This window comes from Nonomuraea terrae (assembly GCF_004348995.1).
In the GTDB taxonomy this organism is placed as follows: Bacteria; Actinomycetota; Actinomycetes; order Streptosporangiales; family Streptosporangiaceae; genus Nonomuraea; species Nonomuraea terrae.
The window spans coordinates 1-50,596 of the sequence record NZ_SMKQ01000044.1 but is presented as its reverse complement, the minus strand read 5'-3'; the positions used below and the strand labels follow the sequence as shown (position 1 = coordinate 50,596).

The 50,596-nt window shown below is 70.0% G+C and carries 51 protein-coding genes and 1 tRNA gene; 16 read left to right on the top strand and 36 right to left on the bottom strand.

Annotated elements, in window-relative coordinates:
• Window positions 1-1,656 precede the first annotated feature (1,656 nt).
• The 5 genes from rplA to E1286_RS17130 form a co-directional block, all read right to left on the bottom strand.
• The gene (gene rplA / locus E1286_RS17150) at window positions 1,657-2,376 is read right to left on the bottom strand and encodes a 50S ribosomal protein L1 (RefSeq protein WP_132613628.1); all 720 of its coding nucleotides are present in this window, start codon (window positions 2,374-2,376) and stop codon (window positions 1,657-1,659) included.
• Between the two features lie 61 nt (window positions 2,377-2,437).
• On the bottom strand, window positions 2,438-2,869 hold the full coding sequence (gene rplK, locus E1286_RS17145) for a 50S ribosomal protein L11 (protein WP_111185044.1): 432 nt from the start codon (window positions 2,867-2,869) through the stop codon (window positions 2,438-2,440).
• Window positions 2,870-2,986: 117 nt separating this feature from the next.
• The gene (nusG, locus tag E1286_RS17140) at window positions 2,987-3,751 is read right to left on the bottom strand and encodes a transcription termination/antitermination protein NusG (RefSeq protein WP_132613626.1); all 765 of its coding nucleotides are present in this window, start codon (window positions 3,749-3,751) and stop codon (window positions 2,987-2,989) included.
• 74 nt (window positions 3,752-3,825) lie between these two features.
• A complete protein-coding gene (gene secE / locus E1286_RS17135; protein ID WP_165969768.1) occupies window positions 3,826-4,065 on the bottom strand; it encodes a preprotein translocase subunit SecE in 240 nt (79 codons plus the stop codon).
• Between the two features lie 77 nt (window positions 4,066-4,142).
• Window positions 4,143-4,215: transfer RNA gene (locus tag E1286_RS17130), tRNA-Trp, on the bottom strand.
• A gap of 168 nt (window positions 4,216-4,383) precedes the next feature.
• Here E1286_RS17130 and E1286_RS17125 point away from each other — a divergent pair.
• Complete coding sequence (locus E1286_RS17125) at window positions 4,384-5,592, top strand: pyridoxal phosphate-dependent aminotransferase (RefSeq protein WP_132613622.1); 1,209 nt, start codon at window positions 4,384-4,386, stop codon at window positions 5,590-5,592.
• A 2-nt stretch (window positions 5,593-5,594) separates the two neighbouring features.
• Here the strand turns inward: E1286_RS17125 and E1286_RS17120 are convergent, their stop codons facing one another.
• On the bottom strand, window positions 5,595-6,095 hold the full coding sequence (locus tag E1286_RS17120; RefSeq protein WP_132613620.1) for a hypothetical protein: 501 nt from the start codon (window positions 6,093-6,095) through the stop codon (window positions 5,595-5,597).
• Window positions 6,096-6,133: 38 nt separating this feature from the next.
• Window positions 6,134-6,739 carry a hypothetical protein gene (locus E1286_RS17115; protein WP_132613618.1) on the bottom strand — a complete coding sequence of 202 codons (606 nt, stop codon included), beginning with the start codon at window positions 6,737-6,739 and terminating at the stop codon, window positions 6,134-6,136.
• A 107-nt stretch (window positions 6,740-6,846) separates the two neighbouring features.
• Here E1286_RS17115 and E1286_RS17110 point away from each other — a divergent pair, with 107 nt between their 5' ends.
• On the top strand, window positions 6,847-7,866 hold the full coding sequence (locus tag E1286_RS17110) for an adenosine deaminase (RefSeq protein WP_132613616.1): 1,020 nt from the start codon (window positions 6,847-6,849) through the stop codon (window positions 7,864-7,866).
• Here the strand turns inward: E1286_RS17110 and E1286_RS48855 are convergent.
• Entirely contained in the window at window positions 7,855-8,799 is a 945-nt protein-coding gene (locus E1286_RS48855) for a hypothetical protein (RefSeq protein ID WP_187368178.1), read from the bottom strand. The two genes, E1286_RS17110 and E1286_RS48855, sit on opposite strands and share 12 nt — an antisense overlap.
• On the bottom strand, window positions 8,786-9,325 hold the full coding sequence (locus tag E1286_RS17100) for an RNA polymerase sigma factor (RefSeq protein WP_132613614.1): 540 nt from the start codon (window positions 9,323-9,325) through the stop codon (window positions 8,786-8,788). The genes E1286_RS48855 and E1286_RS17100 overlap by 14 nt, the downstream gene beginning before the upstream one ends.
• Before the next feature lie 149 nt (window positions 9,326-9,474).
• On the opposite strand from E1286_RS17100, the gene E1286_RS17095 reads away from it, so the two are divergent.
• Window positions 9,475-10,191, top strand: a complete 717-nt coding sequence (locus E1286_RS17095) for a class I SAM-dependent methyltransferase (protein ID WP_246074924.1) — start codon at window positions 9,475-9,477, stop codon at window positions 10,189-10,191.
• Between the two features lie 26 nt (window positions 10,192-10,217).
• Here E1286_RS17095 and E1286_RS17090 read toward each other — a convergent pair whose 3' ends face one another.
• The 5 genes from E1286_RS17090 to E1286_RS17070 all read right to left on the bottom strand — a co-directional run bounded on the left by E1286_RS17090 (window position 10,218) and on the right by E1286_RS17070 (window position 16,740).
• Complete coding sequence (locus E1286_RS17090) at window positions 10,218-11,105, bottom strand: carbohydrate ABC transporter permease (protein WP_246074923.1); 888 nt, start codon at window positions 11,103-11,105, stop codon at window positions 10,218-10,220.
• Window positions 11,105-11,989 carry a carbohydrate ABC transporter permease gene (locus E1286_RS17085; RefSeq protein ID WP_246074922.1) on the bottom strand — a complete coding sequence of 295 codons (885 nt, stop codon included), beginning with the start codon at window positions 11,987-11,989 and terminating at the stop codon, window positions 11,105-11,107. The genes E1286_RS17090 and E1286_RS17085 overlap by 1 nt, the downstream gene beginning before the upstream one ends.
• Window positions 11,990-12,059: 70 nt before the next feature.
• Window positions 12,060-13,325: an extracellular solute-binding protein gene (locus E1286_RS17080; protein WP_246074921.1), complete on the bottom strand. Its 1,266-nt coding sequence runs from the start codon at window positions 13,323-13,325 to the stop codon at window positions 12,060-12,062.
• A 210-nt stretch (window positions 13,326-13,535) separates the two neighbouring features.
• Window positions 13,536-15,446, bottom strand: coding sequence for an acyl-CoA dehydrogenase family protein (locus tag E1286_RS17075; RefSeq protein ID WP_132613610.1), 1,911 nt, complete (start codon window positions 15,444-15,446; stop codon window positions 13,536-13,538).
• A gap of 67 nt (window positions 15,447-15,513) precedes the next feature.
• Window positions 15,514-16,740: an APC family permease gene (locus tag E1286_RS17070; protein ID WP_132613608.1), complete on the bottom strand. Its 1,227-nt coding sequence runs from the start codon at window positions 16,738-16,740 to the stop codon at window positions 15,514-15,516.
• An 80-nt stretch (window positions 16,741-16,820) separates the two neighbouring features.
• Between E1286_RS17070 and E1286_RS17065 the strand changes: the two genes are divergently transcribed.
• Together E1286_RS17065 and E1286_RS17060 are read left to right on the top strand one after the other, a co-directional pair.
• Entirely contained in the window at window positions 16,821-17,282 is a 462-nt protein-coding gene (locus E1286_RS17065; protein ID WP_132613606.1) for an Lrp/AsnC family transcriptional regulator, read from the top strand.
• 94 nt (window positions 17,283-17,376) lie between these two features.
• Window positions 17,377-18,786, top strand: a complete 1,410-nt coding sequence (locus E1286_RS17060) for a serine hydrolase domain-containing protein (RefSeq protein ID WP_246074920.1) — start codon at window positions 17,377-17,379, stop codon at window positions 18,784-18,786.
• On the opposite strand, the gene E1286_RS17055 is transcribed toward E1286_RS17060, so the two are convergent.
• Window positions 18,743-19,900, bottom strand: coding sequence for an MFS transporter (locus E1286_RS17055; RefSeq protein ID WP_246074919.1), 1,158 nt, complete (start codon window positions 19,898-19,900; stop codon window positions 18,743-18,745). The genes E1286_RS17060 and E1286_RS17055 overlap by 44 nt on opposite strands.
• 50 nt (window positions 19,901-19,950) lie before the next feature.
• Between E1286_RS17055 and E1286_RS17050 the strand changes: the two genes are divergently transcribed.
• Window positions 19,951-20,307, top strand: coding sequence for a MerR family transcriptional regulator (locus E1286_RS17050; RefSeq protein WP_132613604.1), 357 nt, complete (start codon window positions 19,951-19,953; stop codon window positions 20,305-20,307).
• A 384-nt stretch (window positions 20,308-20,691) separates the two neighbouring features.
• Here E1286_RS17050 and E1286_RS17045 read toward each other — a convergent pair whose 3' ends face one another.
• The 6 genes from E1286_RS17045 to E1286_RS17020 all read right to left on the bottom strand — a co-directional run bounded on the left by E1286_RS17045 (window position 20,692) and on the right by E1286_RS17020 (window position 27,031).
• Window positions 20,692-21,837 carry an acetyl-CoA C-acetyltransferase gene (locus E1286_RS17045; protein WP_132613602.1) on the bottom strand — a complete coding sequence of 382 codons (1,146 nt, stop codon included), beginning with the start codon at window positions 21,835-21,837 and terminating at the stop codon, window positions 20,692-20,694.
• A 79-nt stretch (window positions 21,838-21,916) separates the two neighbouring features.
• Window positions 21,917-22,636, bottom strand: a complete 720-nt coding sequence (locus E1286_RS17040; RefSeq protein WP_132613600.1) for a hypothetical protein — start codon at window positions 22,634-22,636, stop codon at window positions 21,917-21,919.
• Window positions 22,637-22,660: 24 nt separating this feature from the next.
• Entirely contained in the window at window positions 22,661-23,422 is a 762-nt protein-coding gene (locus E1286_RS17035) for a class F sortase (RefSeq protein WP_132613598.1), read from the bottom strand.
• A 6-nt stretch (window positions 23,423-23,428) separates the two neighbouring features.
• A complete protein-coding gene (locus E1286_RS17030) occupies window positions 23,429-24,745 on the bottom strand; it encodes a hypothetical protein (RefSeq protein WP_132613596.1) in 1,317 nt (438 codons plus the stop codon).
• A gap of 133 nt (window positions 24,746-24,878) precedes the next feature.
• The gene (locus tag E1286_RS17025; protein ID WP_132613594.1) at window positions 24,879-25,676 is read right to left on the bottom strand and encodes a class F sortase; all 798 of its coding nucleotides are present in this window, start codon (window positions 25,674-25,676) and stop codon (window positions 24,879-24,881) included.
• A complete protein-coding gene (locus tag E1286_RS17020; protein ID WP_132613592.1) occupies window positions 25,676-27,031 on the bottom strand; it encodes a hypothetical protein in 1,356 nt (451 codons plus the stop codon). The genes E1286_RS17025 and E1286_RS17020 overlap by 1 nt, the downstream gene beginning before the upstream one ends.
• A gap of 242 nt (window positions 27,032-27,273) precedes the next feature.
• Here E1286_RS17020 and E1286_RS17015 point away from each other — a divergent pair, with 242 nt between their 5' ends.
• Entirely contained in the window at window positions 27,274-28,416 is a 1,143-nt protein-coding gene (locus E1286_RS17015; protein ID WP_132613590.1) for an acyl-CoA dehydrogenase family protein, read from the top strand.
• Window positions 28,417-28,600: 184 nt separating this feature from the next.
• Here E1286_RS17015 and E1286_RS17010 read toward each other — a convergent pair whose 3' ends face one another.
• Window positions 28,601-29,479 (bottom strand): GNAT family N-acetyltransferase, encoded by an 879-nt coding sequence (locus tag E1286_RS17010; protein WP_132613588.1) that lies wholly within the window; start codon window positions 29,477-29,479, stop codon window positions 28,601-28,603.
• 168 nt (window positions 29,480-29,647) lie between these two features.
• Window positions 29,648-30,037 (bottom strand): hypothetical protein, encoded by a 390-nt coding sequence (locus tag E1286_RS17005; protein ID WP_132613586.1) that lies wholly within the window; start codon window positions 30,035-30,037, stop codon window positions 29,648-29,650.
• A gap of 85 nt (window positions 30,038-30,122) precedes the next feature.
• Here E1286_RS17005 and E1286_RS47850 point away from each other — a divergent pair, with 85 nt between their 5' ends.
• Entirely contained in the window at window positions 30,123-30,284 is a 162-nt protein-coding gene (locus E1286_RS47850; protein ID WP_165969767.1) for a hypothetical protein, read from the top strand.
• Window positions 30,285-30,287: 3 nt separating this feature from the next.
• On the opposite strand, the gene E1286_RS17000 is transcribed toward E1286_RS47850, so the two are convergent.
• The 3 genes from E1286_RS17000 to E1286_RS16990 all read right to left on the bottom strand — a co-directional run bounded on the left by E1286_RS17000 (window position 30,288) and on the right by E1286_RS16990 (window position 34,104).
• Complete coding sequence (locus E1286_RS17000) at window positions 30,288-31,034, bottom strand: alpha/beta fold hydrolase (RefSeq protein WP_132613584.1); 747 nt, start codon at window positions 31,032-31,034, stop codon at window positions 30,288-30,290.
• Between the two features lie 16 nt (window positions 31,035-31,050).
• Window positions 31,051-33,273: an ATP-binding SpoIIE family protein phosphatase gene (locus tag E1286_RS16995; RefSeq protein ID WP_132613582.1), complete on the bottom strand. Its 2,223-nt coding sequence runs from the start codon at window positions 33,271-33,273 to the stop codon at window positions 31,051-31,053.
• A gap of 123 nt (window positions 33,274-33,396) precedes the next feature.
• The gene (locus E1286_RS16990) at window positions 33,397-34,104 is read right to left on the bottom strand and encodes an iron-dependent transcriptional repressor DtxR (protein ID WP_132613580.1); all 708 of its coding nucleotides are present in this window, start codon (window positions 34,102-34,104) and stop codon (window positions 33,397-33,399) included.
• 102 nt (window positions 34,105-34,206) lie between these two features.
• Here E1286_RS16990 and E1286_RS16985 point away from each other — a divergent pair, with 102 nt between their 5' ends.
• Window positions 34,207-34,824 carry a UdgX family uracil-DNA binding protein gene (locus E1286_RS16985; protein ID WP_132613578.1) on the top strand — a complete coding sequence of 206 codons (618 nt, stop codon included), beginning with the start codon at window positions 34,207-34,209 and terminating at the stop codon, window positions 34,822-34,824.
• Between the two features lie 48 nt (window positions 34,825-34,872).
• Here the strand turns inward: E1286_RS16985 and E1286_RS16980 are convergent, their stop codons facing one another.
• Both E1286_RS16980 and pdxH read right to left on the bottom strand, forming a co-directional pair.
• Window positions 34,873-36,126, bottom strand: a complete 1,254-nt coding sequence (locus E1286_RS16980) for an MFS transporter (protein ID WP_246074918.1) — start codon at window positions 36,124-36,126, stop codon at window positions 34,873-34,875.
• A 10-nt stretch (window positions 36,127-36,136) separates the two neighbouring features.
• Window positions 36,137-36,790 (bottom strand): pyridoxamine 5'-phosphate oxidase, encoded by a 654-nt coding sequence (gene pdxH / locus E1286_RS16975; protein ID WP_132613576.1) that lies wholly within the window; start codon window positions 36,788-36,790, stop codon window positions 36,137-36,139.
• A 231-nt stretch (window positions 36,791-37,021) separates the two neighbouring features.
• On the opposite strand from pdxH, the gene E1286_RS16970 reads away from it, so the two are divergent.
• The 4 genes from E1286_RS16970 (at window position 37,022) to E1286_RS16955 (ending at window position 41,624) form a co-directional block, all read left to right on the top strand.
• Window positions 37,022-38,128: a citrate synthase 2 gene (locus E1286_RS16970; protein WP_132613574.1), complete on the top strand. Its 1,107-nt coding sequence runs from the start codon at window positions 37,022-37,024 to the stop codon at window positions 38,126-38,128.
• A 130-nt stretch (window positions 38,129-38,258) separates the two neighbouring features.
• Entirely contained in the window at window positions 38,259-39,368 is a 1,110-nt protein-coding gene (serC, locus tag E1286_RS16965; protein WP_132613572.1) for a phosphoserine transaminase, read from the top strand.
• Between the two features lie 160 nt (window positions 39,369-39,528).
• Window positions 39,529-40,953 (top strand): aldehyde dehydrogenase family protein, encoded by a 1,425-nt coding sequence (locus E1286_RS16960; RefSeq protein WP_223190038.1) that lies wholly within the window; start codon window positions 39,529-39,531, stop codon window positions 40,951-40,953.
• Between the two features lie 32 nt (window positions 40,954-40,985).
• Window positions 40,986-41,624 (top strand): TetR/AcrR family transcriptional regulator, encoded by a 639-nt coding sequence (locus E1286_RS16955; protein WP_132613570.1) that lies wholly within the window; start codon window positions 40,986-40,988, stop codon window positions 41,622-41,624.
• Here E1286_RS16955 and E1286_RS16950 read toward each other — a convergent pair.
• The 8 genes from E1286_RS16950 to E1286_RS16915 form a co-directional block, all read right to left on the bottom strand.
• Window positions 41,608-42,246, bottom strand: coding sequence for a rhomboid family intramembrane serine protease (locus E1286_RS16950; RefSeq protein WP_132613568.1), 639 nt, complete (start codon window positions 42,244-42,246; stop codon window positions 41,608-41,610). The two genes, E1286_RS16955 and E1286_RS16950, sit on opposite strands and share 17 nt — an antisense overlap.
• 110 nt (window positions 42,247-42,356) lie before the next feature.
• Window positions 42,357-43,121 carry a crotonase/enoyl-CoA hydratase family protein gene (locus E1286_RS16945; RefSeq protein ID WP_132613566.1) on the bottom strand — a complete coding sequence of 255 codons (765 nt, stop codon included), beginning with the start codon at window positions 43,119-43,121 and terminating at the stop codon, window positions 42,357-42,359.
• A gap of 6 nt (window positions 43,122-43,127) precedes the next feature.
• Window positions 43,128-43,901, bottom strand: coding sequence for an SDR family NAD(P)-dependent oxidoreductase (locus E1286_RS16940; RefSeq protein WP_132613564.1), 774 nt, complete (start codon window positions 43,899-43,901; stop codon window positions 43,128-43,130).
• 48 nt (window positions 43,902-43,949) lie between these two features.
• A complete protein-coding gene (locus E1286_RS16935) occupies window positions 43,950-44,288 on the bottom strand; it encodes an STAS domain-containing protein (RefSeq protein ID WP_132613562.1) in 339 nt (112 codons plus the stop codon).
• A gap of 127 nt (window positions 44,289-44,415) precedes the next feature.
• The gene (locus E1286_RS16930) at window positions 44,416-45,153 is read right to left on the bottom strand and encodes an energy-coupling factor ABC transporter ATP-binding protein (RefSeq protein ID WP_397059055.1); all 738 of its coding nucleotides are present in this window, start codon (window positions 45,151-45,153) and stop codon (window positions 44,416-44,418) included.
• On the bottom strand, window positions 45,147-45,902 hold the full coding sequence (gene cbiQ / locus E1286_RS16925; RefSeq protein ID WP_132613558.1) for a cobalt ECF transporter T component CbiQ: 756 nt from the start codon (window positions 45,900-45,902) through the stop codon (window positions 45,147-45,149). Before cbiQ ends, E1286_RS16930 begins: the two co-directional genes overlap by 7 nt.
• Window positions 45,903-45,905: 3 nt before the next feature.
• Window positions 45,906-46,919, bottom strand: a complete 1,014-nt coding sequence (locus E1286_RS16920; protein ID WP_132613556.1) for an energy-coupling factor ABC transporter permease — start codon at window positions 46,917-46,919, stop codon at window positions 45,906-45,908.
• Window positions 46,920-46,996: 77 nt separating this feature from the next.
• Window positions 46,997-48,844, bottom strand: a complete 1,848-nt coding sequence (locus tag E1286_RS16915) for a glycosyltransferase family 2 protein (protein ID WP_132613554.1) — start codon at window positions 48,842-48,844, stop codon at window positions 46,997-46,999.
• Between the two features lie 304 nt (window positions 48,845-49,148).
• On the opposite strand from E1286_RS16915, the gene E1286_RS16910 reads away from it, so the two are divergent.
• From E1286_RS16910 to E1286_RS16900, 3 genes are all read left to right on the top strand, one after another.
• Window positions 49,149-49,508 (top strand): hypothetical protein, encoded by a 360-nt coding sequence (locus E1286_RS16910; RefSeq protein ID WP_132613552.1) that lies wholly within the window; start codon window positions 49,149-49,151, stop codon window positions 49,506-49,508.
• A gap of 18 nt (window positions 49,509-49,526) precedes the next feature.
• The gene (locus tag E1286_RS52060) at window positions 49,527-49,901 is read left to right on the top strand and encodes a ClpX C4-type zinc finger protein (RefSeq protein ID WP_132613550.1); all 375 of its coding nucleotides are present in this window, start codon (window positions 49,527-49,529) and stop codon (window positions 49,899-49,901) included.
• Between the two features lie 229 nt (window positions 49,902-50,130).
• Window positions 50,131-50,596 (top strand): NAD(P)-dependent oxidoreductase (locus E1286_RS16900; protein WP_281282687.1); only part of this gene is annotated, 466 nt, incomplete at its 3' end.

Here is a 50,596-nt window from a genome sequence, read left to right as displayed (position 1 = left end):
CTCCCCGGACCTGACCGCCGCCACCATCCCCACCACAACGGCCACGACGGGTGGAAACACGCCGTCCAAGCACAGCAACGCCCACCCACCGAACGGCCCGAAGGCGCAGCGCGCGCTCAGAGGGCACGACAGGCGCCTACTCGCCCCATTACGCCAATGGCGAAAGCACGGCCGGCCACGGCGGCACGCCGATACGAGCCCGCCGCCACCCCGGCAACAGCGCCCGCTGAGCACCCGAAAGGTGAGAAGGGGCGGGCCACTGCGAGCCGCAGAGGGTCGGACATGACGATGCTCCCGGCCCGGATGATCGCTGATCGGCCGGGGGCGATGCCGACCACGTCGGTGCGGCGGCGTCACGCGGGCACGTCGCAAGCGGGGACGCGGCGAGCGCGTCTCGGGGGCCGGGCTGCGCGAAAACGTTCGCGAGTTGCCGGGCGGGTTCGTCCCGAAACGCCGGTCACGGTAAGGCGCCACAGCGCACGCTCCCTTCCGCGCGGCGCATCCGGCGTCAAGGCGAGACGTTGACGTCACCGCCGCAGCACGATGGCCACCCGTAGAATCCCCGGGCCGGCCACCCGAGGGTGGCCGGCCCGTGGGCCATGCATGCGAAGCGCCCATCGTGTGGGGGCACGCACGCTGGGCGCCGCGGACGGGCCTGGTCAGTCCGAACGAGATGATCAGGTCGCCGGGCTTGCCGCTCTTGCCCCCGGGCACCCAGATCGGCCAGGTCCAGCGTCGGCCGACTCGCCGGAGCCGCGGAACCGGTCGAACCCCGCCCCCCACCACTCAAAACGTCTCCCGCGGCAGCACATCGACGTCGGCCGTGTCCCCTCCGTGCTTCCGGCCTGAGCGGGCGGTGGCCGCCGACGAGTCGGTGTCGTGGGTGGTGAGGACCCCGGACTACAAGTCGAGGCGTGCGCGTATCTGGCGGGGCTCACGCGGCGGGTCGGGCGTTCCACGCGGAGAAGACGTACGCGGGCCGGATCGCTTTGTACTTGTCGTACTGCCGCGGCCACGGGGGTGGACTGGTCGAGCCCGAGGCGGTGCACCTGACATGGCTGACATGCCGGAAAACCCCCGGATGTCTGTCTGGCAAGTAGGCGTCAACCTCACTTGTCACACATGTCTGACTACGAGGAGCCGCCCCAGAGAACGGTGAGAACCCTCCTGTACGGCACCACGCCCGGTGAAGCCACGAGAGGTCGGCACCCATCGAGGAGGGCGCGGACCCACGGCTGTGCCCCGCCACCGAAAGGACGGTGCTCCCAAGGAGTTTCGGCGCCGCCCAGACCGGCTCTCCGGCTCCAGGGGACGGCGCAGAGCTCACTAACGAGCAGCCCGAGCTCCCCGAAGGATCCCGGCGAAGAGATGCTCCAGACGCAGAGGATGGCGCATGAGCAGTCCGAGCCCAGAAGGCGGCGCAAAGCCGCGACGAGGAGTCCGAGACGAGGGCGGGGCGGCGGTCGCAGGGAAGCGGATGCGGTCCTGAAGCGAGTGCGGTGTCTGCCGACGCCGCCGGGCCGTCGACGGCCCGGCGGCGTCGGGCAGGACGACGTTCGCCGGGCGGCCGGGGCGGAGGGGTCGAGTGGAAGTCGGGAATGGAAAAGGCCCCCGCCCGGGAAAACCGGGCGGGGGCCTTCTGTGCTGGTGGGAGGGTCAGCTCTCCAGCTCGGACGTCAGTCCGCGGGTGACGTTGGGGTCAACCGGGACGCCCGGGCCCATCGTCGTGGAGAAGGTGACCTTCTTCAGGTAGCGGCCCTTGGCGGCCGACGGCTTGAGACGCAGCACCTCGTCGAGCGCGGCGGCGTAGTTCTCCACGAGCTGGCGCTCGTCGAACGACGTCTTGCCGATGATGAAGTGCAGGTTGGCCTGCCGGTCGGTACGGAACTCGATCTTGCCGCCCTTGATCTCCGTCACGGCCTTGGCGACGTCGGGCGTCACGGTGCCGGTCTTGGGGTTGGGCATGAGACCACGCGGGCCGAGGACACGACCGAGGCGGCCGACCTTGCCCATCAGGTCGGGCGTGGCCACCACGGCGTCGAACTCGTTGAGCCGGTTGCCCTTGGCGATCTCGTCGATCAGCTCGTCGGCGCCGACGATGTCGGCACCCGCCTCGCGGGCCGCCTCGGCACGGTCACCGGTCGCGAAGACCAGGACCCGGGCGGTCTTACCGGTGCCGTGCGGAAGGTTGACCGTGCCGCGCACGATCTGGTCGGCCTTGCGAGGGTCGACGCCCAGACGGAGCGCGACCTCCACGGTGGCGTCGAACTTGGTGCTCGACGTCTCCTTGGCCAGTTTCGCGGCCTCTACGGGCGTGTAGAGCTTGTCGCGGTCGACTTTGACGGCCGCGTCCTTGTAGCCCTTGCTGCGCTGCATTCTTGACTCCTAGTGGTGTGCGGGCCGGCTGGCGGCCCTCCCACGACTTCTGGGAAAGGTCCTACTCGGCGACCGTGATGCCCATCGACCGGGCGGTGCCGGCGATGATCTTCTCGGCTGCCTCGATGTCGTTGGCGTTGAGGTCAGGCATCTTCGTCTCGGCGATGCTGCGCAGCTGCTCGCGGCTGAGCTTGCCCACCTTGTCGCGGTGCGGGACCGCGCTGCCCTTGTCGAGACCCAGGGCCTTCTTGATCAGCTCGGGCGCCGGCGGCGTCTTCGTGACGAAGGTGAAGCTGCGGTCTTCGAAGATGGTGATCTCAACGGGGATGATGTTGCCCCGCTGCGACTCCGTCGCGGCGTTGTACTGCTTGACGAAGTCCATGATGTTGACGCCGTGGGGACCGAGGGCGGTACCCACCGGCGGCGCCGGGGTGGCCTGGCCAGCGGGGAGCTGGACCTTCACCAGTGCGGCGATTTTCTTCTTCGGAGGCATGAGTCCTTCTCCGGGTCCTGATAGCGATGCATCCGGCCCGCGGGCGCGGCCCGGACATGTCGGCGGCCGCCCTTCGCGAGAGGCGGCCGACCGAACGTCTAAGTGTATGTGATCGTCTTAGATCTTCGAGACCTGGTTGAACGAGAGCTCGACCGGAGTCTCGCGGCCGAAGATGGAGACGAGCACCTTGAGCTTCTGCGACTCGGGGCTGATCTCGCTGACCGAGGCGGGCAGCGTGGCGAACGGGCCGTCCATGACGGTGACGGACTCGCCGATCTCGAACTCGACCGTCGGGCCGGTGGCCGTCTTGGCCGCCGCCTTCTTGGTCTCCTCGCTCGGCTCGGGCGCCAGGAGCTTGGCGACCTCGTCTAGGCTGAGCGGGCTCGGCTTGTTGGACAGACCCACGAAGCCGGTCACACCGGGCGTGTTGCGCACGGCGGCCCAGGACTCGTCGGTCAGCTCCATGCGCACCAGCACATAGCCGGGCAGCACGCGCTCCTTGACCGGCACCTTCTTGCCGCTCTTGAACTCCTGGACGGTGTGCGTCGGCACCTCGACCTGGTAGATGTAGTCCTCCATGTTGAGCGACACGTTGCGGCTCTCGATGTTGGACTTCACGCGGTTCTCGTAGCCGGCGTAGGAGTGGATGACGTACCACTCACCGGGCTGGCCGCGCAGCGAAGTCTTGAACTCCTCGACGGGGTCGACGTCGGGAAGAACGGCACCGTCCTCGACGGCGGGCGCCTCGGCATCGGGCGCCTCGTCGCTCTCCGCGACCCCGGCCTCCTCGAGAGCCGCCTCGGCGGCTTCCTCAGTGGCCTCTTCCAGCTCGTCGCCCCACTCGTCGCGGGGGTCCTCCGCCGGAACTGAAGAATCGGACACGGTGACTCTTCCTCTTTCGTCGTATCGTCGAATCGAATGGCGACTCCGTCAGGCGTGCACCGGCGGCGTCTCGGTCAGCCGAAGATCCGGAGGACCGCCCATCCCAGGGCGGCGTCGAGCCCGTACACGATCGCGACCATGATCAGGACGAATATCAGAACGACCGTGGTGTAGGTGATCAGATCCTTGCGTGTCGGCCAGATGACCTTGCGAAGCTCGTTGACGACCTGCCGATAGAAGAGGGCAGGAGAAGTGCGCGTCTTCTTTTCGCCACTGGGCTTGTCCGCGGTCTCGCCGCGCGTGTCGATCGCCACAGTCCTCACCTGATCTGTCGTATCCAACGCAGTTTTGCGGCGCGCTTACACGCCAATTATTGCGCGGACCGCACTCGCAGGGCACGAGGGACTCGAACCCCCAACCGCCGGTTTTGGAGACCGGTGCGCTACCAATTGCGCCAGTGCCCTATGTCGTTGACCAGACTACCCTGATCGACTCACTGCCCGGACCGAACCGCTCAGCGACTTGAGGCGGAAGGACCAGGCGAAAGCATACGGGTGATTCCCCGTTACGTCGAACTCGAATCCGATCGCCCAGCTCACGTGCGTACGAGCCCCTCGTGGGAGCATGGACACATGTCCACCCGACCTCGCATCTCCGCCAGAATCTCCGCGATTTCCGAGTCCGCCACGCTCGCCGTGGACGCCAAGGCCAAGGCGATGAAGGCCGCCGGGCGCCCGGTGATCGGCTTCGGCGCGGGCGAGCCCGACTTCCCGACGCCCGGCTACATCGTCGAGGCCGCGGTCGAGGCGGCCCGCAACCCGCGCTTCCACAAGTACACACCCGCCGGCGGGCTGCCCGAGCTCAAGCAGGCCATCGCCGCCAAGACGCGGCGCGACTCCGGCTACGCGGCCGAGGCCGCGCAGGTCCTCGTCACCAACGGTGGCAAGCAGGCCGTGTACGAAGCGTTCGCGACGCTGCTCGACCCGGGCGACGAGGTCATGGTCGTGGCGCCCTACTGGACGACCTACCCCGAGGCGATCAAGCTGGCCGGGGGCGTGCAGGTCGACGTCGTGACCGACGAGACCACCGGCTACCTCGCGACCGTCGAGCAGCTGGAGGCCGCGCGCACCGAGCGGACGAAGGTGCTGCTGTTCGTCTCGCCGTCCAACCCGACCGGCGCGGTCTACTCGCGCGAGCAGACCGTCGCGATCGGCCGCTGGGCCGCCGAGCACGGCCTGTGGGTCGTCACCGACGAGATCTACGAGCACCTCGTGTACGGCGGCGCCGAGTTCACCAGCATCGCCACGGCCGTGCCCGAGCTGGGCGACCGGGTCGTGATCCTCAACGGCGTGGCGAAGACGTACGCGATGACGGGCTGGCGCGTGGGCTGGCTGATCGGCCCGTCCGACGTGGTCAAGGCGGCGACCAACCTGCAGTCCCACGCCACCTCCAACGTCTCCAACGTCGCCCAGATGGCGGCGCTGGCGGCGGTTTCCGGTGACCTGTCGGCGGTGGCGGAGATGCGTACGGCGTTCGACCGGCGCCGGCAGACGATCGTTCGGATGCTGAACGAGATCCCGGGCGTGTTGTGCCCGGAACCGAAGGGGGCGTTCTACGTATATCCCTCGGTCAAGGAGCTGATCGGCAAGGAGCTGCGCGGCCGGCGGCCCCAGTCGTCGGGAGAGCTGGCGGAGCTGATCCTGGAGGAGGCCGAGGTCGCGGTGGTGCCGGGCGAGGCCTTCGGCACCCCGGGCTACTTCCGGCTGTCGTACGCGCTGGGCGACGACGACCTGGCCGAGGGCGTCAGCCGGCTGGGCAAGCTGCTCGCCGAGGCACGCTGAGCTCAGCCCGAGGTGATGTCGTTCGCGATCGGCCTCACCTCGGTGGCGAGGCCGGGCGTCGCGCCGATGTAGACGGCGGTGCCCGGCCGTTCCAGCCACATGAAGTTGCGCACGCCCGTGCGCGTGACCCAGCGCAGCGCGGGCTTGCCCTCGTAGACCGTCAGCCGCGACCTGGCGACCAGCGTGGCGAACTCCTCGGCCCTGCGCACGCCGCACACGACGCCGACGTAGACGCGCTCGTCGTTCTCCTTCCAGATCCTGCCCTCGACCTCGAGCGGCCGTCTGAGTGAGTCGAGGCGGGCGAACGAGCCCGCCTCCTCCAGGCCGGAGATGGCGGGCAGCCGCACCTCGGAGCCGTCGCACGACAGGGTGACGCCCTCACGGGTGACGTCGGGGGTGTGCGCCGCCCAGGTGACCTCAGGGCGCGGCGTCGCGTGGCCGCCGCCGCACGCCGTGAGCAGGGCCAACACGCACATGACGAGCATCACCGCCGGCCGCCGCATCGTCCCCCCGTACGCGAGTGGTTCCCGGAAAAGGCTCCCTAGTCTCCTACAGGAGCCCTGACGGAGGCGGCGATCCGGACGAGTTCGCCGCTGAGCGAGTCGCTGACCCTGATCCACGCGCCCGTGCCCGGACGTTCGAGCCAGGCGAGCACGCGCCCGCCGTCGGGGTGCCTGCCGACCACGGCCGGTTTGCCCCGCACGGTGGTGGCGCGGGAGTCGAGCACGGTGATCCGCTCGCGGAAGCCGTCCCAGTCGGCGGCCACCGTACCGTGTTCGACCTGGACTTCGACAAATCTGGTGGCGGAGCCGTACCGGGCGCGGGCGCCCTCCGCACCTGGGGTGGGCTCGATCGTGCCGCCGCCGCTGCGTTCGAGGCCGCGGGGCAGGTACGTCAGCCATAAGCGGTCGGAGACGACCGCGATCGGGCTCGGTTCCGCCGCTCCGGCGGCGGCCGGCCGGTCCGGTGACGGAGTGGTGGACGGCGTCGGGACCGCGACCGGCGGGGGTGTCTCCATCGGGGCGCGCGGCGGGCGCCCGAAGCCGGAGGAGAAGAGCGCGTAGATGATGAGTGCCGTCACCGCGAACGCGAGCGCCGCGAGCGCCGCGCGACGTCCCTGCCCGATGTTCTGCCCCTCGGCGATCATTCCTGCTTGATCCCCAATCTTGGGCGCGTCCATACCATGCGTTCGCTTGGTTGCCGGTGACCTGCGAACCGGCCGACTCGGCGAGGGCCAGGTGGCAAGATATGCGGATGGCAAGGCCGTTGCACGCGCTTCCCAAGGCACACCTTCACCTGCACTTCACCGGCTCGATGCGGCACTCGACGCTGATCGAGCTGGCCAGGGAGCAGAGGCTGCACCTTCCCGACGCGCTGGAGGAGGACTGGCCGCCCAAGTTGCGGGCCACCGACGAGCGCGGCTGGTTCAGGTTCCAGCGGCTGTACGACATCGCCAGGTCCGTGCTGACCCGCCCCGAGTACGTCTACCGGCTGCTGCGCGAGACCGCCGAGGACGAGGTGGCGGCCGGCTCGCGGTGGCTGGAGATCCAGGTCGACCCGTCGGGGTACGCCCAGCGGTTCGGCGGCCTGACGGCCACGCTGGAGCTCGTGCTGGACGCGGTGGATCAGGCCGCCCGGCATGCGGGGATCGGCATCGCGGTGGTCGTGGCGGCCAACCGCACCCGGCATCCGCTCGACGCGAACACCCTCGCCCGGCTGGCCACCCAGTACGCCGGCAAGGGCGTCGTGGGCTTCGGCCTGTCCAACGACGAGCGACGCGGGCAGGCCCGGGACTTCGAGCGGGCGTTCAGGATCGCCAAGCGCGGCGGGCTGCTGGCGCTGCCGCACGGCGGCGAGCTGATGGGGCCGCGCAGCGTGGCGCAGTGCGTCGACGACCTCGGCGCCGACCGCGTCGGGCATGGTGTGCGGGCGGCGGAGGACGAGCGGCTCATGCATCGGCTGGCCGACCGGCAGATCTGCTGCGAGGTGTGCCCGACGTCCAACGTGGGGCTGGGGGTGGCCGAGAGCGCCGAACTGGTTCCGGTGCGGCGGCTGTTCGACGCCGGGGTGCCGATCGCGCTGGGGGCCGACGACCCGTTGTTGTTCGGGACGCGGCTTCTGCGGCAGTACGAGCTGGCTCGCGACGTTTACGGGTTCGACGACCGGGAGGTGGCCGAGCTGGCCCGCCAGTCCGTACGGTCGTCGGCGGCGCCCGAGTCGGTGCGCAAGGAGCTGCTCAAGGGCATCGACGACTGGCAGGCCTCACCTGAGTGACTCGGCGATCCTGACGGCCTCTGCCATCGTGCGTACGCCCTCCAGGCGGTAGTCGAGCGTGCCGTCCTGCCAGATGAGAGTGGGGGCGGCCTGGCGCAGGGGGATCTCTGTGCCGTCCGCGCGGGTGAGGTAGCCGAGCGGGTGCTCCCCGGGGATCCACCATGCGGTACGGCCGGAGACCTCGGTGTAGGCGGGCAGCGGGGTCAGTTTCTTGAAGAAGATCGGGTCGAGGCCGCCCTCGAACTGGTCGAGCCGGATGCCGTCCGGCCAGAACATCGACACGACCCTGCCGCCGTCGGCCTCCGATACGCGTTCGGGCTCGCCCAGCGCGGCGGGGGTCCTGACCTGGAACGTTCTGGGGAGCTCGGACGGGGGCACGGTGCGCTCGCCGGGCAGCGGGGCGGTGGCGGTGACGGCCGGAGCCGGAGTTTCGCTGATCCGCAGTTCGACGCCCGCGAACCGCAGGATCCGCGCCACGGCTTCCCGGCCTTGGGGGGTGGCCGCCATGACGGCGAGGACGGCGGCGACCACCGCAGCCACGATCGTCCACCTCTTCCGCCGACCACGCCGCACCGAAGGCCGCCGCCCATCGACTCGCCGACCCGGCGCCCGGGAGCTGCCGCGAAGCGGGGCGTCCGCGCCGGCGGGATCCTCCGGGTGCTGTCGGGCGGGGGTGGCTGTGGAGACGGCGGGATTGTCGTCGGTGTCCGTGGAGTCCGTGGAGTCCGTGGAGTCCGTGGAGTCCGTGGAGTCCGTGGAGTCCGTGGAGTCCGTGGAGTCCGTGGAGTCCGTGGAGTCCGTGGAGTCCAGCGCGGTCAGGCGGGCGCGGACGGCGGCGGCGACGTCGGCAGGAGGCGGGGCCGGTACGTCGATCAGGTCGCCGAGTGCCGTCAGCTCGGCCTCGAGATCGTTGTGCGGATCATGTGAGTTCATTGCCCACCTCCTCCCTCAGTCGGGCCAGTCCGCGGTGAGTGCTGGACTTGACGCTGCCGATGGGCCAGTCGAGCACCTGGGCGGTCTCCGCCTCCGACAGTTGCAAGAAGTACCGGCAGATGACCGCCTGACGTTCCCGATCGGGCAGGGCGCGTACGGCGGCCAGCAGGCGGGTGCGGCGGTCGGTGCTCAGGGCCGCGCTTTCCGGGTCGTCGGGAGCGGCCGGGTCGGCGGTGGCGCCGAGCCGGAGCGTCAGGTCGGAGCGGCGGCCACGTGAACGGGTCAGATTGTGCGTCTCGTTGGCCACGATGCGCAGCAGCCAGGGCCGGAACGGCGCGTCCCTGCGGAACTTGGCCAGGTGGCGGTACGCCTTGACGAACGCCTCCTGGACGACGTCCTCGGCCTCGTCGCCGGCGCCCAGCATGGTGGCGGTCCGGTGAGCGAGCGCGCTGTAGCGGGCGACCAGCGCCTCGTAGGCGGCCAAGTCGCCATCGAGCGAACGGGCGATGGCCTCGTCGTCGTCCATGGCGAGACAGATTCCACCGCAAAAGAGGCCGTACAGGGAAGGGTGTTTGACCGATCGTGTGAGCCTGGCCCCTGCCCGGGGCATTAGACTCGGGCAATCCGCCAGGCCTTCGAAGGAACGGGATTATGTCTTCTGGGTATGACCGTGTAGTGCAACCGGCGGCCGGTGACGAGGCCCTGGAGAACCACCTGGGTGGGGATGAGGCCAGGAACTACCGGCAGTACGAGTTCGACATGGTCGCCCCGCACGTCGGCCGTTCGTTGCTGGAGATCGGCTCGGGGCTCGGCCACTTCGCCGAGCAGTTCCTGCCGCGGCTCGACCGGCTCGTCGTCAGCGACTTCGACCCCTACTGCGTCGAGCAGCTGGAGAAGCGCTTCGCCGACCGTGACGACATCAGCGTGCTGCAGTTCGGCCTGCCGACCGACATCCCGCTGGAGGACAAGGTCGACACGGTCGTCATGATGAACGTCCTGGAGCACATCGAGGACGACGCCGAGGCGCTGCGCTCGCTGGCCAAGGTCACGCTGCCGGGCGGCCGCATCATCATCTGGGTGCCCGGCTACATGCAGCTCTACGGCGACTTCGACCGCAAGGTGGGCCACGTCCAGCGCTACACGCCGAAGACGCTGCGCGCCACGGTGGCCAGGGCCGGGCTCGACGTCGAGGTGCTCAAGCCGATCAACTTCCTGGGCGGCCTGGCCTGGTGGGTGGCGGTGCGCCGGGGCGGCGTGGGCTACCCCGATCCGCGGCTGGTCAAGATCTACGACCGTACGGTGGTGCCGCTGACGCGGCTCATCGAGCGCTTCTTCCGGGTGCCGTTCGGGCAGACGGTGTTCTGCGTGGCGCGCGTGCCCAAGCAGCGCTGAGCCGCCCGCCCCGGGAAGGGGCGGGCCTACTTGATGGAGCCGGCGGTCAGACCGCTGACGACCTTCCGCTCGATCAGCGCGAACAGGATGATCACCGGGATGGTGGCGATCACCGAGCCGGCGAACAGGTTCTGCCAGTCCACCTGGTACTGCCCGATGAACGAGTTGAGCGCGACCGGGAGCGGCTGGTTCTCGGTCGACGTGGTGAGCGTCAGGGCGACCACGAACTCGTTCCACGCCGCGATGAACGTGAAGATGAGCGCGGTGATGACGCCCGGCATGGCCAGCGGCAGGGTGATCCGGAACAACGCGCCGAAGCGGCCGTTGCCGTCGATGAAGGCGGCCTCCTCCAGCTCGCGCGGGATCGAGGAGAAGTACGCGTTCAGGATCCACACCGCGAACGCCAGGTTGAACCCGCCGTTGACGAGGATCAGCGACCAGATCGAGTCGACCAGCCCGAACTGGAAGAACTCGCGGTAGATGCCGACCACCATGGCGGTGGGCTGGAACATCTGGGTGATCAGCACGAGGATGAGGAACGCCGTGCGGCCGCGGAAGCGGTGCCGGGCCGAGTAGTACGCCGCCGGCAGCGCCACGAGCAGCACGAGCGCCGTCGAGCCCGCGGCCACCTTGATCGTCACCCACAGGTTGCCTGCCAGGCCGCTGGTCCAGAAGCCGGTGAAGTTCGACCACACCCACTCGTCGGGCCAGAACGACACGTCGCGCAGCGACCCCTGCGACCGCAGCGAGGTCAGCAGCATGACCAGGTACGGGAACAGGAACAGGAACGCGATGACGTACGCGGAGGCCGCGATGACGACGGTCTTCAGCTTCGGCATCCGGCGCGGCGCCCCCCGGTCGGGGCGGGCCTGGGGTCGCGGCCGGGCCTTCGCCGGCATCGTGTCGACGGCCATCACGCGACCTCCTTGTTCCACCGCGACACCCTGAGGAAGATCACGGTCAGCACGATGACCATGCCGAAGTTGATGACGGACATGGCGGCCGATTCGCCGATGTCGGAGCCTTTGAGGATGTACATGAAGATGGTGGACGTGGCCGTGGAGTAGCCCGGCTGCCCGTGGGTCATCGCCCAGATGATCGGGAAGCTGTTGAAGACGTTCATGATGTTGATCAGGGCGGCCACGGTGAGCGCGGGGCGCAGCAGCGGCAGCGTGATCGACCAGTACGTACGGAAGCGGCCCGCGCCGTCCATCCTGGCGGCCTCGTACACGTCGCCGGGGATCGTCGCGAGACCGGCCAGCAGCGCGTACGTGGTGAAGGGCACCGACACGAAGACGGCCACGAACACCAGCCACGGCATGGCGGTGGAGGCGTTGCCGAGCTGGTCGGCCGCGGCTCCGCCCATCGCGTCGATCAGCCCGAGCTTCAGCCGGATCTGGTTGATCACGCCGACCTCGGGGTCGAGCATCCACTTGAAGATGATCGCCGTCATCAGCACAGACGCGGCCCACGGCGCGATGAGCGCCCACCGGGCCACCTTGCGCAGCGGGAAGCGCTGGTTGAACAGCTGGGCGAGGGCCAGCGAGATCACCACGGTGAGCACGACGACCGCGACCACCCAGATGACGCTGCGGACCATGATGTCCGCGAAGTCCTTCTCGGCGAAGAGCTCGTCGTAGTTGGCGAAGCCGGCCCACCCGCGTACCACGCCGAACCGGCTGATCTCCAGGAACGAGGACCTGACCATCTCGATCACGGGCCAGATCACGACCACGGCGATCAGCACGATGGCGGGCCCGACCCAGGCGAGGGGTTCGAGGGCGCGCAACCTTCTCACATCAGACACCTTTCGAGGGACGGTACGGCCGGCCCACGAAAGGCGCCGGCCGTACCGGGGTCCCGATGGATCAGCTCGCCGCCGATTCGGCGGTCTTCTGCAGCTCTCCGAGGACGGCGGCCGGGTCGTCCTCGACGGCCCCGCCGACGGTCTGCTTGACCGACTGGCTCACCGAGGTCCAGGCCGGGTCCTGGAACGGGTAGAAGCTGGCGTTGGGCAGCGCGTCGAGGAACGGCTTGAGCTTCTCGTCGCCCGACAGCTTCTCGATGCCGCCGTTGGTGACGGGCAGGAGCTTGTAGGTGTCGGAGATCTTCTGCGCGGCGTCGCCGGTGTAGAAGAAGTCGAAGAACTTCTTGATCTCCGCGGCGTGGCCGTTCTGGTTGAACGCCATGATCCAGTCCATGACGCCGAGCGTGGTGTCGAGCGGGCCGGTCTTGCCGGGGATCGGCACGATGCCGTAGTTCTTCAGGCCGGCCGCATCGAAGATCGGGATCGACATGGGGCCGCCGTTGACCATGCCGACCTTGCCCGCGCCGAAGTCCTCCCAGACCGTCTTGCGGTCCTTCGTGCCCGGGTTGGGGGTGGTCAGTCCGGCGTCGACCAGGCCCTTCAGGTACGTGAAGGTCTCGACGTTCTGCGGCGAGTTGATCGCCCACTTGCCGGAGGCGTCCTTGTAACCGCCGCCGTTGCCGAGCATCCACAGGAACGACTCGCCCTGGGCCTCCTCCTGGCCCAGCGGCAGGCCGAACGGCTGCGTCACGCCGGCGTCCTTGAGCTTCTGCGCGGCGGCCTTGAGCTCGTCCCAGGTCTTCGGCGGCTCGGCGATGCCGGCCTTGCTGAACAGGTCCTTGTTGTAGAACAGGGCGCGGGCCGAGGAGACGAACGGGATGCCGTACGCGGTGCCGTCGACCTTGCCGAAGTCGGCGAACTTCTGCAGCAGGTCGCCGGAGACGTTCGGCGACAGGACCTCGTCGACCTTGTGGAGCAGGCCGTCCTGGACGAAGCCGGAGTAGTCGCCGGTCTGCAGGATGTCGGGCGCCTGACCGTTCTGGATCATGGTGGCGACCTGCTTGTCGATGTCGTTCCAGTTGATGACCTGGACGTCGACCTTGATGGTGGGGTTGGCGGCCTGGAACTCGTCGACGACGCCCTTCCAGAACGTCTCGCCCGAGTTGGGCTTGCCGGGGCCGTCGCCGTAGTCGGCGGCGACCATCTTCAGCGTGACCGCGCCGTCGCCTGCCGCCGGGGTGTCGCCTCCCGAGCCGCCCGAGCCGCCGCAACTGGACAGGACCAGCACCGTGGCAAGGCCGAGAGCGGCGCCGCCCACAAGCTTCATGTTCACTGGAGATACCGCCTTCTCGTCGGGCGGGCGACGCTGGTCCGTACCAGCCGGCTGCCCCGCCCTGGGGGATGGGGGCGCGCGAACACACGGCTCGCTCGCGTTTGCGTCAGCGTAAGCCCGGATTCAGCAGGCGGTCTATACCGGCTCGTCTCGGTTTGGCAACACTAAGGGTGAAGAATCCTCACGACCGGTCTAGACCGCGCGTCAGATGATCTGACGGCGGACGTTCTCCCCGCCCTCCGGCGCGCCGATCCACGGGCCGTCGATCGACGGGTCCAGGATGCCCTCCTCCACGAACGTGTAACGACCGTCGAGCACGTAACCGGCCAGGCGGACGTCCTGGCTGTCGCTGTTGTCCCAGAGCCGTTCGAACAGGCCGTCCACGCGCCGCCTGGCCTGGTGGCAGAAGGTGTCGGCCAGCTCGTACGGCCTGCGCCCGAGGTCCTTGGAGTCTTCCGCGGCCTTGACGCAGACGGCCGTCATGGCGAACAGCTCGGCCCCGATGTCGACGATCCGGCCGAGGAACGACTGCTTGTGCTCCAGCGCGCCCTGCCAGCGGGACATGCCGTAGAAGGTCGATCGGGCGAGCTTCCTGCTGGTACGTTCCACGAACCGCAGGTGACCGGCGAGGGGGCCGAAGTCGGCGTACGAGGTGGGCAGGTTCCCGGTGCCGGCCACGAGCGTGGGCAGCCACTTCGCGTAGAAGGCGCTCGCCTGGCGCAGGGCCTGGGCGCGTTCGGCGCGGGAGGCGTCGGGGTTGATCAGCTCGCCGGCGGCCGACAGGTGGGCGTCCACGGCCTCCCGGGTGATCATCAGATGCATGATCTCCGAGGAGCCCTCGAAGATGCGGTTGATGCGGGAGTCGCGCAACATCTGCTCGGCCGGCACCCCGCGCTCGCCGCGCGCCGCGAGCGACTCGGCGGTCTCGTAGCCGCGCCCGCCGCGCATCTGGACCAGCTCGTCCAGCGCCTGGTACGACATCTCGGAGGCGTACAGCTTGGCCAGGGCGGCCTCGATCCTGATGTCGTTGCGCCGGTCGTCGGCCAGCCGGGCGGTGAGCTCCATGACGGCCTCCAGCGCGTACGCGGTGGCCGCGATGAACGCGATCTTCGTGGCCACGGCCTCGTGCCGGCCGACCTTGCGCCCCCACTGGACACGTTCGTTGCCCCACTCGCGGGCGATCTTCAGCGCCCACTTGGCGTTGCCCGCGCACGTGGCCGGCAGGGACAGGCGGCCGGTGTTGAGCGTGGTCAGCGCGATCTTCAGGCCCTGGCCCTCCTTGCCGATGAGGTTCCTGGCCGGGACCCTGACCTGGTGGAACTCGGTGACGCCGTTCTCGATGCCGCGCAGGCCCATGAACGCGTTACGCCGCCTGACCGTGATGCCGGGAGAGTCGGCCTCGACGACGAACGCGCTGATCTTCTTGCCGGTCCTGGCCATGACCACCAGCAGGTCGGCGACGACGCCGTTCGTCGTCCACAGTTTGACGCCGTCGAGCACGTAGTCGTCGCCGTCGCGGACGGCGGTGGTGGCCAGCCGCGCAGGGTCGGAGCCGACGTCGGGCTCGGTCAGCAGGAACGCCGAGATCTCGCCCCGCGCGCACCTCGGCAGGAACTCCCGCTTCTGCTCCTCGGAGCCGAACAGCTTGAGCGGCTGCGGCACGCCGATCGACTGGTGCGCCGACAGCAGCGTGGCCAGCGCGGGGCTGTAGGAGCCGACGAGCATGAGAGCGCGGCAGTAGTACAGGTAGGGCAGGCCGAGCCCGCCGTACTCCTCCTTGATGGTGATCCCGAACGCGCCGAGCTGCGCCAGGCCCTTCACCACCTCGTCGGGGATCTGCGCGGTGCGCTCGATGAGCACGGGATCGACGTGCGCGTCGAGGAAGCGGCGTAGCGCCCGGACGAACTCCTCGCCCCGCTGCGCCGCCTCGGCGGACAGGACGGGGACGGGGTGCACGAGGTCGAGCCGGAAGTCACCGAGGAACAGTTGCCTGCCGAAACTGGGGCGCGTCCACTCCTTCTCGCGTGCCTGCTCGCCGACTTCCCTGGACTCCGCGTACCCGGCCTGCTCCGCCTTGAGCTCGGTCCTGGCCTGCGCGGTCTTCTGCTCGGTCATGGCACTCTCCCGACGTTGCGCCGTCTTGTGGTAGGAGTACTGCCCGCGTCACGACGTCCTGCGCCGTTTATAGCCCGATTTTGTAGGAACGGCGAGCGTTGGCCTTGAGGACGAGCAGCGCGACGACCGCCAGCGCCGCGGGTACCGCCAGGTAGCCCCCGCAGAACGCCAGCCCGACGAGCGACATCACGGTGCCCACCACGGCGGTGACCCGGTGGCGGCCCGCGGGCAGCATCCGCGTCGCCGCCGCCACGCCCGCCGTCGTGACCGCGGCCAGGCACGCCGAGGTCGCCCGCATGAGCAGGTCGAGGTCATCGCCTCCCACCAGCACGGGCACGGAGAGCACGGCGAGCAGCCCGAGGCTCCGGTACGGCGTCTCCCCCGGCGCCCCGCCCTTCCCGAACCAGCCCGGCAGAGCCCGGTCGCGGGCCAGCGCCGCGCCGAGCCGCCCGGCCCCGGCCAGGTAGGTGTTGACCGCCCCGAACGTCAGCAGCACCGCCACCACCCCGGTCACCGGCCGCGCCACCGGGCCGACGCCGATCTCCAGCAGTGCGGTGAGCGGCACGTCCGGCATGTCGGCGCCGAGCACGCCGACGGAGGTGACCGAGACGCCCGCGTACAGCAGGCCGATCACCACGAGGGTCACCACGGTGGCGCGGAGCGGGCCCCTGCGCCGGTCGGCGAACTCGCCCGACAGGTGGCTGGCCGCCTCCCAGCCCACGAACGCGAACATGAGCACCCCGGCCGCCCCCGCCACGCCTGCGGCGCCGTACGGGGCGAAGGGGGTGAAGCGGGCGGCGTCGGCGTGCGGGGCGGCGGTGAGCACGGCGGTGGCCAGCAGCACGACCAGCAGGGCGACGAGGCCGATCTGCAGCCGTCCGGACGTGCGCAGGCCGGCGGTGTTGGCGGCGAACGCGGCCGCCAGGATCAGCCAGGCGGCCAGGGTGGCGTCCACGCCGAGGCTGGCCTCGACGTACGCGCCGCCCACGAGCACCCCGGCGACGGTGCCGATCGGCACCGCGCCGAAGAACCACCACCCGGCCACGGCGGCGGCGTGCCGGCCGAACGCGAGCCCGACCACGGCGGCCACTCCCCCGCCGCCCGGGTAGCGCGCGCCGAGCGCGGCGAACGTCAGCGCGACGGGGACGCTCAGTGCCAGCATGCCCGCCCACGCCAGCACGGACGCCGGCCCCGCCGCGTCGGCGGCGAGGTGCGGCAGTACCAGCATCCCCGGCCCCAGCACCGCGCCCACCAGCAGCGCCGCGCCCTGCGCTGTTCCCATACGTCCGCTCATGGCGGCGAAGTTAGTCCATTTGTTCGGATGAATGGCGGATCGCCGAACATCTGACCGGAATCGCCTGCCATGCTGGCGTCATGGACGAACTTGATTCGGCGATCGTGCGGTTGCTCCAGACAGATGCGCGGCAGTCCAACCGGGAGCTCGCCCGGCAGCTCGGCGTCGCGCCCTCCACCTGTCTCGAACGGGTCAGGGCGCTCACCCGGCGCGGCGTGATCCGCGGCTACCACGCCGACATCGATCCGGCCGCGCTCAACCGCGGCGTGCAGGCCATGGTCGCGGTGCAGGTGCGGCCGCTGAGCCGGGAGGTGATCAACGCCTTCAAGGCGTCGGCCGCCGAGATGCCGGAGGTGCTCAGCGTGTTCGTGCTGGCGGGCGGGGACGACTTCCTGCTGCACGTCGCCGTGCAGGACCTCGACCACCTGCACGCGTTCCTGCTCGACCGGTTGAGCAAGCGCAAGGAGATCGTCGGGTTCCGCACGTCGGTGATCTACCAGCAGGTGCAGAAACCCTTCCCGAGCCTGCTGCCCGAGACCTGACTTTCGTCAGGGTCGTGACCTGACGGACGGCCCATCCGCGGCGGCACCCAGAGTCCCTAGGTTTCTCCGATATCACCCTTGAACGGAGAAATCCTTGAAGTCTCTTGTGCTCGGTTTGTCCGCCGCGCTGACGCTGCAACCCTCGCCCGCCGACTTCGACGCCTACGTGCGCGCGGCGATGGAGGCGACGGGACTGCCGGGCCTTTCCGTGGTCGTCACGCATGACGGCGAGGTGGTACACGCGGCCGGGTACGGCCATGATTCCGGCGGCAGGCCGGTCACCGCCGACACCCCCATGCGGGTGGCGTCGGTGAGCAAGTCGTTCACCGCCATGGCCGTCATGACGCTCGTCGAACGCGGCCGGATCGCGCTGGACGAGCCGGTGGCCGAGCAGCTCCCCGGCTTCACGATGGCGGACCCGCGGGCGGCCCGGATCACCGTGCGCCAGCTGCTCAACCAGACCTCCGGACTGTCGGACCGCACCGTGGACATCCCCGCCACGGAGAGCGCCACCTCGCTCGCCGACTACACCGCCCGCCTGGCGGACTCCCGGCTCGCCGCCGACCCCGGCACACACTGGGAGTACTGCAACGTCAACTACGACCTGGCGGCGCGCCTGGTGGAGGTGGCGAGCGGGCGAACGTTCGAGGAGTACCTGCGCGACAAGGTGTTCGGCCCGCTCGGCATGTCCTCCAGCTCGGTCTCCGCCGACGCCGTCGCCGACGGGTACAACTCCGTCTACGGCGCCTGGCTGCCGCGTGCCGAGTTGCCCGCCTTCCTCGACGGCACCGGTTCGGGCGGGGTCGTCACGACCGCCGCCGACATGGGCAAATGGCTGATCACACAGACCGGCGGCGGCCGGCCGCTGGTCAAGAGGGCGAGCCTGGAGACCATGCACCGCTCCACCGTGCTGCGCCCGTACGGCATGGGGTGGGGGACGGACGAGGACACCGGGCTGCTCACGCATTCGGGCAACCTGTTCACCTACACCGCAGCGCAGGCCATCTCCCCCGAGACCGGCTACGGCTTCGCCGTGATGACGAACAGCGCCGCCCTGTACGACGACGCGTACGCCATCATGCTCGGCCTGACGGCGCTCGCCGAGGGGCGGACGCCGGAGCCGGTCGGGGGTGACCGGCAGCTGTTCGAGGCGGTGCTGGGCGGGATCGCGCTGCTCTCGGCCGGCCTGGGGGCCCTCGGCGCGGCACGGGCGCGGCGCTGGGCCGCCCGCCGGGCCGGGCGGCGGGGGTGGCGCGCGGCGGTGCGGCTGGTGCCGGTGCTGATCCCCGCGGTGGTGCTGGCCACGTACCCCGACTGGGTGTCGGTCCTGACGAACGGGCGGACGGTCACGTGGGCGCAGATGACGTACTTCCCCGCGCCGCTGTCGATCACGCTGCTCGTCGCGGCGCTCGCGGGAGTCGCGGTGGCGGCGGCCCGCGTGATCGCCCTGCGCCGGCCGGTCAGCCCGCGAGCACCGCGCGGCGCGGGATCGCGGCGTAGCTGATCGCGAGGGCGGCCAGGCTGAGGACGGCGGCGGCGAGGCCGAGCCAGCGCAGGCCGTCCACGGCGACCAGGCCGCCGCCGAGCGCCGAGCCGGACGCGATGCCGATGTTGAACGCGCACACGTTCACCGAGACCGCCAGCGTGGGCGCCTGCCCGGCCTGCCGCAGCAGCAGGCTCTGCAACACCGGCGTGGTGGCCGAGGCCAGCAGCCCGAACGCCAGCACGACGAGCACGGCCGGCGCCTTCCACGGCACCGCGAACGGGAAGAGCGCCAGCACCACGGCCAGGCCGGCGAACGTGCCGCGCACGGTGGCGGGCAGCGAGCGGTCGGCCAGCCGTCCCGCCGCCAGACCGCCGGCCAGACTGCCCGCCCCGTAGACCAGCAGCAGCGTGGAGACCCCGGCGGGGGTGAAGCCGGTGATCCTCGTGAGCGCGGGCGCGAGATAGGTGAACACGGTCGAGGTGGCCGCCAGCCCGACCGCCGTGGTGGCGATCACGATGAGGACCCGCCGCCGCATCACCGTCGCCACCTCTGCCCTGACGCTCGTGGCGGGCGCGTCCTGGCGCGGGAGCACCACCGCGAGCAGCCCCAGCGCCGCCACCGCGAGCCCGGCCAGCACCGCGAACGGCGTCCGCCAGCCCGCGTCCTCCCCCAGCAGCACGCCCACCGGGACGCCGAGCAGCGTCGCCACGGAGAAACCGGCGCCGACGGCGGCGATGGCCGTGCCCACCCGCTCCGGACTGACCACCCGCGCGGTGACCATCAGCGCCAGGGTCAGGAAGGCCGCGTGGCTGAGCGAGGCGACCACCCGCCCGGCGATCAACACCTCGTACGACCCGGCCGCCGCGCACATCGCGTTGCCCGCGGCGAACAGGCCCAGCAGGCCCAGCGCGAGCCCCTTGCGCGGCAGCCGCACGGTCGCGATCGTCACCAGAGGCCCGCCGACCACCACGCCCAGCGCGTACGCCGTCACGGCCTGCCCCGCCGTGGCCACCGAGACCCCCAGGTCGGCGGCCAGCTGCGGGAGCAGCCCCGCGACCAGGTATTCCGACGTGCCGACCACGAACACGCTCACCATGAGCGCGGTCGGCACCACCATGCCCTTCTTCATCATGCGGGTACGCTAAAGTCTCACATCTATGTGAGAGTCAAGGGTGTGGTGACATGCGGATCGGAGAGCTCGTCCGGCGCACCGGCGTGAGCGAGCGGCTGTTGCGCTACTACGAGGAGCAGGGGCTGCTGCGGCCCGAGCGGCTGCCCAGCGGTTATCGCGTCTACACCGAGGCCCACGTCGACGCCGTCCGCCGCATCCGCACCCTGCTCGCCGCCGGGCTCGGCACCTCGACCATCGCGACCGTGCTGCCCTGCCTGGAGACCGACGGCGAACGTCTGGCCCCGACCTGCCCCGACGTGCTGGGGCAGCTGCGTGCCGAGCGGGAGCGGATCGACCGCGCGATGGCGGCCCTGAGCGAGTCCCGCGCGGCCCTCGACACGGTGATCACCGCCGCGGACCGCCGTTAATTCGGTTGCACGGGTCCGGTACGGCTGCGTAGCCTCATGGGCATGCGCCTTTACCCGTAATTCGCGGGGCTTCCACAGCCCTCGGCTTCAGCTCTGTCCAGTCCGTCCAGTCCAGACGCGGCAACTGAGCTTGTCGACCGGCCTTCGCGCTTCTCCGAGCCGAGCCGCGTCGTGAGTTACGTAAAGGAGCTTCCTCATGCGAGCCCGTTCATCCAAGAAGGCCCGGCCCCAGCTTCCGGTGGTCCGGCCGATGCCCAAGATGCCGCAGCGGCCCATCGCGCCGCCCCGTCGCATCCCGCCCAAGGGGCGCTAGATCAACTACCTGGATGGGTAGTCAACGCGGGCGCCGCCTCCCCTTACGCCTGGAGGCGGCGCCCGCATCACTCACAGCCGTTCGATGATGGTGACGTTGGCCTGCCCGCCGCCTTCGCACATCGTCTGCAGGCCGTACCGGCCGCCCGTGCGCTCCAGCTCGTGCAGCAGCTTGGTCATGAGGATCGCGCCCGTGCCGCCCAGCGGGTGACCGAGGGCGATGGCGCCGCCGTTCGGGTTGACCCGGGCCGGGTCGGCGTCGAGCTCCTTGATCCAGGCCAGCGGCACCGGCGCGAACGCCTCGTTGATCTCGACCACGTCGATCTGGTCGATCGACATGCCGGCCTTCTTCAGCGCGAGCTGCGTCGCGGGGATCGGCGCGGTCAGCATGTAGACCGGGTCGTCGCCCATGAGCGCGAGCTGGCGGATGCGGGCGCGCGGCGTGAGCCCGTGGTCCTTGACGGCCTGCTCGGAAGCGATCAGCAGCGCGCCCGAGCCGTCGGAGATCTGCGAGGAAGTGGCGGCGGTGATCTGCCCGCCCTCCTTCAGCGTCTTCAGCGAGGCCATCTTCTCCAGCGTCGAGTCGGGCCGCGGGCCCTCGTCGTCCTCGACGCCGTTGACCGGCGCGATCTGGTCCTTGAAGTAGCCGTTGGCGATGGCCTTGGCCGCCCGCTGGTGCGACTCGAACGCGAACTGCTCCAGCACGTCGCGCTTGAAGCCCCACTTCTCGCACATCAGCTCCGCGCCGCGGAACTGCGAGATCTCCTGCCTGCCGTATCGCTCGCCCCACTTCTCACCGAACGGGAACGGCATGCCCATGTCGAGGGCCGCTTTGATGGAGGAGCCCATGGGCACGATGCTCATCGACTCGACGCCCGCCGCCACGACGAGGTCCTGCGTGCCGGACATGACGCCCTGGGCGGCGAAGTGGATCGACTGCTGGGAGGAGCCGCACTGCCGGTCGATCGTGACCCCGGCCGTGGTCTCGGGCAGACCCGCCGACAACCAGGCGTTGCGGGCGATATCCATGCTCTGGGGGCCGAACTGCATGACGCACCCCATGATGACGTCCTCGACCGCGGCGGGGTCGACGCCGGTGCGGTCGATCAGCGCCTTCAGCGTGTGCGCGGCCAGGTCAGTGGGGTGGACGGTGGAAAGGCCGCCCTTCTTCTTGCCGACGGGCGTGCGGACCGCCCCGACGATGTACGCCTCTGCCACAGTGCCTCCTGGAAACCGAGCATTATTCGGTTACTAAGGGCAGAGTACAACAGAACGACGTTCTGGGGCTTCCTGGGCCTTATTCGGCTTCCTCCGCGGCTTTCTCCGCTGCGGTGTCTTTCTCCGCGGCCTCTTCTTCCGCGCTCTCCTTCGCCGGAGCCGCCAGGTCCTCAGGGGCGTCGATGCGGAAGCGCCAGCGGTCGACGGCGATGCCGTTCAGCGACTCGGCCAGCTCCAGCGCCAGCGCCCCCAGCTTCACCGGCTCCTCACCGCGCAGCTCGATCGCGGTCAGCTCGGTGGCGAAGGGCAGCAGCTCCTGTACGGCCGGCGGCTGCCCCTTCTGCGGCACCAGCGCGGCCCGGACGTCGCCCGCCGTGAACGTGAACTCCTCGTCCTGCTCCAGCAGGGGCGCCAGCTCCTCGGCGGACGGGCGGACCGGGAGGATCACCGCCGGGCCGGTGCCCTCACCCTCGTCGGCGGGGTCGCTCACCTCTCCCCGGCACACCGCGAGCCCGCCGAGCCGGAACGCCAGCCCCTCCGCCAGATACCGGTCGAAGTAGTCGAGCGGCAGCGGCCCCTCGGCGGCCACCCGCACCGCCCACACCTTCTCCAGCACGCCACCCGTCAGGTCGGAGTCGGCCTCGACCGGCGCGCACACCCGTACGTCGGTGGCCACGATGTCGTCGCCCTCGCGCCTGGCGTTCGGATCGGCGAGCTGGATGACGCTCAGCAGCTCGTCGAGCGCCGGTTTGGCGGGCAGCGCCGCCGTGGGGCCAGTACGCAGTCTCCGCTTCGCCATCCAGCCCATGCCCGCCTCCGCAGATCAACTTCGATAGGAGCTCGTCATCGTCGCGTACACGATGACGTTGTCGGTGTAATGCCCAGTGTTGCGGTTGTACGTGCCGCCGCAGGTGATGAGGTGGAGCTGGGCGTTCTCCTGCGGCCCGTACACCCGCTGGGTCGGGAACGTCTGCTTGCTCGCCTGCTCCACGCCGCCGACCGTGAACACCGCGGTCGTCTTGTCCTGGCGCTTGACCTCGATGATGTCGCCGTTCTTGAGCTCGGGCAGGCGGGCGAACACGGCGGTGCGCGTCCGCGTGTCCTTGTGCCCGAGCAGCACCGCCGGCCCCGCCTCTCCGGGGGTCGACATGTTGCGGTACCACCCGACCAGGTTGTGGTTGTCGATCGGGGGCACCTCGATCGTGCCGTTCTTGGCCAGCCCGACCGACTTGATCGGCGCGTTGATGCCCAGCCGCTTGACCACGAGCCGTACGGGCGTCGAGGGCAGCATCGCGGGCGCCGGCTTGATCTCGGGCAGCGGCGGCGGCACGTCGGGGGCCGCCTGGAACAACGCCTGCTCCGGCTGGCCGCTCGGCTTCGGCTGCGCCTGCACCTGCAGGCTGTCGCGGTTGGCGGCCAGGCCGTACTCCTCGGGCGACCTGAGGACGATCAGCAGGCCCGCCACGACCGTGGCCACGCCGGCGATGGCCGCCACGATGAGCACGGTGCGCAGCGCCGTGCTCGCCCGCTCCTCGGGCGGCGGCGGCACAGGAGGGCCGCCGCCGTACGGATAGTAGCCCGCCACGCTCGATCAGCTCCTGATGGAACGTCGTCGCATGACCAGCCCGCCCACGGCCGCGGCCGTGATCAGCGCGGTGCCGGTCAGGATGAACATCCGCCCGTCCGGCCCCATCATCCCACCGGCCCCGGTGTCCGCCCCGGCCACGGGGGTCTGCGACTTACGCGTGGTCGTCGAGGACGAGGGCGTGATGGTCACCGTCGCGGTAGCGGTCCGCGTCGGCCGCGGACTCGTCGTCGTCGGCGAAGGGCTCGGACTCCCGGTCCCGTTGCCGACCGTGACCTTGTACTCCTTGAGACCGGTCGTGGGTGCGGTGCACTTGATCACCGGCGAAGTGGCGGTGCCCGTCGTGGTCGCGCCGAAAGTGATGTCGCCGGCGGTCAGCGTCACGGTGCCCGTCGTGGTGGGCCGCACCTTGAGGGTGACGCTGGGAAGCGTGGTGAGATCCGAGCCCGCCGTGACACTGGCCAGGTTGCCCTCACCGGTCACTGTGGCTGGAGCTCCGGCGCCGCTCGCCTTTACCGTGACGAACGTCTTGGCGCTCGTGGTCGGGAATCCCGTCGGCAGCGTGAGCGAATCACCGGTGTTTTGGATGGTCCCCGTCCAGGTGACCGACGCGTCCTGGTTGGGCGAGGCGCTCGTCGGAGGCGTCATCACGACCCGGATGTCGACCTCGGCCGGGTAGTTGGCGTCGGTGGTGCCGGTGGGCTGAAGGACGCAGTTGTAGGCAACGATGTCGGTCTCGTCGCCGTCACCGTTTCCGTTGCCGGTGCCGATCGGCACCTCAAGCGCTTGAGGGGTGGTTGTGGTGCAATTCGTCTCGGTGGCGCCCCCGGCGGTGCCGGGCAGGCCCAGCGTCAGCGCGCCTGGCGTCAATCCGACATCAGCGGTCGTGCCAGCGGCCACCTGGACCGGATAAGTGACGCTTCCCGCCTGCACAGTCCTCTCATTGACTGTGAGCGGCGCTCCGGACTTCGCAGCCTCGTCCGAGACGGTCGCACCTGTCGTCGGCGCCAGCTCCAAGGTGACCTGCACATTGCCAGGAGGGGTGGTGGTCGGAGCCGTGGCCAGCGTCAGGGTCGGAATGTTCACGGTCAGGTTGAAGCTCTGCCCCGCCGTCGCCGTGTCAGGAGCGCTGAGCCCGACGACAATCGAGGTGTTGGTGAAGGGACCGCCTGCCGTGCAGGAGTAGGTGTACTGCCTTGTCGCCGCAGCCGAGGCCGGGGTGGCGGTTAAGAAGACGGAGCAAACGAAGACGACGAGCGTACTCATCAATCCCAATGCGGACGTCTTGCGGGCGCGGCGGCGCCACGCCTGGGACTTAAGCACGGGTCCTTCTCCGTTTCCAAGCAGTGTCAACAGTCGTGCCAGACTGCCAGCCATTGGTCACAGCTAGGTTGAGATCTTACGAACTGTCCCTGTCAACTTCACCCAAACGGCCAAAACAGCCACAAGTTCCCCATCAACCGGCCTTCTTCGACAGCGTTGCGTACACAACGATGTTGTCCGTGTAACTGTGCGCCTTCTGGTTGAAGACACCGCCGCACGTGATCACCCTGAGCTGGGCACTGTCGACGTCGCCGTACACGCGCTTGGTCGGGAACGCGTTCTTGCTGGCCTGTTCGATGCCGCTGACCGTGAACCGGGTGACCTTGCCGTCCGACCGGTACACGTAGATCTGGTCGCCCTTGGCGAGCTCGCGCAGGCGGTCGAAGACGGCGGGGCCCTGGCGAGTGCTCACGTGGCCGTTGATGATCGCCGGGCCGGCCTGGCCGGGCAGCGGGGAAAGGCGGTACCAGCCGGCCTGGTTGCGCTTGGTCAGCGGCGGGGTGCCGAGCTTGCCGTCCTTGCCCATGGTGACCCCGCCGATCGGCGCGTTCACCTTGATCTTGGGAATCTTGATGCGGATCGGCCGGACGCTGGTCGCCTTGCCGGTCTTGGCCGCCTTGGTCTTGGCCGGCGGGATCGGCGCGACGACCGGCACCGCCGGGAGCGGAGGCGGCGCGTCCAGGCGGGCCGGGGTCAGCGGCGCGCCCTTGCCGCCCGGCCCGACAGTCGGCGCGAGGACGAACGCGCCCGCGTTCTGCACACCGACCGTGGTCGGCGTGGGCTGGGCCGTCGCCGCGATCGGCGCCGAGCCGTCGTCCACCTTGGGCGCCAGCGTCAGCAGGCTCACCATGACGATGCCGACGCCGCCGAGCGAGCCCGCGATCAGCAGGCCGGGCAGCGCGCGCTGCATGGGGGTCTTCTGCTCGGTCATCAGAGCGTTCCTCCCGCGTGCTCGGCCCTGCGTCGCCGCAGCAGCAGCCCGCCGCCCGCGCTTCCCAGCACCAGCGCCATCCCACCGGCCATGAGCGCGTACGGCCGCTCCGGCTCATCCGGCGCGACACCGGTGTCCACGCCACCACTGGGCGTCTTGGCCACCTGCGCCCGGTAGTACTTGGTCGCGGTGGGACTGGCGGTCGTCGGCGTGGGCGACGTCGTGCCGGACGCCTGCGGATTGACCACCACGTTATCCACCCCGTTGTCCGAGTTCCCGTCGTCAACCGGCGGGTCGTCGTCAGGGTCCGTCGGGTCATCCGGATCCGTCGGGTCGTCGGGGTCGTCGGGATCGGTCGGCTGATCAGTGGGGTCGTCTGTCGGGTCGTCCGTCGGGTCGGCGCCTTCCCCGATGGTCACCTGGACCGTCGGCGGGGGGCCGACCGGGCTGCACTTCGCACCGTGGAAGCCGGTCGGGGTCTCGGGGGTGGTGGTCGACACCTCGAAGGCGTCCAGCCACATGTAGCCCGGACCGCCGACCTTCTCGATCTTGATCTTGTGCTCGCCGTAGTCCAGCCCGGAAATCTCCCACAGGGTCTTGCCGCCGGCCATGTCGTGGTTGACCGGAACGTCGTTGCCGTTGCGCGAGGGGTTGACGGTGGCGACGAGTCTGTCGTCGATGTGGATGTTCACCGGGCTGGCGTCCTTGTCGGTCGGCCCGATGTACTTCACGCCGGTGCCGACGAAGGTCAGCTCGGCGAAGGCACCTTCCACAGTGGTCTCGTGCAGGTCGTTGTGCACGTGCCTCTCAGAGGTGGGCAGGTCATCCTTCGACACCCAGTCGTTGCTGTAGACGATCCCCATGCCGCTCGGATTGTCCGCGTCGGGACCGTCGTTGTAGACCACCTCACCGTCCGGCGGGAAGAAGTCGAGGTCAATGTCCCTCGGCGTGAGCCTGATGGTCCCCGCCGTGCTGGTGAGAGCGGGATCGCTCATCATCTCCGGCAGTCCGAGCGGGGAGTCGGGGCGGAGCCTGCGCTCGGGCTCGGAGACGCCCCGAGGCATGAGGACGCCCGTCCAGTCCCCGCGGATGTCGACGTGGCCGGTGGCGTGCACCTGGCCGCCTCTCCGGAAGTAGCCCGGCGACAGGAGTCGCCTGGGGTCACCGGTGTAGTTCATCGTCCACTCGAGGTTGAGCGGACCGCCGACCGACAGGTCCGTGGCGAAGGTGAGGTTGGTCGTCAGCATGACCGGGCCGTTCCGGGCGATGCTGTTATCGCCGACCGCGTTGCATTGGTACTGGATGATGAGGTCGGCCGGCGCGGCCGACGCGGGCACCTGAGGAAGAACCACCATGCCTAACGTCGCCACAGCCCCGACCGATGCGGCGATCAACGCCTTGCCCAAGCGATTCACGGGAGACTCCGATCAACCACGACAGACCGATGGAGATCTTAGGGTCCAAAACCCCTGCAACGTATGCGAAAACGCACTTCGTCTGGCACTTGTGATGAAGCCGTGTCCGCAGCTGTAGCGGCAGAGCCGAAAGGGGTATACCTGTCGGTAACAGAATAGAATTCTGCGGCTGGAGGAGCCCGATGCAGGACCTCTTCGACGAGGAGCACGACCTCTTCCGGGAGACCGTACGCGAGTTCATGGCCCGCGAGGTCGTGCCCCACCACCCGCAGTGGGAGAAGGACGGCATCGTCCCGCGCGAGGTCTGGAAGAAGGCCGGCGAGCTGGGGATGTTCGGGTTCTCGGTGCCCGAGGAGCACGGCGGCTCGGGGGTCTCGGACTTCCGCTACAACACCGTCGTCGTCGAGGAGATCATCCGGCACGGCGCCAGCGGGCTCGGGTTCTCGCTGCACAACGACGTCATGGCGCCGTACCTGGTGGATCTGACCGACGACGGGCAGAAGCAGCGGTGGCTGCCCGGGTTCGTGAGCGGCGAGCTGATCACGGCGATCGCCATGACCGAGCCGGGCGCCGGCAGCGACCTGCAGGGCATCAGGACCACCGCCGTGCGCGAGGGCGACCACTACGTGCTCAACGGCCAGAAGACCTTCATCACGAACGGCGTCAACGCGGACCTGGTCGTCGTCGTGGCGAAGACCGACCCCGCCGCGGGCGCGCGGGGCATCACGCTCATCGTCGTGGAGCGGGGCATGGAGGGCTTCGGCCGCGGGCGCAACCTCGACAAGATCGGCATGAAGGCGCAGGACACGGCCGAGCTGTTCTTCGACAACGTACGGGTGCCGGTCGCCAACCGGCTCGGTCCCGCCGAGGGCGAGGGCTTCGTCCAGCTCATGAACAACCTGCCCCAGGAGCGCCTGTCGATCGCCGTGGCGGCGGTGGCGGCAGCCGAGACCGTGCTGGAGCAGACCATCGCGTACTGCAGGAGCCGCCAGGCCTTCGGGCGCAACATCGGGTCGTTCCAGAACACCCGGTTCGTCCTGGCCGAGCTGGCGACCGAGACGGAGATCGCCCGTCACTACGTCGACAAGTGCGTCCGCGCGCTCAACGGCGGAGAGCTCACCGCCGTCGACGCCGCCAAGGCCAAGTGGTGGACCACCGAGCTGCAGACCAAGGTCATCGACCGCTGCCTGCAGCTGCACGGCGGGTACGGCTACATGACCGAGTACCCGGTCGCGAAGGCGTGGCTGGACAGCCGCGTCCAGACGATCTACGGCGGCACCACGGAGATCATGAAGGAGATCATCGGCCGCTCCTTCGGCTTCTGAAGGGCTCGCCTACAGGTGAAGGACACCAAGGCGGGCGTCCGCCGCGTCTATGACCCGGACTGATACGAATTCAGCCCGATGGAACGCGCATAGCGTGGTTCGCCTGCCTGACCGGGCACGCGCTGTGCGACCTTGATGGATCCCGTCGCCGAGAACAGGAAGATTCGAGGTCGAGAAGACGATCTCAGCGGACGAAGGTCATCGTGCGCGCGAAGCCGCGGAAGCCCAGCGACTCATAGGTCTTGCGCGCCATCGGATGGCCGTCGTCGCCCCGGGGCGCCACGAAGGCCCACCGCGCGCCCAGCCGCCGCGCGGCGTGCAGGGCGGCGAGCGTAGCGGCGCTCGCCAGGCCCAGCCGGCGGTGCGCCGGATCGGTACCCACGGGCTCCAGCAGCGCCGCCCGGTGCTCCTCATCCAGCCAGACCAGGCAGAACGCCACCGGGGTGCCGTCCGGCGCCTCGACCAGCCAATCGAGCTCAGCGCGGTAGGGCCAGGCCCGCATGACCTGGCGATAGCTCTCACCGGTGACCCGCGAGGGCGGCAGGCCCGGCAGCGAGAACGCGGCCCGGTGCACCGCCGCCCTGGCCTCGGCATCCTGCTCGCCGCGCACGGCACGCAAGGTATGGCCGGCAGGGACCTTCGGCTCGGGCAGGGCGTCGAGGCCGCGGCGCATGTGGGTGAAGAACACGCCGGACTCCTGCACGCGGTATCCGTGCCGGCGCAGGACCTCTGCCAGGTCCGTCTCGGACTCCAGCAGCGTGACGTCGCGCTCCAGACCTTCGACGGCGCCGTCGAACCAGCGCAAGATCTCCTCCGCCAACTCGGGGTAGGCCGGGTCGAGCCGCAGGTCGAGAGTGCCGGGGCGCTGCGCCCACGCCCACGCGACGACCTGACCGTCGTGCTCCCACAACGACGTAGGCCACTCCGGCTCTCCGCCGACGTGCTGGAAGCGGGACCAGGCCAGGTCTCCGATGTGCCAACGGCTCTCGGGCGACCAGAGCCGCCGGGTCAGGTCCTGCATCGTGCGCAGGTCGCCGGGCCCTTCGTAATCGCGCCGTTTCATCCGGCAAATCCTACCGATCTAAGACGATCAGTCCGATCTCGAACGCGGCGATGCACACCTCGACGGCAAGTCGGTGGTCACCTCTTGCCCCGAATCGAATCTCCACACGGCCACAGCCCGCTATGCGCGTTCCATCACCATTGGCCGCTGCCAGGACAAACGTGAAAATCAGAGGTCAAAGCGGAAGGCGGGCCGGTCGGACGCACTCCCGGTGACGATGACCTCCGAGCCGTCCGGCTGCCTGTCCACCCCAAGGATGGAAGGCGCTGGTAGACCGGCAGCGCAGTCCGCGGCGCGCTGCTTCTCGTTCTCGATGAACGCCTTCAGCCGGTAGATGCCGCGCACCGCGTCGTAGGTCGGCGTCGTGACGCCGACCACGTGGTCACTGGCCACGAGTGCGAGGCGCTGCCAGGACAGCGGCACGCCGGCTTCGCTGATGCGCTCCTCGAGTTCGATGCGGGAGGGGGATGAGGGTGATGTCGGCGGCCCAGTCCTGTTCCCACTGGCACGGCAGTAGGGAGGCGCGGAGCCTTCGCTCGACTGGTCGCGGATGTCCAAGACTCCCGAAGGCCGCAGAAAGCCGTTAGCAGCGTCTGAACCGTCACCCGCGCGGCGACCCGCCTTCCGCCTCATACTGGACAGCATGGACAGCGGCCTGATCCTCCTGGTCTTCCTGGCGTTGCTGTTCGCCTGGGGCCTCAACCGGTTACGCCGGGCGTTCCGCCTCGGCCCCGTCGGCTACGCGGGCGTGGTGATCGTGTTCGTCATCGTCATGCTGCTGCTGTGGGGCCAGACCATCCGCTGACCCTCACCCGCCGGACGCCTCCAGGATGACCCGGGCCACCAGCTCGGGGTCGTCGCTCATCGGCACGTGCCCGCAGCCCTTGAGCAGCTTGACCCGCTGCCCCGACCACCGCGCCGCGCGTACGGCCTGACGGCGCGGCAGCAGCCGGTCGTGCTCGCCCCACGCGATCGTGATGGGCGACTTGGGCGGCGCGGGCGGCATCACCCCGCCGAACGACTCCAGCGTCGGCTCGAACCCGGTGGACTCGGCGAGCGCCCGCGACGCGGCGGCCAGCGCGTCAGGCTCAAGCCGCGACGGATGCGCCACCAGCAGCCCGGCCGACAGCCCGCGCAGCAGCGGATCTCCCGCCGCCGCGGCCGCACGCAGCCCACGCAGCACCGTCTGGCAGTAGAGCAGCTCCGGCCGAGTCCAGAAACCGACCGGCGCCAGCGCGGTCGCCGAGCGGACGACACCGCGCGAGGCCAGTTCGAGCGCGATGTAACCGCCCAGCGAGTTGCCCGCCACGTGCGGCTCCCGCACCCCGAGCCGCGCGCAGAACGACTCCACCGCGTCCGCCAGCGACTCGGCGGTGTACGGGACCGGCTCGGGCAGCCCGGCGGAGGCCCCGAAGCCCGGCAGGTCGACCGCGATCACTGTGCGCACGGCGGCCAGCCGGTCAAGCACCGGCAGCCACGTCTGCCAGTGGTGGCCGATGCCGTGGACGAGGATCAGGGTCTCGCCGCTGCCCCGCCGTTCGAAGGCCAGCTCCATGCGGCCAGTGAACCACTCATCTGCCGCGGGTGGGAATCTCGAACCAGACGGCTTTGCCTTCCCTGGTGGGACGCGATCCCCAGCGACGGGCCAGCTGGTCGACCAGGTAGAGGCCGCGCCCGCCCTCGTCGTTCTCGCCCGCGCTGCGGATGCGGGGCAGCCGGAGGTCCTGGTCGAACACCTCGACCCAGACCGCCTCCTCGCCTCTGCGCAGCCGCAGGGTGAACTCCTTGTCGCCGACCACGTCGTCTTCGAGGCCCGGCATGTCCCACGAGTCCTCGAACGGCAGCGGCGGCCCGTCGATCACCAGCTCCCGGCGCGGCACCCCGGCGCTCGCCGCGTGCAGCACCACGTTGGTCACGACCTCCGAGACCAGCAGGCAGGCCAGCTCGGCGCGTTCTTCAGGCACGTTCCAGCCCGTGAACGCCTCCGCGGCCATGCGCCGCGCCTCCCCCACCATGATCGGCTGGGCGGGGAACGTCCGCTCCTCCACGTCGAGGTCGACGTCGCTGGAGCGGACGACGAGGATCGCCATGTCGTCGTCGATCTCGCCGGGCACGGCCACGGTGGCGGCGTCGGCGATGCGCTCGACCTCGGCGTCGGACATCTTGGCCAGCTTCTCGCAGAGCACGCCGAGCGTCTCGGCCTCGCTCGGCATCTGCCCGTCGCGGCTGGGGCGCCGGTCGACCAGGCCGTCGGTGTAGAGCAGCAGCGCGGCGCCCGGCGGCAGCGTGCGCGTCTCCTCCTTGTAGACCAGGTCGGCGTGCAGGCCCTTGGCGCGCACCCCGAGCGGCTGGCCGACCTCCTCGATGTCGAGCTCGACGCACTGGCCGTCGACCAGCAGCAGCGGCGGGGCGTGCCCGGCGTTGGCGAACGACAGCTGCCGCGACCAGGCGTCGTAGACGAGGTACTGGCAGGTCACGATGGGCGGGATACTGACTTCTGTGCCGTTGTCGTCCTGCTCGGGGGTGGCGATGATGCGGGTCCACTCGTCGAGCCTGGCCAGGATGTCGGCCGGGGACTTGTCGTCCTGCGCGAAGGCCCGCAGGGCCGCCCTGAGCTGGCCCATGATGGCGGCCGCCTTGGCGCCCCGGCCCTCGACGTCGCCGATGACGATGCCGACGCGGCCGGCGGACAGCGGGATCACGTCGTACCAGTCGCCGCCGACCTGGGTCTGGATGCCCTGGCCGTGGGAGGCGAGCGGGGCCGCCGGGTAGTAGCGCACGGCGATCTGCAGGCCGTCGAGCTGGGGCAGCGCGCGCGGCAGCAGGTGTTTCTGGAACGACTCGGCGGTGTGGCGCTCCTCTTCGAACAGCAGCGCGTTGTCGATGGCGAGCGCGACGCGGGTGGCGATGGCGCCGACGAAGTCGCGGTCGAAGGCGTCGTAGTGGGGGCTGCGCCGGTCGGTGAGGTTGGACAGGCCGAGGTACATCAGGCCGAGCGTCTCACCGCGGACGAGCAGCGGGGCCACGATGGCCGAGGTCATGCCGATCTCGCCGCACAGCCGGGCGCTGCCCTCGTGGGGCTGGGGGTAGCGGCTGCCCGCGAAGTCTTCGACGAGGATGGTCTCCTGGCGGCGCAGGGCGGTGTCGGCGTAGTGGCCGGAGGGGTAGCGGATCTCCGCCCCCACCGGCTTCCATGTTCCCGACGGCGGCGTCCATCCCTGTACGTGCTGCGAGACCCGGCGGACGAGCCGGTCACCCTCCATCAGCTCGATGAAGCAGTGGTCGGCGAACTGGGGGACGAGCATCTCGGCGACCCGCTTGAGCGTCTCTTCGACGTAGAGGGAGCCGGCCAGCCGCTCGCCGATGCGCTCCAGCAGGCCGAAGCGGTCTTTCTCGCGTTCGTTGCTGCGCAGCGCCTCGCGCGCCATGATCACGATGCCGGTGACCGACCCCGACGTGTGACGCAGCGGCACGGCCTGGGCGCGGACGTAGACGATGGTGCCGTCGTCGCGGCGGACGTCGAACGTGCCCTCCCACACGCCGCCCTTGAGCACGTGTTTGGCCAGCTCGATGGCGAGCGGGTGGTCCTTCTCCATGATCCCGAGGGACAGGGTGGACGTCTCACGCGCGGCCGACGCGCCCTGCCGGCCGAACAGCTTCTCGGCGAACGGATTCCAGTAGAGGAGGTTGCTGAAGCGGTCGGTGACGACCACCGCCATCTCGGCGTAGTCGAGCACCGACCCGGCAGCGAGATGATCGGCCGCCTCCTGGGAAAGCTCCCCCCAACGCTTCATCCGGAGACCACTCCTCGAGGTGGCATGTGTGCACAGCGGACCACGGGCGCTCCTGCAACAGTCTTGGCCAGGGGAGAGTGGAGGGGCTCCCAAGGGGGATTCAACCAAGCAGCTGCGCGCGCGTCAGCGCTTGGAGACAAATACGTGCGCCGCGACATCACGCGGAAGCTCCGCGGGATTGTCTCTTGCGTCACCGTCACCTGTCACCCGCACACCGTCGTCGCTCGCCGCGAGCGTCACCTCGCGTCCGGGTTGTATCCCAACTTGCTTGAGTTTAAGCATCACAGCGGGATCGCTTTGCACTTGTTCGCTAATTCGCCGCACGACCACAGCGGTGTCACGCGGGCCCGCCAGGTCGGACATGGTCTCCAGCGCGTCGTCGGCACCGCCCTCGGCCGGCTCCTGGCCCCCCAGCTCACCGAGCCCGGGGATGGGGTTGCCATGGGGGCAGGCGGTGGGGTTGTCGAGCAGCGTCACCAGCCGCGCCTCGACGGAGTCGGACATGACGTGCTCCCAGCGGCACGCCTCGATGTGCACCTCTTCCCAGGGCAGCCCGATGACCTGGATGAGCAGGCATTCGGCGAGACGGTGCTTGCGCATCACGCGGGTGGCCAGCGTGCGCCCGAGGTCGGTCATCGACAGGTGCCGGTCGCCCTCGACACGGACGAGACCGTCGCGCTCCATGCGGGCGACGGTCTGACTGACAGTGGGGCCGCTCTGCTGGAGGCGCTCGGCGATGCGGGCACGAAGGGGGACGATGCCCTCCTCTTCGAGCTCGTAAATCGTGCGGAGATACATCTCCGTGGTGTCGATCAGGCCGTGTGCGGTCAAGGCAGTCCTCCCAACTGAATGTTACGCGGTCGTAGCGGGGACTGGGCCCGTCCGCTGCGGGCACAGAAGTCACACGAACCCTAGTGGGAGAAACGACCGACGATGGCTGACAAGGGCAACAACGGAGCCGCGAAGTTCCTTCCCGACCGGCTCGACCTGGACGCGCTGCGCTCGGCGGCGGCCGGCTGCGAAGGCTGTGACTTGTTTCGCAACGCCACTCAGACGGTCTTCGGCGAGGGCCCTGGGCATGCCACGTTCATGCTCGTGGGTGAGCAGCCCGGCGACCGGGAGGACATCGAGGGGCATCCGTTCGTCGGACCGGCCGGACGCGTGCTCGACCGCGGGCTGGAGGAGGCCGGCATCGCGCGCGAGGACGTCTATGTGACGAACGCGGTCAAACACTTCTCCTTCACGCCCCGGGGCAAGCGGCGCATCCACCAGAAGCCGACGGCCGCCGAGATCACCGCCTGCCGCCCGTGGCTCGACGCGGAGCTGGCCGTCGTGCAGCCCGAGGTCGTCGTGGTGCTCGGCGCGACGGCGGCCAGGTCGCTGCTCGGGCCCGAGTTCCGGGTGACGCGGCACCGGGGTGAGCCGGTGCCGCTCGGTGAGGCGCTGGCGGTGGCGACCGTGCATCCGTCCGCGGTGCTGCGCGCGCCCGACAGGGAGGACGCGTACGAGGGCTTCCTCGCCGACCTTCAGGCGGCGGCGCGGGCCGCGTGAGGCGCGGGCCGCGAAGCCGCGTGAGGCGCGGGCCGCGTGAGGCGGCGGCTAGCGCGGCGCGGTGGACTGGTGGGCGCGGAAGTTGCGGAAGCCGCTCACCGACAGTCCGACCGCGATCACCGTGATGGCGCAGGCGATGCCGCCGCCCACCCACGCGCCGCTCAGCCCGAACATCGTCGCGGTGGCCCCGGCGCGCAGTTCGCCGAGGCGCGGCCCGCCGGCCACGACCACCGTGAAGACGCCCTGGAGCCGCCCGCGCATCTCGTCGGGCGCGTACAGCTGCAGGATCGACTGCCGCCACACCGAGGAGATCACGTCGGCGACGCCGCCGACGGCCAGGAACGTGACCACGAGCCACAGGCTGTCGGCCAGGCCCGCGGCGGCCACGGCCAGGCCCCAGACGGTGATGACGATGACCAGGGCGACCCCTTGACGGGAGACCCGGCTGACCCAGCCGGAGAAGAGCGCGCCGACGACGGAGCCGATGGCCATGGCGGCGTTCAGCCAGCCGAGGGCGACCGGGGAGCCGCCGAAGCTGACCTCGGTCAGCTCGGGGAAGAGCGCCCGCGGCATGGCGAACACCATCGCGATGATGTCCACCACGAACGACATCATCAGCACCGGGCTCCCTGCGATGAATCTGAGGCCCTCCGCCACGGCCCTGGCGCCCGGACGTCTCACCTCGCCCAGCGGGGGCAGTGAGGGCAGCCTGAGGGCCGCGTAGAGGCTCGCGGTGAAGAGCAGGGCGTCCACTCCGTACGCGGCCGCGAAGCCGCCGTTCGCCAGGGCGACCGCGCCGATCATCGGCCCCGCGACCGCGCCGATGCTGTAGACCAGCGAGTTGAGCGCGTTGGCGGCGGGCACCAGCTCCGGCGTGAGGATCCTCGGGATGATCGCGCCCCTGGTCGGGCCGGTGATCGCGAAGCCGGTGGAGTTGAGCGCGACCGCGGCGAAGATCAGCCAGACGTTGTCCAGCCCGACCAGTGCCTGGACGAGGATGAACACGGTGGAGCCCCAGGCGATCAGCGAGCCGACGAGCAGCAGCTTGCGCCGGTCCACGGCGTCGGCGACGGCCCCGCCCCACAGGCCGAAGACGATCAGCGGGATGAAGCTGGCCATGCCGAGCAGGCCGACGTAGAAGGAGGAGTGGGTCAGCTCCCAGACCTGCTGCCCGACGGCGACGACGGTGACGCCGACGCCGATGTTCGAAACGGTCTGCCCGAGCCAGATGCGCCGGAACGCGGCAACGCCGAGTGGACGCGTGTCCACCAGATGCCGCTTGACCAGCTCGCCAAATGCCACTCGCAGCAGATTAAGGGGCAAGCCTTTCCAAAACCCATCCGGGTCGGGTACGCCGGTAGCGGAGCCTGTCGTGCATCCGGTCGAGCTGCCCCTGCCAGAACTCCATCTCGATTGGCGTCACCCGGAAACCGCCCCAGAAGTCGGGCACCGGCGGATTCTCCGGCCACCGGGCCGCCAGCTCCGCGTAACGGGCGTCCAGCTCCTCGCGTGAGCGCACGACGGCCGACTGCCGCGAGGCCCAGGCCCCGATGCGGGAGCCGTACGGACGGGACTCGAAGTACGCGGCGGACTCCTCGTGCGAGACGCGCGCCACGGTGCCTTCCACGCGCACCTGGCGGCGTAGCGGGTGCCAGGGGAACAGCAGCGACGCCCGGGGGTTCTCGGCCAGGTCGCGGCCCTTGCGGGACTCGTAGTTGGTGTAGAAGACGAAGCCGCGTTCGTCGTAACCCTTCAGCAGCACCGTACGCGCGCTCGGACGGCCTCCGGCCGAGGCGGTGGCCAGGATCATGGCGTTGGGCTCCGGCAGGCCGGCGTCGAGCGCCTCCTGGAACCAGACGGCGAACTGCGTGATCGGATCGGGCGCGAGGTCGGCTTCGAGCAGCGGCTCGCCCTCGTACGTACGGCGAAGCGCCGCCAGCAAGGGCGGGCGCGGGGTGGCATCCACAAAACGGTATTCTTGCGCGCTCGTGTGGCGGATCTCATGCGGGCCGCCTCCAGCGGGTCGCCAGGGCAGCCGTGATCCGGCGCCCGGCGCATCTCGCCTACCAGCGGTTTCCGCTCAACGGCGGGTCCGGAGACCGAGCACCACCTGGTACGGGGTTAAATTGACCCGCCGGTATCTCGACATCAAGGCATCGCATTGCCGAAACATGGCAGGAAAGGGAGGCGGCCGAGTATGTCCGACTTCAAACCCGGACTCGAAGGCGTCGTAGCTTTCGAGACCGAGATCGCGGAACCGGACAAAGAAGGGGGCGCCCTTCGATACCGGGGCGTCGACATCGAAGAGCTGGTCGGCCGTGTCCCGTTCGGGCACGTTTGGGGCCTGCTGGTCGACAACCAGTTCCAGCCGGGTCTCCCCCCGGCGGAGCCGTACCCCATTCCTGTCCACTCCGGTGACATCCGCGTAGACGTCCAGAGCGCGCTCGCCATGCTCGCTCCGGCCTATGGCTTCAAGCCCCTGCTCGACATCAGCGACGACGAGGCCCGCGACCAGCTCGCGCGCGCCTCGGTGATGGCGCTCTCCTTCGTGGCTCAGTCCGCGCGCGGGCTCGGCCTGCCGATGGTCCCCGAGAGCCGCGTGGACGAGGCCAAGACGATCGTCGAGCGTTTCATGATCCGCTGGCGCGGTGAGCCCGATCCCAAGCACGTCAAGGCCATCGACGCCTACTGGACCTCCGCGGCCGAGCACGGCATGAACGCCTCCACGTTCACCGCCCGCGTCATCGCCTCCACCGGCGCCGACGTGGCCGCCGCGCTCTCCGGCGCCGTCGGCGCCATGTCGGGCCCGCTGCACGGCGGCGCCCCGGCCCGCGTGCTGCACATGATCGAGGGCGTCGAGCAGCTCGGCGACGCCAAGAAGTACGTCCAGGGCGAGCTCGACAAGGGCAACCGCCTCATGGGCTTCGGTCACCGCGTCTACCGCGCGGAGGACCCGCGCGCCCGCGTGCTGCGCCGCACCGCCAAGGAGCTCGACGCGCCCCGCTTCGAGGTCGCGGCGGCGCTGGAGCAGGCGGCGCTGGAGGAGCTGCACGCCCGCAAGCCCGACCGCGTGCTCGCCACCAACGTGGAGTACTGGGCGGCCGTGGTGCTCGACTTCGCCGAGGTCCCCTCCCACATGTTCACCTCGATGTTCACCTGCGCGCGTACGGCCGGCTGGGCCGCGCACATCCTGGAGCAGAAGCGCACGGGCCGGTTGGTCCGCCCGAGCGCCAACTACATCGGCCCGACCTCGCGTCCCCTGAGCGAGGTCCCGGGCGCCGACGAGGTCATCGGCAAGTACTGACCGGCGGCCTCCGTCACGACGGCTACCGCGCGCGTTTCCCCACGCCGCGGTAGCCGTTTCGCTGTGCGCGCAGGTCTCAGGATCCGGACCGCTTACCGGCCCATCCGCGCAGGTCGGTAGGCTCCGTTACGTGGCTGACATCGTGATTCCCGCTGACATCAAGCCCGCCGACGGCCGCTTCGGCTGCGGGCCCTCGAAGGTTCGCACCGAGCAGCTGGCCGCGCTCGCCGCCTCCGGCGCGAGCGTCATGGGCACCTCGCACCGCCAGAAGCCGGTCAAGAGCCTGGTCGGCCGCGTCCGTTCCGGCCTGGCCGACCTGTTCTCGCTGCCGGAGGGCTATCAGGTCGTCCTCGGCAACGGCGGCACCACCGCGTTCTGGGACATCGCCGCCTTCGGGCTCATCCGCGAGAAGTCCCAGCACCTGTCGTTCGGCGAGTTCTCCTCGAAGTTCGCCGCGGTGACCAAGAAGGCCCCGTGGCTCGCCGAGCCGAGCGTCATCGGCTCCGAGGTCGGCACGTACCCGAAGGCGGTCGCCGAGGACGGCGTGGACGCCTACGCGCTCACCCACAACGAGACCTCGACCGGCGTCGCCATGCCGATCACCCGCGTGGGCGGCGACGACGCGCTGGTGCTCGTCGACGCCACCTCCGGCGCGGGCGGTCTGCCCGTCGACATCGCCGAGACCGACGTCTACTACTTCGCGCCGCAGAAGAGCTTCGCCTCCGACGGCGGCCTGTGGATCGCGATCATGTCGCCGCGCGCCCTGGCCAGGGTCGAGGAGATCACCGCGAGCGGCCGCTTCGTGCCGGAGTTCTTCAGCCTGCCGGTCGCCATCGACAACTCCTCGAAGGACCAGACGTACAACACGCCGGCCGTGGCCACGCTGTTCCTGCTGGCCGACCAGCTCGACTGGATGAACGGCAACGGCGGCCTGGCCTGGACGACCGCCCGCACGGCCGACTCCAGCCAGCGCCTGTACACCTGGGCCGAGAAGTCGTCCTACGCGACGCCGTTCGCCGCGCCGGAGTTCCGTTCGCAGGTGGTCGGCACGATCGACTTCGCCGACTCCGTCGACGCCGCCGCCGTGGCCAAGGTGCTGCGCGCCAACGGCATCGTCGACACCGAGCCGTACCGCAAGCTGGGCCGCAACCAGCTGCGCATCGCGATGTTCCCGGCGATCGACCCGGCCGACATCGAGGCCCTGACGACCTGCGTCGACTACGTGGTCGAGCGCCTCTAGACACCTTCCATCCATCCCAAGGGCGGCCTCTGGTCGCCCTTTTTTCGCGCCGCCGTTCGGACAGTGTGTCGGACACCATGTCCGAAATGTCCCCGATCGGGGTTACGCTGGTGAATGCCTGGTCAGCACGGCCGGGCTCGACCCTTTTGTGGAGTGACCCTTGTCTGTTTCCGAAAGTGCTGCCGTCTCTGTCTCGTCGACCATCGGAGGGAAGGCCCATCCGACGGCGGCGACGTTCGACGTGGTGAACCCCGCCACCGGGGAGGTCTTCGCCACCGCGCCCGACGCGTCGGCGGCCGACGTGGACGCGGCCGTGCGGGCCGCCGCCCGGGCGTACCCCTCGTGGCGTTCCGATGCGAAGACGCGCCGGGAGGTGCTGAACGCCGCCGCCGACGCCCTGCTGGCCGCCTTGGACGAGATCGTGCCCATCCTGACCGCCGAGCAGGGCAAGCCTCTCGCCGAGTCGGCGCGGGAGGTGCAGACGGCGGCCATGTTCTTCCGCTACTACGCGGACATGGAGCTGCCGCGGGAGGTGCTGCGTGACGACGAGAGCGCCTTCGTCCAGCTCGTACGCCGCCCGCTCGGCCCCGTCGCGGTCATCGCCCCGTGGAACTTCCCCCTCACCCTCGCGGGGGCGAAGATCGCGCCGGCGCTGTCGGCGGGGAACACCGTGGTGCTCAAGCCCTCCCCCTTCACGCCGTTGTCCTCGCTGAAGGTCGGCGAGGTCCTGCGGGAGGTGCTGCCCGCCGGTGTGCTCAACGTCATCAGCGGCGGCAACGAGGCGGGAGCGGCCATGACGACGCACCCCCTCATCCGCAAGATCAGCTTCACCGGCTCCATCGCGACGGGCAAGGCCATCGCCGCCGCCGCGGCCGCCGACCTGAAGCGCACCACCCTCGAACTCGGCGGCAACGACCCGGTGATCGTGCTGGAGGGCGCCGACCCCGTCCGGGTCGCCGAGGGCGTCTTCCCCCGCGCCTTCTCCAACAGCGGCCAGGTGTGCGTGGCGCCCAAGCGGGTGTACGCCCACGAGTCACTGCGGCCCGCGCTCGTCGAGGCGCTCGCCGAGCTGGCGCGCAACGCGAAGGTCGGCGACGGCTCGCTCGCCGGCACCGAGCTCGGCCCGGTCAACAACCGCCCCCAGCTGGAGCGGGTCGCCGAGCTGGTCGACGACGCCGTCCGCCACGGGGCCACCGTGGCCGCGGGCGGAGGCGTGATCGACGGCAAGGGCTACTTCTACCGGCCCACGATCCTGACCGACCTCGGCGACGGCGTGCGAATCGTCGACGAAGAGCAGTTCGGCCCGGCCCTGCCCGTCATCGGCTACCGTGACCTGGACGACGCGGTGGCCCGGGCCAACGCGACCCACTTCGGCCTCGGCAGCTCCGTCTGGGGCGAGGACCTCGAGCGGGCGGCGGCGGTGGCCGAGCGGCTGGAGGCGGGCACGACGTGGGTGAACACCCACACCGCGCGGAGCCTCGACGAGCCGTTCGCCGGCGTGAAGTGGAGCGGCATCGGTGTGGAGAGCGGCCGGTGGGGCCTGAAGGGCTTCACCGAGTTCCACCTCATTCACCAGGCCCGCTGATCCCCCCGACCAGACGAGCGAAGGAGCATGAGATGCCCTCGATCACCCGGCGTCCCCCCAAGAGTGAGGAAGACCGCACCGCGGTACGAGCCAGACTGCTGGCCACCACTCAGCGTCTGCTGACCGAGGGCGTCGGCTTCACCGAGTTGGGCGTGCAGCGCATCGCCGCCGAGGCGAAAGTGGCCAGGTCCTCGTTCTACATGCACTTCAAGGACAAGAGCGAGCTGTTGCTGCAGCTCGCCGCCTCCTTCAAGCAGAAGTCCTTCGACATCGTCTCCCGCTGGCAGGCGGGGCCGGACGCGGACTGGGAGGGCCTCGCACGCGCCTACGAGGAGGTCATCGCCCTGTACCGGGAGAACCGCGCGCTGCTCGGGGCGATCAACGAGGCGGCCGCGTACGATCCGGCCGTCCGCGCCTACTGGAACGCGCAGCTCAGCCGCTTCCGCACGGCGATGGCCGAACGACTACGCGCGGACCAGCGCGACGGCCTGCTGGGGCCGGACGTCGATCCCGAGGTCGCCGCCAGGGTCGTCGTCTTCGGCGGCTTCGCCGTCCTGTCGCAGCACATCGCGGACGGCGACAGCGCCGAGGACGCGGCGGTCGCCAGGGAGACCGCACTGGCGCACTGGCACGGCACGTTCCGCCGCCCCAGCCCTAGTACGGGGCGGTGACGGCGGGGCGCCTGCGGCGCAGCACCCAGCCGGCCACCACGCCGCCGATGAGGCCGAACAGGTGGCCCTGCCACGAGATGCCCTGCTGGTTGGGCAGCAGGCCCGCCAGGATGCCCCAGTAGGCGACGCCGACGCCGACGGCGATCGCGATGTCGAGCAGCCGGCGGTCGAACAGGCCGCGGGACAGGATGAAGCCGAAGTAGCCGAACACCAGCCCGCTGGCCCCGACCGTCACGACGTTGTCAGGCGTGGTGAGCCACGTGCCGAAGCCGCCGATGAAGATGATCAGCACGGTCGCCCAGAGGAACTTGCCGACGTCGCGCAACCCCGCGAGGAAGCCCAGGATCAGCAGCGGCACGGAGTTGGCCATGAGGTGGCCGAAGCCGCCGTGCAGGAACGGCGCGAAGACGATGCCGATGAGGCCGTCGCCGTCCCACCCCACGATGCCGAACTGCCGGTCGAGCAGGCCGAAGCTGGTGTCGTAGGGGGTGATGAGGAAGTCGACGACCTCGACGATCCACATCACCGCCAGCATGGCGACCACGATGATGAACGCGCTGACCGCGCCGGACAGGAGGGCTCCGGCGCCACGCCTGAACCTCGAACCCGAATAGTCGCCCATGCGCTCTCCCGGTAGGTCGTCTTCTCTTTCTTTACCGTAACCAGGAAGACGTAAGCGCGTGTAAAGGGAGAAGCCCCTCCCGCCCGAGGTGAGGACGGGAGGGGATCAGGTCATTCGCCCTTCCACTGAGGGGCGCGCTTCTCGGCGAAGGCCGCCGCCCCCTCCATGGCGTCCTTGGAACCGAAGACCGGGTTGATGATCTCGCCCTGCTTCTTGAACATCTCCTCCAGCGACCAGTCCTGCGACTCGATGATCACTCGCTTGGTCGCGGCGAGCGCGAGCGGGGCGTTGGCCGCGATCTTGCGGGCCAGCTCCAGCGCGCCCTCCAGCGCCCTGCCCGGCTCGGTGACCCGGTTGACCAGGCCCAGCTCGTACAGGCGGGAGGCCGGGTAGTGGTCGCCGGTCAGGGCGATCTCCATAGCCACGTGGTACGGGATCCGCCGCGGCAGCCGCATGACGCCGCCCGCGCCGGCCACCAGCCCGCGCTTGGGCTCGGGCAGCCCGAACGTCGCGTCGGACGACGCCACGATCACGTCGCAGGCCATGGCCAGCTCGAAGCCGCCCGCCAGGGCGTACCCCTCGACGGCGGCGACGAGGGGCTTCTTCGGCGGCGACTCCGTCAGCCCGCCGAACCCCCGGCCCTGCACGACCGGCATGTCCCCGGTCAGGAACCCCTTCAGGTCCATCCCGGCGCAGAACGTGCCGCCGGCCCCGGTCAGGACGTACGCGGAGATGTCGGGACGGGCGTCCAGCGCGTCCAGCGCCTCGGCGACACCCCTGGCCACGGCCCCGTTGACGGCGTTGCGAGCCTTGGGCCGGTTAAGGGTAAGAATCGCCACATTGCCGGACTCTTCGACGAGCACTTCGTCAGACACGAGACCTCACTTGGGCTGGAAGCGGATGCCGCCGTCGAAGCGGACGACCTCGGCGTTCATGTAGTCGTTCTCGATGAGCGACCTGACCAGGTGGGCGAACTCGTCGGCCCGCCCCATCCGCTTGGGAAAGACCACCGGAGCCACCAGCTTGGCCTTGAACTCCTCGGAGTTGGGCGAGAAGCCGTAGATCGGGGTGTCGATGATGCCCGGGCAGATGGTGTTGACCCGCACGCCGACGGCGGCCAGGTCGCGCGCTGCCGGGACGGTCATGCCCACGATGCCGCCCTTGGAGGCGGAGTAGGCCACCTGCCCGGTCTGGCCCTCCAGCGCCGCCACGGACGCCGTGTTGATCACGACGCCGCGCTGGCCGTCCTCGTCGGCCGGCGCGGTCTTGGCGATGGCCGCCGCGCCGATGCGCATGAGGTTGAACGTGCCGATCAGGTTGACCTCGATGACCTTGCGGTACGAGGCCGGGTTGTGCGGGTTGCCATCGCGGTTGACCGTGCGCTCGGCCCACCCGATGCCGGCGCTGTTGACCACCACGCGCAGCGGCTTGCCGGTGGCCACGGCAGCGTCGACGGCCGCCTGCACCTGCTCCTCGTCGGAGACGTCCGTCTTGACGAAGACTCCGCCGAGCTCGTCGGCGATGGCCTTGCCGCGCTGCTCGTTGAGGTCGGCCACGACCACCGTGGCGCCGGCGCGGGCCAGCTCGCGGGCGGTGGCCTCACCGAGGCCGCTGGCACCGCCGGAGATGATTGCTGCAGATCCGTTCACGTCCATATCCCGGACCCTAACCCGCCAACCGAATGAAGTTCTACTCGGGGGCGGCTAAATCTCTCCCACGGCGGTGTCGACGTCGGCGTAGACCTTGATGCGCCGGTCGAGCCCGGTGGTGCGGAGGATGCGCGCCACCGGCGCCTGCGGCGCGGCCAGGGACACGCCGCCACCCTCTCCGGTCGCCAGCCGCCATGCCTCGATCAGCACCGACAGGCCGCTGGAATCCATGAACGACAGCTGCTGCAGGTCGAGCACGAGCTTGGCGCCGTCCTGCTTGATGGCGTCACGCACCTCGTCACGCAGGAACGGGGCGGTGAACAGGTCAAGCTCTCCTTCAACGGCCACCACCACGGCATCGCCCAGGGCGTGTCGCGCAAGCCGCAGCTTCATTTGGCCCCTCCTCGATGAGCCACTGTACTTCGACATCCCCGGATAGCGGGCATGCACAAACTACGAAGAGTCCGATGCAGCACGGCAAGACCCCCGCAAACAGGCGCCAAACTCCCGTCAAGCACGGTCATCCGGCCGGAATGGCGAACCCGTACGGAAGTTCCAGGCGGTGGCGGGCCAGCAGGTCGGTGTCGGCCAGCAGTTCGCGGGTGGGCCCGTCGGCGGCGATCACGCCCCCGGACAGGATGAGCGCGCGCTCGCACAACTCCAGCGCGTACGGCAGGTCGTGGGTGACCATGAGCACCGTCACGTCGAGCGAGCGCAGGATCTCGGCCAGCTCCCGGCGCGCGGCCGGGTCGAGGTTGGACGAGGGCTCGTCGAGCACCAGGATCTCCGGCGCCATCGCGAGCACCGTGGCCACCGCGACCCTGCGCCGCTGGCCGAACGACAGGTGGTGCGGGGGCCGGTCGGCGAACTCCAGCATGCCCACCCGCTCCAGCGCGTCCTTCACCACCCGGTCGAGCTCATCGCCGCGCACGCCCGCGTTGGCCGGGCCGAAGGCGACGTCGTCGCGGACGGTGGGCATGAAGAGCTGGTCGTCGGGGTCCTGGAAGACCAGGCCGACGCGCTGCCTGACCTCCTTCAGGGTGTCTTTCGCGACCGGGGTGCCCGCCACGGTGACGGTGCCGTGCCCGGCGGTGAGAATGCCGTTGAGGTGCATGACGAGGGTCGTCTTGCCGGCGCCGTTGGGGCCGAGCAGGGCCACGCGCTCGCCGCGGGCGATCGACAGGTCGACGCCGAACAACGCCTGGGTGCCGTCGGGGTAGGCGTAGGCGAGCTGCCGGACTTCGAGTGAGTTCACCACGGTAGACCCCATATTGCCAGGGCCGCGGCGGGCAGGGCGAGGGCAGTGCCCCATTGGCGTACCGATGCCGAAATATCATGGATGATCGGCATTTCGCCCGTGTAGCCGCGGCTCAGCATCGCGAGGTGCACCCGCTCGCCCCGCTCGTACGAGCGGATGAACAGCGCCCCGGCCGAGCGCGCGAGCACCGGGATGTGCCGGACGTCGCGCGCCTCGAAGCCGCGCGACTCCCTGGCCACCCGCATGCGCCGCATCTCGTCCACGATCACGTCCATGTAGCGGAGCATGAACATGGCGATCTGCACCAGCAGGCTCGGCAGCCGCAGCCGCTGCGCCCCGACGAGGATCACCCGCGGCTCCGTCGTGGCCGCCAGCAGGATCGAGGCGACCACTCCGAGCGTGGCCTTGGCCAGGATGTTCCAGGCCGCCCACAGGCCCGGCACGCTCAGCGAGAGCCCCAGCACGGTCGTGCGCTCCCCCAGCCCGATCACCGGGATGAGGAACGCGAACAGCACGAACGGGATCTCGATCGCCATCCGCCGCACGATGTGCGCCGCCGGCACCCGGGCGGCCACCGCGACGGCGGCGAGCAGCACCGCGTACGCCGCGAAGGCCGAGAACCGCTCGCGCGGCGTGGCCACCACCACGATGGCGAAGGCGAGCACCGCGAGCAGCTTGCACTGCGGCGGCAGCCGGTGCACGACCGAAACGCCCGGCAGGTAGAGCTGGTGATGATGGCCCGCGCCCACGTGTCACACCTTGGTCTTGTCACGACTCCTGGCGGCGTGGGCCACGACACCGCCGATCAGCAGCACGAGCCCGACGCCGATGATCCCCGCCACGCCGACCGGGATTCCACCCACGTCACCGTAGTCCGCCAGTGCCCAATGACCGAACAGGTGGTCGCTCTCCTGGTCGATGAAGCCGTGGTTCTGGGCCACCGCCTCCAGCCCGTCGGGCTCGGGCGAGGCGAAGAACGACACCGCGCCGGCCAGCACCAGCGTCAGGCCGACGCCGCCGAGCAGGAACGGCTTGAGCGTGCCTCTGGGGGCCACCGGCCGCTCCTCGCCCGCGGTCGTGGTCGTGGTCGTGGTCGCGCCCTCGGCGCCGCGCAGGACCAGCGGCTTGGTCAGGCCGCGGGCGCCGTACACGAGGTCGGGGCGGACGGCCAGCACGGCGCTGACGGTCAGGGCCGTGATGACGGCCTCGCCGATGCCGATCAGGACGTGCACGCCGCCCATCGCGGCCGCGACCGCGCCGACCTCGATCGGCGCCGTGCCGCCGATCCAGAACAGCAGCGTGAAGACCAGCGCCGAGGCGGGCACGGAGACCAGCGCGGCCAGGAACGCGGCCACCACCACTCTCCCCCGCGCCAGGCCGGTGACCAGCCGGAAGACTCCCCAGCCGACGAGCACGGTGACGATGCCCATGATGGTGATGTTGACGCCGAGCGCCGTCAGGCCGCCGTCGGCGAAGAACACGCCCTGCACCAGCAGGACGACGGCCATGCACAACACTCCTGTGGAGGGCCCGACGAGTATCGCGGCCAGCGCTCCCCCCAGCAGGTGGCCGCTGGTGCCGGCCGCGACAGGGAAGTTCAGCATCTGCACGGCGAAGATGAACGCGGCCACGAGCCCGGCCATCGGGGCGGTGCGGTCGTCGAGCTCTCTGCGCGCCCCGCGCAGGCAGACCGCGACACCGGCGGCGGCCACCACACCGGCCGACAGGGATGTGACCGCGTTGAAGAAGCCATCGGGTACGTGCACGGCAGGCCTCCATGCCGAGAGAACGGACAAGCGCTCCCACTGTAGGACATGGTGTTGCAACTGCACATATGTGGCAATTACCGAATTATCCTCTTAATCAGCCGCTGGGCGGTCAGCCGCCGTACCACCGCGCTCAGCCGCCCCTTGCCCGGCGTCGCGTACGGCCGCACCGTGCGCAGCAGCGCCACCGCCCACCAGCCGCGCGGCGCCGCGACGGTGTCCTCGTCCGTCTCGATCCTGAACCGCGCGGGGGGCCCGCCCAATTCCAGCTCCAGGTAGGCGTCCCAGGTGCCGGGCGCCAGCCGCCCCACCGCGGGCCTGGCCACGAACCCGCCTCCGGGCAGGGCCACCACCCGGTCGGTGCGCTCGTAGCCGGTGGCCCGCTCGCGCCAGACGATCCGCCGGATCGCCGAGGCCGCCGGGGCGGTGCCGGCCACGCTGACCTCGCCGTCGACGAGCAGCCGCTGCCCGAGCGACCACCGGGTGCGGACGAGCCGCGCCGCGCCCGGCACCGCCGCCACGTGGCCGCCCATGTCGATGCTCAGGTTGCCGTTGTCGCGGGTGAAGTACGGCACCGCCACCACGCCGCCGACCAGCCGGGGCTGGGGACGTCCGACGCCGCTGTCGCGCTCGGCGCCGAGCCGGCCGAGCCGGACGACGCCCTCGATCTCGACCGCCACCTTTAGGTCCCACACGCCGGAGTCGAGCGCGCCGACGTCGATCCTGGCGGTGAACTCGCCGCCCTTGCGCTCGGCCGGCAGGACCAGCTCGCGGGCCGGGTCGTGGCGGGCGCGCAGCACCACGGCCAGGCCGTCGTCCCTGGGATGGCCGGCGAGCCGGGCGGCGCCGGAGACCACCAGGCAGTCGCCCTCCCAGCGCAGCCCGGTCAGGCGCCGGCGGATGGTGGCGCTCTCGATGCGGGCCAGGCGCACCAGCCGCTCGACGTCGTCGAGCGCGGTGGCGCGCTGCCGGTCGATGGTGCCGAGCCGCTCGTGGACGCCGGGGGTGTACCACTCGTCGCACAGCGCGGCCACCTCCCGCGCGATGTCCTTGCGACGCACGTCGTCGCTCTCCAGGAACACCGGCCCGAGCTGGGCGAACACGTCGAGCCTGAAGTGCCGGCGCAGCAGGTGGTCGCGCAGCGGGCCGGGCCCGACGTGCCGGGCCATGAGCCGGATCGGCTCCCTGATCATGGTCAGCCAGCCGAGCGGGTCGCGGCTGCCGGGCTGCTGCATGATGCTGCTGCCGTCGGGGCGCGACACCAGGTGGTAGCAGTCGTAGTCGGCCACCACCGAGATCACCCTGGCGTGGCAGTAGGCGTGCACGGTGAACAGGATGTCCTCGCCGATGAGCATGCCCTCGCCGAAACGGAGGCGGTGGCGTTCGATGAGCTCGCGGCGGAACAGCTTGAAGCAGCTCAGGCTGTTGTAGACCGTGCTGTCGCCCAGGTCGGCCCGGTCGGCGCTGCGCTGGAACATCGACTGCGGCGCCCGCCGGCCGTGGCCGACGACCTTGCCGAGGACGATGTCGGAGCCGTTCCTGTCGGCCATGGCGACCATGCGTTCCAGGGCCTCGGGGCCGAGGTAGTCGTCGGCGTCGCAGAAGAAGACGTAACGGCCGGTGGCGTGCTCGATGCCGAGGTTGCGCGGCCGCCCGGCTCCGGTGCTCCCGCCGGGGATGCGGACGACCTTGACGGTGTCGCCGTGGTATTCGGCGTACAGGTCGAGGAGTTCGGCGCTGCCGTCGGTGGAGCCGTCGTCCACGACGACGATCTCCTTCTTCACCCGCTGCACCAGCGCGGACGTGAGGCACCGGTCGAGGTAGGCCCGGCAGTTGTGCACGGGGATGACGACGCTGACGTCGACCGCGTCGTCTCCGCTCCCTGTCGCCGACATCGCCACCATCGCCGCCACTTCCAGAGTCACGTTGCGCTGCCATTCCGTTTCAGTATGTGACGAGCGATGGGTCCCGCGGGGGCGGTTCCGAGGTCTTCATCCCCCCCTTTTGCTAACACCGGAGAATCGCGGCAATCAGCCAATAAAGGGCGTCACACCCGCCAATTACCGCATTCAGCCAGCACCGAATGCGTTTCAGGGATGAGGTTTTCCCTCCTGGGAGAAGAATCCTCACCGCGCGGATCACTACGACACCACCGCGTACGCTGCGTGATCCTCTGACGGCACATACGCGTCTACAGTTAGGCAACCTTGAGGCGGGAGGTGGCGGGAAATGGGATCGGAGCTCCGCGGGGAAGTGACCGGCGGATCGGTCGTGCACACGGCCGAGTTCATCGTCTCCTCGGCACGACTGGGAGAGCTGTACGAATGCTCTGCGCTGCTGCGCCGTACGAGACTGCGGGCCGAGGAGATCGTGGACGAGGCGCGCGCGCTGCTGGAGGAGGCGGAGCAGCGCGGTGACGCCGCCCGCGCCGTGGAGCTGCGCGACCAGCTGGAGACCGCGCGGACGAAGTACTGCCAGGTGCTGAACGCGTACATGACGATCCTGCGCCGGATCAACGAGGAGCGGCAGGACATCCTCCGGGTCCAGATGGAACGGGACCGGATCGAAGGCTTGTCAGGTGCTGCCTGACGGACGTAGTGTCAGGACATGCCTGACTGGAAGGACAAGCTCCGCTGTTCGTTCTGCCACAAGAAGAGCACGGACGTGAACAAGCTGATCGCCGGTCCCGGGGTGCACATTTGCGATGAGTGCGTCGGCCTGTGCCACGAAATCCTGGAGACAGAGCGACAATCCGCCGAGCAACATTCCGGCGAGCCCCGGCTTCCCGCGTGGGAGTCGATGACCGACGAGCAAATTCTCGAGCACCTGCCGAAAATCGCCGCCGTGCAGGCCCAGGTGGACGACAACCTGCACGACTGGGTGTTGCATCTGCGCACCCGCGACGTCAGCTGGGAACGCATCGGCGCGGCGCTCGGCATGACCCGGCAGAGCGCGTGGGAGAGGTTCCGGAGCGAGATCTGACGATTCGTGAACCTTTGTGGCCTCTGAGACGTCCAACCGATCAGGAGGCCTGAAATGCGCGTTCTGGACGGTCTCGCGGCGCCCGACCTGGAGCTGCTCGACCTGGAGCTTCTTCTCGTCCTCGCGCTGCACGAAGAGGCGGAACGCCTGGCCGCCGGCTGAACGGGCTCCAGCTCCCCGGCCGCCCCGGGGAGCTGGAGCAGGGGGGTCTTCCGTAGCATGTGGGGTCATGCTGCGATGCGCCGTGCTGGACGACTACCAGGGCGTGGCCCTGGGCCTCGCCGACTGGTCCCGGGTGCGGGCGACGAGCTTGCGCGAGCACTTCACGAGCCGCGACGATCTCGTGGCCGCCGTGCACGACTGCGAGATCGTGGTCGCCATGCGGGAGCGCACGCCGTTCCCCGCCGAGGTGTTCGACCGGCTGCCCAACCTGCGCCTGCTCGTCACCACCGGCATGCGCAACGCCTCCATCGATCTTGAGGCCGCCCGGGCGCACGGCGTCACGGTCTGCGGCACGTCCGGCGGTTCGACCTCCACGGTGGAGCTGACCTGGGCGCTGATCCTCGGCCTGGCCCGCCACCTGGTGCCCGAGGCGACCGCCCTGCGCGCGGGCGGGCGGTGGCAGAGCACCGTCGGCGCCGACCTGCACGGCCGCACCCTCGGGCTGATCGGCCTGGGCCGGATCGGGGCGGGGG

What these genes read in the sequence shown, in the direction of transcription:
- E1286_RS16985 (WP_132613578.1), top strand. Translation starts at nt 34,207, where the DNA reads ATGGCTGACAAGGGCAACAACGGAGCCGCGAAGTTCCTTCCCGACCGG.
- E1286_RS16950 (WP_132613568.1), bottom strand. Translation starts at nt 42,246, where the DNA reads ATGGGCGACTATTCGGGTTCGAGGTTCAGGCGTGGCGCCGGAGCCCTC.
- E1286_RS17010 (WP_132613588.1), bottom strand. Translation starts at nt 29,479, where the DNA reads ATGAAACGGCGCGATTACGAAGGGCCCGGCGACCTGCGCACGATGCAG.
- rplA (WP_132613628.1), bottom strand. Translation starts at nt 2,376, where the DNA reads ATGCAGCGCAGCAAGGGCTACAAGGACGCGGCCGTCAAAGTCGACCGC.
- E1286_RS17100 (WP_132613614.1), bottom strand. Translation starts at nt 9,325, where the DNA reads ATGGACGACGACGAGGCCATCGCCCGTTCGCTCGATGGCGACTTGGCC.
- E1286_RS16995 (WP_132613582.1), bottom strand. Translation starts at nt 33,273, where the DNA reads ATGAAGCGTTGGGGGGAGCTTTCCCAGGAGGCGGCCGATCATCTCGCT.
- E1286_RS17025 (WP_132613594.1), bottom strand. Translation starts at nt 25,676, where the DNA reads ATGACCGAGCAGAAGACCCCCATGCAGCGCGCGCTGCCCGGCCTGCTG.
- E1286_RS17055 (WP_246074919.1), bottom strand. Translation starts at nt 19,900, where the DNA reads ATGATGAAGAAGGGCATGGTGGTGCCGACCGCGCTCATGGTGAGCGTG.
- E1286_RS17115 (WP_132613618.1), bottom strand. Translation starts at nt 6,739, where the DNA reads ATGATCGCCGAGGGGCAGAACATCGGGCAGGGACGTCGCGCGGCGCTC.
- E1286_RS17070 (WP_132613608.1), bottom strand. Translation starts at nt 16,740, where the DNA reads ATGAGCGGACGTATGGGAACAGCGCAGGGCGCGGCGCTGCTGGTGGGC.
- E1286_RS16910 (WP_132613552.1), top strand. Translation starts at nt 49,149, where the DNA reads ATGGGATCGGAGCTCCGCGGGGAAGTGACCGGCGGATCGGTCGTGCAC.
- E1286_RS16940 (WP_132613564.1), bottom strand. Translation starts at nt 43,901, where the DNA reads ATGGACGTGAACGGATCTGCAGCAATCATCTCCGGCGGTGCCAGCGGC.
- E1286_RS17080 (WP_246074921.1), bottom strand. Translation starts at nt 13,325, where the DNA reads ATGAAGCTTGTGGGCGGCGCCGCTCTCGGCCTTGCCACGGTGCTGGTC.
- E1286_RS17040 (WP_132613600.1), bottom strand. Translation starts at nt 22,636, where the DNA reads ATGGCGAAGCGGAGACTGCGTACTGGCCCCACGGCGGCGCTGCCCGCC.
- E1286_RS17015 (WP_132613590.1), top strand. Translation starts at nt 27,274, where the DNA reads ATGCAGGACCTCTTCGACGAGGAGCACGACCTCTTCCGGGAGACCGTA.
- E1286_RS16935 (WP_132613562.1), bottom strand. Translation starts at nt 44,288, where the DNA reads ATGAAGCTGCGGCTTGCGCGACACGCCCTGGGCGATGCCGTGGTGGTG.
- E1286_RS48855 (WP_187368178.1), bottom strand. Translation starts at nt 8,799, where the DNA reads ATGAACTCACATGATCCGCACAACGATCTCGAGGCCGAGCTGACGGCA.
- E1286_RS17090 (WP_246074923.1), bottom strand. Translation starts at nt 11,105, where the DNA reads ATGGCCGTCGACACGATGCCGGCGAAGGCCCGGCCGCGACCCCAGGCC.
- E1286_RS16955 (WP_132613570.1), top strand. Translation starts at nt 40,986, where the DNA reads ATGCCCTCGATCACCCGGCGTCCCCCCAAGAGTGAGGAAGACCGCACC.
- E1286_RS17110 (WP_132613616.1), top strand. Translation starts at nt 6,847, where the DNA reads ATGGCAAGGCCGTTGCACGCGCTTCCCAAGGCACACCTTCACCTGCAC.
- E1286_RS17120 (WP_132613620.1), bottom strand. Translation starts at nt 6,095, where the DNA reads ATGCGGCGGCCGGCGGTGATGCTCGTCATGTGCGTGTTGGCCCTGCTC.
- E1286_RS17125 (WP_132613622.1), top strand. Translation starts at nt 4,384, where the DNA reads ATGTCCACCCGACCTCGCATCTCCGCCAGAATCTCCGCGATTTCCGAG.
- E1286_RS17050 (WP_132613604.1), top strand. Translation starts at nt 19,951, where the DNA reads ATGCGGATCGGAGAGCTCGTCCGGCGCACCGGCGTGAGCGAGCGGCTG.
- E1286_RS47850 (WP_165969767.1), top strand. Translation starts at nt 30,123, where the DNA reads ATGGACAGCGGCCTGATCCTCCTGGTCTTCCTGGCGTTGCTGTTCGCC.
- E1286_RS52060 (WP_132613550.1), top strand. Translation starts at nt 49,527, where the DNA reads ATGCCTGACTGGAAGGACAAGCTCCGCTGTTCGTTCTGCCACAAGAAG.
- rplK (WP_111185044.1), bottom strand. Translation starts at nt 2,869, where the DNA reads ATGCCTCCGAAGAAGAAAATCGCCGCACTGGTGAAGGTCCAGCTCCCC.
- E1286_RS16970 (WP_132613574.1), top strand. Translation starts at nt 37,022, where the DNA reads ATGTCCGACTTCAAACCCGGACTCGAAGGCGTCGTAGCTTTCGAGACC.
- E1286_RS17065 (WP_132613606.1), top strand. Translation starts at nt 16,821, where the DNA reads ATGGACGAACTTGATTCGGCGATCGTGCGGTTGCTCCAGACAGATGCG.
- E1286_RS17020 (WP_132613592.1), bottom strand. Translation starts at nt 27,031, where the DNA reads ATGGTGGTTCTTCCTCAGGTGCCCGCGTCGGCCGCGCCGGCCGACCTC.
- E1286_RS17000 (WP_132613584.1), bottom strand. Translation starts at nt 31,034, where the DNA reads ATGGAGCTGGCCTTCGAACGGCGGGGCAGCGGCGAGACCCTGATCCTC.
- E1286_RS17075 (WP_132613610.1), bottom strand. Translation starts at nt 15,446, where the DNA reads ATGACCGAGCAGAAGACCGCGCAGGCCAGGACCGAGCTCAAGGCGGAG.